Here is a 57,671-nt window from a genome sequence, read left to right on the forward strand (position 1 = left end):
ATAAATAGTTTCAAAGTTAGCTGATTATTTATGAATATAAATATTAAAACGAATGTGAAATAGAGCTGTCTTTCTAAAAATTAACCATTGATTAGATTAAGAATTCTTACCTTTGATGACCTACACCCTTAGACCCTACCAGAGCGAGGCGGTTGAACGCACCGTTTTACACTTTAGAAAAACTAACGAACCTGCTGTTATTGTTTTACCTACAGGTGCGGGTAAAAGTTTGGTGATAGCAGAACTTGCGCGTATTGCTAAACAAAAAATATTGGTGTTGGCGCACGTAAAAGAATTAGTGGAGCAAAATGCTCAAAAATATAAAAGCTTTGGTCTTGAGGCGAGTATATTTTCCGCAGGTCTCAAAGAGAAGTCGTTAACCCATCAGGTCACTTTTGCCAGTGTGCAGTCGTTATCGCGTAATTTAGACAAACTTAATGAGCACTACTCACTACTTATTATTGATGAGTGCCACAGAGTAAATGGCGAAAAGAAAAGCCAGTACGGAAAAGTTATTAATGCGCTTAAATCTCACAACTCTGAATTAAAAGTATTAGGTTTAACCGCGACGCCTTACCGACTAGGGTTAGGCTGGATTTATCATTATCATTACCATGGCTTTGTAAGAGGCAATAAAGAGAGCCCATTCAAACACTGTATTTTTGAATTACCTTTGCGCTATATGATTAAGCATAACTACTTAACTCCCCCTAAAGAGGTTGATGCTGCGATTAGCCATTATGACTTTCCATCTTTAAGTAGTAATGCATTTGGGCAATATAGCAATGAGGATATGAATGCGCTGTTAAAAAAATCGACCCGTGCAACTCAAACAATTTTACAGCAGATTATTCAATATAGTGAGAGCCGTCATGGGGTGATGGTATTTGCAGCTACGGTTATGCATGCAAAGGAGGTAATGGCTTATTTACCAAAGGATCACAGTGCACTGATCACCGGAGATACTCCTAATAGCGAGCGCGATAAAATAATTAAACAATTTAAAGCTAAACAATTAAAGTATTTAGTGAATATATCCGTTCTTACTACCGGATTTGATGCCCCCCATGTTGATTTTATAGCTATTTTACGCCCTACAGAGTCGGTAAGTTTATACCAGCAAATTGTCGGTAGAGGCTTGAGGTTAGCTGAGGGTAAAGATGATTGTTTAGTGATTGACTATGCAGGCAATGGTTTTGATTTATTCTACCCAGAAGTTGGCGATAAAAAAGGCGATAGCGATAATGAACCCGTGCAAGTGTTGTGTCCTGGGTGTGGCTTTGCCAATATATTTTGGGGCAAAACAGATGCTGATGGCAAAGTAATCGAGCACTTTGGCAGGCGTTGCCAAGGTTTGCTAGAAGACGATAACGGGTTAACCGAACAGTGCGATTATCGTTTTCGTTTTAAAGAGTGTGAGCAGTGCGGTGCACAAAATGATATTGCTGCCCGAAAATGCCATGACTGTGGTGCTGTGATGGCCGATCCTGATGATAAACTACGTAATGCGTTAAACCTCAAAGATGCATTAGTGCTACGTTGTAGCGGCTTGAGCGTGACTAAACTTAAAGAGCAATTGTTAAAAGTTACTTATTTTGATGAAGACGGAGCCAGTTGTGATGAAGTTTTTGATTTAGCAAACAAAGGTGCTCGGTATTACTTTAATCAGCAGTTTGGTAAGCGTGTAGGGCAGGGACAGTCACCAATTGAATTTATCAGTGCAGAGCAAGTTATAAAAGCCCAGTTTGATTTAATACCACCGGATTTTGTGATTGCTCGAAAAAGTAAAAAGTATGGCTGGAAAGTAGCAGATAAACTTTTTGATTATAAAGGCAGCTTTAGAAAAGCAAACCAGCTAAGCCGATAGGCTAAGCTGGATATCATTCATCATTTAAATTAGGGATTATGCCTCTTCTGCGTCTAATCCCCAACCATCACCATAGCCATTAAAGCTGTTCGCTATGCTTTCAATGTATTGTTCTGCTTGGCCTAACAGTGCATGTTCAGGCACCATTTGTACATGGGCTATTACCTCCCAAACACCGGTATCTTTACATTTCTCAACATCAGCAGTTTGCACTAATGCATCGTTTACAATCTCAGTTGCAAATTTTTCGGCATCAACCTGTTGTTCAAATAAAATGTAAAAATCAATTTGTTGCATTTTACTTAAATCTACACCAGCGGCGGAAATTTCAGCAAGTAGCTGGCCATTGTCATCATCAGGGAATTGCATTAAAAAACTCATTAATTTTATTTTGTACTCGTTATAGCTATTGTAACCAAAATAAACCGTTAACGCGTACTAAATTTTGACTGCATTTTTGAGTGTTAATTGCGATTAAGTTAATGTTAGGCTCATTGTGGCTATGGTAGTATATCTCTGTCTAGCGGTTTATTTTATGGATACCACAGTAAGGATATTTACTTGTTCAATCAGCTTTTAAAGTTTTTTTGTTTTTTTTGCTTATTAGTAAGCCTGTCTTCTATTGCCTCTGAAAATATTATTGAAGATTATGAAATTAAAGGGATCAGTGGCGACTTAGAAAATAACGTTGCACTTTATTTAAAACAACTTGTTGGTGAAAAACCAACCCGTACACTTCGTCGGTATGCAAAAACGCAAGTTGAGAACAGTATCAAAGCCTTAGGTTATTACAGTCCAGTAGTAAATATTGATTTTGATAAAGACGAGCGCGAACTTGTTGTAAATATAGAGCGAGGCCCAGCCACACGTATTGAGTCACTTAATATAACTATTAATGGTGAAGCAAAACAGGATCCGTTCGTTCAAAAAACGATTGAAGATCTTAATTTAAAACAAGGTGATATTTTAAATCATGGGGTTTATAGCAGCGCGCATAAAAAAATAGAGTCAGTGTTGCTAGAGTATGGATATTTCGATGCAAAATGGCCTGTTAGAAAATTTGAAGTATCACTCAAAAAACACAGCGCAACCATTACTTTTACTATTGATAGCGGTGTTCGTTATCAATTTGGTGATATTTTAATTGCCAGAAATACTCCAGCCGAAAAATATATCCGCTCTTTGGCGCCATTTAAAATGGGGCAGTCGTACAAAGCATCCTATATTGCCGATTATAATCTTGATTTATCAAGTACCCCTTATTTTAAGAGCGTGCGTATTTACGCCGATATTACAGCGAGAAAAAACAAGCAAGTTCCTATAAAAGTCGATGTGTTACATAAACCAGAAAATAGTTATGAAATTGGTGGTGGCTTTAGTACAGATTTAGGGCCGAAAGTACGTTTTAAATGGAGTAAACCATGGGTCACCGATAACGGGCACTATCTTGAAAGCAATTTAAATGTTTCTCAAAAACAGCAAGATATTTCCATGGCTTACACCGTGCCGGTGAATGATCCGAACGATGATTTATGGCGCTTTTCTGTCGGTTATAAGTTGGAAGATGAATTAACCAATCAAACCTACAGTGAAATACTAACAGGTCAGTTACAGCGCCAGTGGTTAACTGAGCATAAATGGGTACGAACGGCTTTTTTAAGGCGTGAGCAAGAAACCTACCGCATAGGGGATGACGAAGAAAAAACAACTGAAATGTTAATGCCTGGGATCAGTTATGCGCGTAAACAATCAAAGGGTGGCACCACACCTTATTGGGGGGAGCAGTGGTCTATTTCAGCTGAGTTTGGACTCGATAGCGTACTCTCAAGTACCAATTTGGTTAGAGTTCAATTACAGCATGCTTGGTTACGTACTTACCTTGACCGCCATCTGATCTTTTTAAAAGCAAACGTGGGCGCAATGATTGTTAATGATATAAATAACGTGCCATTTTCTTTGCGATTTTATGCCGGTGGCGACCAAAGTGTCAGGGGTTTTGCTTATCAGTCGATTTCTCCGCAAAACGAGCAGGGTGAGCGTATTGGTGGTAAATATTTATTAGCGAGTACCGTTGAATACAACTACCAATTTGCTAAAAATTGGCGGGCTGCGCTGTTTGTTGATGGGGGGACCGCAACCAATGATTTTTCAGAACAATTTGAGGTAGGTGCAGGATTTGGTTTTCGCTATTTAACACCGGTTGGTCCGATAAGAGTTGATCACGCGTGGGGGCTCACAAAAGAAAGTAAAAGTACCCGTTTAAGTATTACCATAGGGCCTGAAATTTAATGTCAGTATTTAAAAAAGTAACGGCGATAATTAGCGCCGTTTTAGCAACGCTGTTAGTTACACTGTTTTGCGTTTTGTTTACCGCCCCTGGTAATCAATTGCTTGCTTATACAGCGAATAAATTGGTTGATGGATTAACCATTGAAATAAAAAATGGCCGATTTTTATACAATGACGCATTTAACTTACAGTTTGACCAAAATGGCTTAAGCGTTAATGCACAGCAACTAAAGATAGATTTATTTTGGTGGCAATGTGATGGTATTTGTATTGATAATTTAAGCGCTAAGTCGATTAAATTAACCTTGCCAAAAAGCGCTGAAAATAAAGATGAGACGCCAACCGCAGCAGTAGAAAAAATAACCTTACCCTTTAATATTGCATTAAAAAATCTAGCTATTGATGAATTTATTTTAAATCATTCAAGTGCAAATGTAACACTTAACACTCTGCAATTGTCGGCAAAGGCTGAAGGGTCTGATGTTACAATTAAACGCTTAACCATTCCTCGTATTAATGTGGTATTAAAAGAGCAAACCGCAGCTCAACAAGCAGCGGCTAATCAACAAACAACAACGGCTATTAAGGAATTACCAGCTTTACCTAATATCGATTTTATCTCGCCACTTAACATCAATGTTGAGCAGTTCAATATCACCAACGTGACAATAAATCAGGGCGAGCAACACTATTCAATTAATGATATTGCCCTGCAAATGAGCGTAGAAGATGCCACTATTAAAGTACAGTCACTATCGGCAGGTTATCAGCAGTGGCAGTTAAATACTCAGCTTGATGCAACACTGGAAGGGGCTATGCCTATTAACGGCAACATTAGCTTAAAAGGGAATGAACACAGAGCTACTCTTGATATAAATGGTGATCTAGCCAAGCTTAACATTGCGCTTGATACCACAGGATTATTTCCTTTAAATTTGAGAGCAACAGCCAACCTCAAACAGAAAAACTATCCCTTTAGTGTTAATGGCAAAATTAATCAATGGCTTATTAATACACAAAATAATGAGCTAAAGGTTAAAAACATCAATTTAAGTGCCCAAGGTAATGCTAACGACTATCAATTAAGTTTAACGGGTAATACTCAGCTAGATGCTTATCCAAGTGTAGATTTAAACGCTCAGCTAAAAGGCACACTAACCAAGGCAACGCTTGAAACGCTTGCTTTAAAAACTAACGATAGCGCTGCGAATATTCAAGCACAGCTTGATTGGCAACAGGGAATTAAAGCGGACTTTACCGGCGTTTTATCAAATTTAAAAGCGCAATACTTAACCGATGCACTAACCAGTGATGTTTCAGGGACGTTTAAAGGCGTATTTAACGCTCAAGCCGATACCTGGCAGCTACAAATGAACAATACTAAGCTAGCTGGCTTTTTAAACAACGTTCCCTTAGAGTTTGCTGCAAACTTTAAGTTAGATAATCAATTAAAAGCGGATATCGATAGTTTTTATTTAAGTAGTGGTGCTAACAAGTTAACTTTGAATGGGCAGGTAGATGATACATGGCAAGTTGACGGTGATATCACGCTTAATAGTGATGAGCAGGCTAACCTTCCTTTTATTGCTAACGGTAAAGCGGATTTAAAAGTACGCGGCAACAGATTAACCCCTTCGGTTAACTTAGCCGTCATACTAGAGCGTTTTATTTTTAATGAGATAAACATTAATAAACTTGCTATAAAATCTCAACTAGATACGGCCGCTGATTGGCAAACTGATCTCAGTGTTAATGTTGCATCTGCACTGGTCGCTGGGCAGCAAATTAATAATATAAACATAGCTGCCAGTGGTGATAAAACAGATCATCAACTTAGCGCGTCGATTGATGCCGAAAAAGGCGCGGTGGAACTTGAGCTTAATGGCAAAATGAAAAATGCCATTTGGAATGGTGAGCTAAGTGACATAACCCTTAGTGATAAAAAGCTGAGTTTTAATAATACTAAAAAAATATCCGTTATGGTGAATACACAAAACGGGGATTTTGATGTGAGCGCTCATTGTTGGCAATCAGCTCAAAGTAAGTTGTGTATAGATACCTTGTCGCAAAGAAAAGCGCTAGGGCAGTTTAATGCAAAGCTTGCTAACCTCTCACTTGCAGAGCTTAAGCACTTATTACCAGATAATATTCGCACACGCGGAGACTTAACAGGTGATTTTGCTGCTAATTGGCAGTCAGGTGCACTTAAAACACTCAGAGCCAATGTAAATTCTAATGGATTAAATGCAGTGCTAACCTCAGAAGAGGATCGATTTAAACTCCCAATAGAAACACTCAGTATTCGTGCTTTTTCAGATTCGCAGGTTGGTAAAATTGAAGCTAACTTGGCATCCAGTGTGCTAGGTAAAATAGCTACCGATATAAATATTGACGACATTCAAAATACACAAACACTCTCTGGTAACGTTAATATAGATAAAATTTTACTTTCAGACATTCAGCCATTTTTAGATACGCTTGAGCAACTTAAAGGGGCAATCAGCGGACAGGTTACATTAGCAGGAACGCTCAAAGATCCTCAGTTAGATGGTGAGCTTAATATAGCAGACATTAATTTAGAGGGAGAGCAATTACCCGTTGCACTTAAAGACTCTAATATACATATTTTATTTAATAAAACCACGGCAACGATTAAAGGTAACTTAAGTGATCCTCAAGGCGGGCAAGTTAAACTTACCGGTGATGTTGATTGGCAAGGTGAGCAACCCGCGGTTAATGTTGCAGTTGTTGGCAATGAGTTTTTTGTTAGAGCGCAGCAGGGTGTGATATTTAAAGTATCACCCGATCTAAAAATCGGCATAGCAGATAACGCGCTTAACCTTGTTGGTGAAGTGGTTGTACCTTATGGGCGTATAGAAATTGAAGAGTTGCCCGAGGGCGCAGTGCAAGTAAGCGATGATGAAATAATTATTGATCAAAAAACACAAGCGGCTAAAAAAGTCCCTTTTGATTATGATGTAGACTTAAAAGTAACAGTAAAAAATGATGTAAAAGTCGAATCGTTTGGACTCAAGTCTAAAGTAACTGGTGATTTAGCGCTTAAAATGAGCCAAGGTACGCCAATTATTGCAACCGGAGAGCTTAATTTAATAGAAGGGACGTATTTAGCCTTCGGGCAAGACTTGATAATTAGAACAGGGCAAGTAGGTTTTAGTGGCGCAATCGACAAACCGTATCTCAACATTAAAGCGATTCGTAACCCAGATAATACCGCTGATGGTGTGATTGCCGGGGTGACTTTAACCGGCAGTGTTGAGCAACCTACGTTAAAAGTATTTTCTGAGCCTGCGATGGATCAAGCCCAAGCCTTAGCCTATTTACTCAATGGGCAACCATTAGGAGAGGGCGACAGCTCTACAGATGCTATGTTAACTCAATTATTACTTTCTCAAGGCGTGAGTCGCAGTGAGGGAGTGGTTTCTAAGGTGGGTGAAACCTTTGGTTTATCTGATGTAAGCTTAAGCTCTAAAGGCAGTGGTGAACAAACAAAAGTAGAGATATCGGGTTATATAGCCCCAAGCTTACAGGTTAAGTACAGTGTCGGGGTGTTCGACTCACTCAGTGAAGTGGCTGTGCGCTACCAGTTACTCTCTAAACTATACATAGAAATAACCAGTGGCTTATACCAAAACGTAGACATACTGTATAAGTTTGATTGGGACTAGGGTCTGTTGACCTTTGCGGATTAAAATTTGTTCAAACTAGGGGCGGTTTAATCGCGGCGCGAGGTTTGTAACCTAGTGGGCTAAGTAAAAACCGAGTAACAAAGAGTAAATTGCCCCTAGGCAGAACCCGAAGGGCAGCGCCTGTTTGGCATTGATGCTGCGTTATCGCCTATTTATGGGGAATAACCACACCACATAGGCTCTGCCTTACCTAAATACCAAACAGGCTGCTGCAAATTTAACCTTGAAAGGTCAACAGACCCTAATAGATAACAATTAAAAAGGAAAGGTATGAAAAAGTGTGTAGTGACCCTTTTAGTGTCGGCTTTGTTAGGTGGGTGTGCCCAGCAAAGTACTCAATCACCAGCCTCATCGGCTAAAAAGCTAACAAGCAGTGAGATTATTGCGGCGGCTAAAGATGATGAATGGCGATGGGTCGAATCAGAGAATATTCTAAAGTTAACCCTGCCCACAGGCGCTGCATATATTGAGCTTAACCCCAAACTTGCGCCTAAACACACTGCGAATATTAAAAAACTGGCAAGACAAGGCTTTTATCAAGGTACTCACATTTACCGTTTTGTTGAAGGGTTTGTAGCTCAAGGTGGCGATAGTACGGGTAAAAAGTTAGCCAAAACTAAACATAACACGGTGCCAGCGGAATTTTATTTAACCACCACTGAGCCACTTTCAATAACCGAGATGGGCAGTGATGGTTATGCACCGGTAACGGGGTTTTTAGGTGGCTTTGCGGTTGCACAAAACCAAGCGCATACACAAACGTGGCAAGTCCATTGTCATGGCATATTTGCAATGGCGCGCGATAACGATATAAACAGTGCCAGCAGTGAGTTTTTTGTCACCATAGGTCAAGGGCCGCGTTATTTAGACAAAAATATTACCGTGTTTGGTCGGGTGCTTAAAGGCATGGCACATTTTCATCAGCTAGCGCGAACGCCAACTGAAAATACCGAGTTTAACCCCATTACTGATCTACAAGTATTAGCGGATTTAGCAGACGATAGCAGCCAATTTAAAGTAATGAAAACAGACTCTAATTCATTCAAACAATTAATTATTGCTCGGGGTAACCGCAGCGAGGAATGGTTTGCGTACAGCCATAATTATATTGATGTGTGTGGCATGGCGGTGCCAACTAAGCAACTTAATGACTAAAAAAGGAGCCTCAGGCTCCTTTTTTGTTAAGGTAACGCGACACTTATTGACGGTTTATTTTTACCGAAAATGGGGTTTCGTTATAATGTGTTGAGCGATATGGGTTTATATCAAGCCCACCACGGCGCGTATAACGAGCGTATACTTCAAGTTCTTTAATATGGAGTTGAGTGGTTAAGTCGCTGTAAATACGTTCCACACATTGCTCATGAAACTCATTGTGAGTTCTAAATGAAATTAAATAGCGTAATAATGACTCACGACAAACTTGCTCACCGGTATAGCGAATAATAATACTCGCCCAATCCGGTTGTGAAGTAATTAAACAGTTAGACTTAAGCAAGTGGCTATGCAAAGTTTCGGTGACTATTTTATTGCTTTGTGATTTAAGTGAATGGGCATCAATATGGTAGTTATCTATCTCAATATCTAACTCATCAATACACTCACCTGGAAGCGGTGTGCAAGGAATACAATTGTAGTCATCAGCGCTGTATAAGGTTACCTTTACAGGGCTGTTTACCGCATTGGATAAGTCGTCAATTAAATGTTGTTTAACAATTTCAATACTCCCAAAACGGCTTTGATTAAAGCTGTTTAAATAAAGCTTAAACGACTTTGATTCAATAATATGACTACTTTGACATTCGAAAGTAAACAATGCCACCGCAACTTGAGGCTTACCTTTAGTATTTAACCAAGACAGTTCGTAACCTGTCCATATGTCTTGGCCTTTAAACGGCAGCGCAGTTTCATCAATACTTAATGAATCGCGATTAAGCTTGCGAGCAATAGGAAAAAGCAAGCTGGGCGTGTATTGATCGACATACTCAGTAGATTGACCAAGTACGCTGCCTTTAAGATCGGGAGAATTGCTGTAATCTGTCATGTTTGCTCTTAAATAGTTACAATGGATGCATTATATATAAATTAAATGAGTTTCACAGTATGTCTGTTGCAATGCAATTAGCTCAACTTCACGAAAAATTTAGCGAACAAACGATTACTAATACACAAAAGCGCCCATTAATCGTCCACGATGAGCAATGGCCAAGCCCATGTGAAATAGGTAGCGCCGATGAACATGGCATGATCCAGTGGCAAGCGATAGTTAGAGAGCCTACAGGTTCATTAATCGATCTCGCTAACGCATTGGAGCTTGAGTTTCCAGAGGCGTTGAGTCAATTTTATGGCCATATGTTTGCTGGCAGTGTTGTAGCCAATATTGACGGACATCAAGTGGAATTATTACAAGCATGGAATGAAGATGATTTTGACCTACTGCAACAAAATATCACCGGCCATGTTTTAATGAAACGTAAACTCAAACAAGCGCCAAGTGTATTTATTGGGTTAACCGACCAAGACGATTTGCTTGTTACCGTATTAGTAGAAACAGGTGAGGTGTGCCTAGAGTATGTAGGTAAAAAGCCACATCATGTACTTGCCAAAAACCTCAGTGAATTTATAGCGTCGTTGACAGTATAATTATAAGGTAGTTTTGAGGTGTGATGTTTTTAGACATAGCACCTTAAGTGTGGGATTTATTGAAAATCCCACGAAATATTAGAGACTAAACCACACGGTTCACACCTAAAATCAAACAAGCCAAACCAAGGCTCGGGTAATTTCCATTCACCATGGCAACTCGGGCATTTACGCTCAAGTTCAGAGGCTTTATCAACCCCCCCTACACGGTATAAATAATAGTAAACAGGCTTTTTAGTTAAAAAACTAATCCGTTTAGTTATATCTTTACCACGGCGGTATAAATCACTTTGGGTGCTGGCTATTTCTTCAAGCGCTGGAAATTCACAGCGTGTTGCACCATTAATTTGAATTTGATCGCACGCTTGCCAATCTTCTTGCCATTTAATTAGTGTTTTATAGTCACCATTAGCAATCGCAGGAATATTAAATAGCGGCACGGGTAAAAAGTCATCGCCACAATACAGTGGGCTACATGTATGCACATAGGTGGTATATAAAATATAGCTTGATGGCTCTTTACAGCCATCGGCACCATTGGAGTGAATATCTTGGCCGATGACCTTTACTTTGGGAGCAAGCAAACCAGCGCCATGAAGCTTTTCAACACTGTGTTTAACAAACGCACTGTTATTAAGTGGGTGCATGGCGTCTTCGGTCGGGCACATTACACGAGTAATAAAATAGCCATCTTTTAAAACCGTTGGAAATTCCTCTCCAATGATTTGGCCATTAAAGCGTAATGCATTCACTAAGCGGTTTATTGCCTGTTCGGCTTGCTCTAGGGTTGTGTCTTGGTAGCAATCAAATGTTAAATCAACAACAAACATTTATAGTCTCAAATTATTTTTGCTCTAGCAAAGCAAGTAATCGATCAAGTTTTTGCTCAATTCGATCTAACTGAGTGTTTTTAGGATCTGAGTTACTTGCTTGCTCGGGTGTTTTCATTAAATTATAAATTGAATCGGGATTATTTTTATATTGACTCACTGCCGCAATAATAACCGGCATAGGAAGTGGTTTTACTAAACGGCTTTTAGTTAGTGCAACAGTGGGGACTTTGCCTTCATCAAGAAGGACTTTAATAGCTTCAAATACAGCAGCATTCATTCGATTTATAACTCTTTAATAAAGTAAGCTCGCAACATGGAAGTTGCGAGCAGGTATGGTAACAATAAAGTGGCTCAGACACATTAAAATGTGCGATTTAATTATTTTGACGAAGGCGAGAGTCGAGTTCGTCAATTACCTCACTCCAATCGCCATCAACCGCCAGCGATTCAGCAATAAAGTGTTGTTGGGCTTCATCCCAAAAGGGAGCATCTTGCAATAATGTGGTATCCGAAATGGCATGCGATGCAATAAATGCATCTATTTCTGCTTCTGTATTAGGTAACCCTAATTGTGCGAACAATGTATTTATGTCGTGCTTAGTCGTATCCATAATCGTGCTCCTTAATGAATTAATACTTAATACTTATTAACTCTAGGGGGGAATGATATATCTAGCCAGTTTAACCCTTACTGAATTTACGCTTTATTTACTCAGTAGTAAGTCGCTAAAGCATGATCTGACTCAATGCAGTGGATGAGCGTACTAACTAAAATGTAAATTCGCTTATTTGTCCCACTTAGGTATATAGTTATATGAGCATTTGGTCATCGTTGTAGTTCAAAATTAATCCCAAACAAGTTACGCGGCGTAATGACAAAGGGTATAAAATAATAAAGGAAATAAAATGACAGCCACAGCAGAATCCACAGACACGTTTAGCGTGCAACATATTGCACCAGAAGATATCAGTACCGCTGCAAGCCTTATATATCAGGCCTACCAAAATGACCCTATTTTACAAACTCTGCTAGGGTATAACGAAAAAAGCCCTCTGGACTATGAAAAAAAACTCCGTGCGCTTATTCGCGAAGAGCTCAGTAGCTTTTGGCAAGAAAAACAGCCTTTAATTGGCCTTTACCGTAACGATAAGTTAAAAGCAGTTGCTTGTGTATTTGAGTCAAGTAGCCAACTTCAAGCAGAGCGTTATTGGCATTGGCGATTAAAGTTGATGTTAAGTGCCGGTTATTTGCAAACGAATCAATTAATTGAAAAAGAAAAAACTATTCGTGATGCACTAAAGCCGCAAGGCAATTACTACTTTTTAGCGTTTATCGCCGTTGACCCACATTTTCATGGTCAAGGGTTTGGCCGCCAATTACTTAAAGGCTTAGATGGTTTATTACATGACAATCCTGAGTCCTCTGGTATAGCGGTATTTGTGACTCGTGACGAACATACGCAATTTTTTAAATCACAAGGCTTTGAGCACTTTAAGCAGCTCACATTTAACCGAGTTAAAGGTGAATTACTTTTTAAAACTGCTCTATCTGTACAAGGCTAGGTGTTTAGAATTGTGATTATGTAAGCCAATGTTCCAAATAGGGCGCACTTACGTGAGATATATCTTACATTAACGTGCGCCTTGTCAGTTTAACTCCGTATTTTATCTTCTTAAAAACATCAAGCCATTGTTATTTATAGTTATTTTTATTTTTCAATTTTATGACCGTAATTTTTTTTGTTTTCCTCACTATCATACTAAGCCGTTTGCTTTAAACTTTACTTTGTCAAGACGACATAGCCCAATGATTGAGCTACTGCCACGGATAAGGAATCAGGCAACTAAGTAGTTACTAGCAGGAAGCACAAAGGACAAGTTAACACGGATGCAGGGATGAAACAGGAAGTACACGGAGTACTAAAATAGCTGGGAGCTATTTAAAGGACACCAAGGATGATGCGATAGGAAATTGCAGGAGCGTTAGTTTACGCAGGATAGCCAAGGCGGCAAGTGGATATTACAGGATGCAATGGAGAGTAAACACGGTAGTTTGCTCGTTCAGAGGATGATAAACAGGGAATAGGTAAAGGATACCTTACAGGATGTTTGCAATTGGGGCGTAACTGAGGTTACGCCTTAGTTTTTTGTGCTAAGAAATTATATTCTATGTGGTGGCACAACCACACTTTTTAGTTTTTCATCTTCCATGATTAATACCCCTTGGTAGGCGTTTTCACCGTCACTTGAAAACTCAAAAATAAATTCGCTTTTCATGCCCGGTTTACCACTTTTTAAAATGCCAAATCGACGTTTGTTGCAAGCTACACTCATAAGTTGCACTTGCAATTGCTCGCTTTGCCGTTTGGCATGAACGTTCGCTGCTTCGGCTATTTTACGATTTAGCCAAAAAAAATAAATTACAGCACCAATAAGTATGAACGTCCATAAACTAGCCATTTAAGAGAATAACCTTCCAATTGCGCGAGCTAATGTCTCGCTTCTGTTTTCTTCACGTAATAAAGCTAATAAGTGAGGGCGAATAGTCGCAATTGCAACTAAATCTGCAAAAACGCTAGGAAATAATTCAGCTATTTTCTCATGATGCGCACAGTTATCCATAAACACATGTAAACGCTGTGGCTGTTCTAACTGTTTGAAGCAGCGACCAGCAATGGTCAACAAAATATCAGAATCTTGCCCTAAAGGTGAGTTAAGCGCGCAGTCAACAAGTTGTGCGCTAAGCCCTGCTGCTTGCCCTGATGATATTGCACGCAGCGCGGCAGAGGCCGCAACAACATCATTATTACTAAGGGCGGTTTGCCCATAACTTAACAATAACTCACTTAACGAGGGCGGTATTTCGATGTGTTCAAGCATTGCACTTAATGGCTGTAATACTTCAACTGGTAATTTAGGCCACGCTGCTTGTAAGTGCTTTAAGTTATCAGCACTATGAAGACGATAAGCAAAATCGGCAATGCCTTGTAACGCGACATTTTGCCAATTATCAAAGCCAATTTGGCCACTAAAGTAGAGTTGGGCGTGCTCGTAGTATTGAGACGCTGGTTGCTTTAGCAACACTTTAACTTGTGCATTAAACGCCGCTAATTTATTCGCGTTCGGAGTAAATACATAAGGGTTGTTATCGAGTGTGCCATCGGCTTGCTCGCCGGTAATTTCTGTTCCTAGTGCCTGAATAACCATATCTGCAAAGTGATCACGGCTGGCGCTTACTAACTTACTTTGCTCATCAAGTGGGAATTTTAAGAACCACACATAGGGTTCTTTACTGGCTTTGCTATCCCAAAACTGAATCGCTAACCATGCATGACCTGCTAATGGGTAAGGGTAAGGAATTTGCGCTTGTTCAACGGCTAAAAATTGTTGTTTATCAAGCTTGGTAATGTGCCTGCCAATATCAAAAGCACGCCATTGAGTGCCTGCACCATCTAAAAGCTGGCCTAACGTAGCTATATGTTCACTCATGGATTTCCAACTGTTTTTACTACAAAATTACCTTAATTATACGCCATAGCGACTGTTGTGGGAACAGGGTATAATTGCATAATACACAGACCAAAGGGTGATTATGTACCAGCAAACCCACATATATTTACAGCAATTAGCGGCGCTACTTAAAAAGCATCAACTGTGGCAGGTTGAGCCACTGAATCCCGATTTATTAGATTCTAGCGTACCGTTTTGTCACGATACACTGGCATTTGAACAATGGTTGCAGTTTGTATTTATTGAAAAGTTACAGCGGCTAATTGACAACAAGCAGCCGTTACCGCGCAATTTTGCAGTCGCCCCGATGGCGCAAATGACACTCACTGATAAATCAGGCAGCGAAGACATTATCGCTTTACTGACCCAATTAGATTCATATTTAGGAGAGCCTAATGAGTGAGCGCCCAGAGCCTATTGAATACGGCGAACTGTCGATTCTTTATCAAGATGAAAATTATGTAGCAATAGATAAACCCTCTGGGCTACTTGTTCATCGCTCATTTTTAGATAAACATGAAACCCAATTTGCAATGCAAATGCTGCGCGATCAAATAGGGCAACATGTGTTTCCTGTTCACCGTCTTGATAGGCCTACTTCGGGTGTATTACTGTTTGCATTAAGCTCAGAGGCGGCGCGTGATATGAATCAATTATTTATTGAGGGCACAATAACAAAACGTTATTTAGCGTTGGTACGCGGGTTTGCGCCTGAATCTGTTTTTTTAGATAAACCGTTAAAAGAAGAACTCGACAAAATAGCCGATAAGTTTGCTGATCAAGACAAAGCCGCGCAAGAAGCACAAACCCAATTTAATTGTTTGCATCAAGCTGCGCTGCCTATCCCAATAGGAAAATACCCAACGGTTCGTTATTCTTTGGTAGAGTGTTTTCCTAAAACGGGTCGCAAACATCAAATACGCCGGCATTTAAAGCACTTGTCTTTACCTATTATTGGTGATGTAAATCATGGCGATAACCAGCATAATCAGTTTTTTAGGGAGCATTTTTCGCTTCGCCGTCTAATGTTGTTTGCATCAGAGCTTAGCTTTGTGCACCCTTATAATAATGAACCCATAACAATTAAAGCGCCGCTGGGTGATGCAATGTTAAACATTTGCAAACAGCTGGGGTGGCCAGAACAAGAAGAGGATTATTAAATGGCACATATTAGTATTTTTGTTGGCAGCGTGTATGGCGGTGCAGAGCGATTAAGTGAGCAAGTTAGCGACACGCTAGAGCAAGCTGGTCATCAGGTTAGTGTCTTCGAGCAGCCTACTTTAGATGATATAAAAAATGCTTCGCATATTTTAATTGTTACCTCGACCACTGGGCAAGGCGATATTCCTGATAATTTAGCGGATCTTTATCATCAATTAAATAGTACTTTTCCAATGCTAACAGACAAGCCTTTTGGTATTGTTGCCATGGGTGATAGAAGTTACGGTGATACGTTTTGTGGGGCAGGGCGCAGCTTTGATGAGCTACTACGTGATTTACAAGCTAAACCTGTTGGTAACCGACTAGAAATCGATGCCTGTGAAGACTTTGAGCCATGGCCGGTAACTGAGCCTTGGTTGCAAGCTTGGCTTGGTAAATTACCCTCATAAATGCGCAGACTCTAAATGAAAAAACATAAACTGAGTTTGGTTGTGCTTGCGGGTGGCTTAGGTAGTCGCTTTGGTGGCAATAAACAAATAGCAGCAATCCCTGGGCTAAATTGCACGATTATGGAGTTAAGCATTACTGATGCGTATCGCGCCGGTGTGACACAGGTTGTACTGATCATCAATCAAGCCGTTCGCAGTGAGATAGAACACACTATTTTACCTCGCTTACCTAAAGCCCTTGACGTGGTATTAGTAGAGCAACATAACGCGCTTGTTCCTGATGCATACAAAGCACTATCACAGCAACGTATAAAACCATGGGGCACAGGGCATGCGTTACTGTGTGCCAAAGCATATATTAACAACCCTGCAATTGTTATTACCGCAGATGACTATTATGGTGCGTCTTCATTTTTATTGCTTAGTGAGCATTTTAAAAATAGCCCCGAATGGGCAATGGTGGGGTACCCGATTATCAATACCCTCTCTGAGCACGGTGGGGTTAATCGCGGGGTATGTAGCATTGCTGATGGAAAGCTTGTTGCAGTGACGGAATATTTAAATATTCAAAAAGAATCTGCACATATTGTTGGAAATAATCCGCAGGGCTTGCGTGAAAAAATTAGCCGAGATGCGCTAGGATCTATGAGTTTTTGGGGGATCACGCCGTGCTTTTTTGATTATTTGCAACAAGGTTTTGAGACGTTTTTACAGCAATATAACGCTAATACTCAGCAAGAGTATTACTTACCTGATCAAATCCAGCAAGCGATTAATGTAAAAGCACAGCCTGTATTTGTATACACTGCAAAAGAGCCTTGGTTTGGTGTTACCTATAAATCAGAACTGACAAGCATTGCGGCTACTTTGTGCGCATTGCGTCAAGCGTAAAGGTGTTAATACCAATTTTATTAAAAATATGATCAATCTAGCGTATTAAATAACCCGCTTCCTGCGTTAAAAATTATTTATATAGAACAACTATGTATCATAATTTTCGCCTTGCTATCGCGTTATTTCCTTGTCGCTGTAATCGTTCACTAATTTAATGCAATTGATATAAATTATTGTCGCCTTGGGCGAAAAGAGTGAAGTAGAAAATGAATTCAATTCCTATAGAAGTTTACTTATCTGAGAGTTTTGGCCTTGACGATAAGCATGCGAGTATAAAACCCATTGGTAGTGGGCATATCAATACTACCATGTTATTGAGCACACCTAAGCGGTCATTGGTTGTACAAAAGCTCAATACGGTGGTATTCCCAAAACCACAGTTACTTGTTGATAATGCAAGATTAATAGAACAACACTTAAGCAAAAAGCAGCAAGTCGGTGAGTTCAACTTAGCAATTGTGCGGCATGTAGCAACAACTCAGCATGACTATTTAGTAAATAATAATAACGATACTTGGCGAGCCCTTGAGTTTATTGGTGGCAGTTACAGCGAAGATGTGGTTAATACTGTTAGCCAAGCGCAAACCGCGGCTAATGCATTTGGCCAATTTGCTGCAGCATTAGAGGATTTTGACGCTAACAAATTACATGCAGTTATCCCTAACTTTCATAACTTAGCCATGCGTGCAGAGGTTTTTAAGCAAGTTATTAACGCCGATCCTCATAAACGTGTAGCTCATTGTCAGGAGGAGGTTGATTTTTGCTTGTCGCAGTTCTCACTCATTGATGAGCTCAATGCATTAGCTGGAAAAGTCCCTATTCGCGTGTGTCATAACGATACTAAAATAAACAACATGCTATTTTGTTCAGATTCAAATGATGCAAAAGCGGTGATTGATTTAGACACCTGTATGCCAGGTTATTGGCTTAATGACTTTGGCGATATGGTCAGAACATTCTGCTCTGCAGAGCAAGAAGATTCAACAGCGCTTGAAAAAGTAGGTGTTCGTGAAGACATTTTTGCAGCAATTGTTAAAGGTTACGTTGAACCATTAAAGTTAGTATTAACGGCCGCAGAAAAACAAAGCTTTTGGTTAGGTGCTAAAGTAATGCCTTTTATGATTGGCTTACGCTTTTTAACCGACTATATAGACGGCGATAATTACTTTAGTGTTAAATATGAGAGACACAATTTAGATCGCGCAAAAAATCAATTTGCGTTGTACAGGGATATAGTAAGTAAGCAGCAGGTATTAAAGGCGATGTTAACTCAGATATAAGCACAATTGGTTATATTGCTCAAAGTGTTAAAGCTAAGCTTTGAGCAATATAAAGCGAGGTTAAACGCTGAAAATACGTATAAACTTCCAACCCCTCAATCGTTATTAAGCATCGGCTAGTTTTACGCGGATTTTGCTTTTATCAACGGTTGTTTGATTAAGGGCTTTAATAGCGCCTTTAACTTCAATGTCGTTTGGCATTTCTACAAAAGCAAAACCTTTTGATTGGCCAGTTTCTTTATCGAGTACTAAGTTACAGGTGGTCACTTTACCGTGCGCTGTAAATAAAGTACGAAGTTCATGCTCAGTGGTAGCACGAGATAAGTTGCGAACTAATAGTTTCATAATGAACCTAATTAAGGGTATCAGCGGTAATTATCTCAAGTAACCCCGCTTTAGCCTAACTTTATTTTACATTTGCTGAAAATAACGCCCATAAACAAAAAAAGCTGCTCGTTGGCAGCTTTTTGTTAATCAGCAGGCTTATTTACCAGCCGGTTGTTCAGCAAGGCTTATTTTACTTCTTTACCCGCTGCTTGTTGATCGGCGTGATAGCTTGAGCGTACAAACGGGCCAGAAGCCGCGTGTGTAAAGCCAATTTCATCAGCATACTCTTTTAGTGCATCAAACTCAGCAGGCGGCACGTAGCGTTTTACTGGTAAGTGATGCTTAGAGGGTTGTAGGTATTGGCCTACGGTTAGCATATCAACGTTATGCTCACGTAAATCACGCAGTACTTCTTCAATTTCGCTAATTTCTTCACCAAGGCCAACCATTAACCCCGATTTAGTTTTAACCTCAGGGTGTGCTTCTTTAAAGCGGCGTAATAATTCAAGTGACCACTTGTAATCAGCACCTGGACGCGCCAATTTGTACAAACGTGGTGCTGTTTCTAGGTTGTGGTTAAATACATCTGGCGGCGTTTCAATTAATATTTCCAACGCTCTGTCCATACGACCACGAAAATCAGGGACTAATATCTCAATGGTGATTTCTGGATTGTGCTTGCGAATTTCACGGATACAATCGGCAAAGTGCTGAGCGCCACCGTCACGTAAATCATCACGGTCTACCGAAGTGATCACTACGTAGCTTAGCTTCATGTCTTTAATGGTCAGTGCAAGCTTTTCAGGCTCTGCTGCATCGGGCTTTAATGGACGGCCATGTGCAACATCACAGAATGGGCAACGACGTGTACAAATAGCCCCTAAAATCATAAAGGTCGCCGTACCGTGGTTAAAACATTCTGATAAGTTGGGGCACGAGGCTTCTTCACATACAGAGTGAAGGCCATGCTTACGCATTGCTTGTTTTATGCCGTCAATCCGCTCGGTTGACTTGGGTAAGCGGATTTTAAGCCACTCTGGCTTACGGAGCATTTCGGTTTTTTCTGTTGGTAAAACTTTAACGGGGATCAACGCCATTTTTTCTGCGTCGCGTAGTTTTACACCTGGTTCCATTTTGACTGGTTTATTCATTCGTTTTCAAACCCTTCAGTATGCTTAACCTGTGTTGCATTAAGCTTTTTGATCATGTGTTTTACCAGCCCTTGACCTGCAGCTTCAAGGTTTTGAGGGCCATTTAATTCTTTAGTTTGCACCATATTCATGCCCGCATAACCACAAGGGTTAATGCGTAAAAATGGACTTAGGTCCATGTTAACATTTAATGCTAAACCATGAAATGAGCAGCCACGACGAACTCTTAGGCCTAAAGAGGCAATTTTGCTGTCGTTCACGTAAACACCGGGTGCATCGGCTTTTGCGTATGCATCAATACCGTACTCAGCAAGGGATTCAATAATACATTCCTCAAGCCATGTTACTAGCTCTCGTACGCCAATCTTTAAACGACGTAAGTTAAATAATACATACATCATTTGCTGACCTGGGCCGTGGTAAGTTACTTGTCCGCCACGATCCACTTTAATCACTTCAATGTCACCTGGGGCGAGCAAGTGCTCATCTTTACCGGCTTGGCCTTGGGTAAATACACTTTCGTGCTCTACCAGCCAAATTTCATCTGGAGTATTTTCATCACGGGTGTCGGTAAAGTCTTGCATTTTTTGCCAAATCGGCATGTAACGCTGACGACCCAGTTGGCGTACGATTAGGGTGTTTTCGCTCACAACAAATCTCAACTATGGATTAAAGCATATGGCGTACGTCATCGATGTTGCTGATCACGTTGTAAATTTCTTCAATGTGTTTGCCGCTTGTTACAGTAGCTACTAGCGTTACAGACTCGTAATTACCTTTACTGCTTGGTTTTACTTTTGGCGCATAATCACCTGGAGCAATAGGTTGTAATTTAGCTAAAATTTGATCAGTTAAGTTTACATTAGCTAGACCCATAATTTTAAATGTAAATGGGCAAGGGTACTCTAAGTACTCATCAAATTTAGTGTCTTTAACAGGTTCAACCACGACGGGAACTCCTCAAACAAAAAGTGTTGGCTTTGCTAAAACGCGAAGCTTAAAACTGACAGGCTAATGGCAATCTTGAAATGATGCTATTGTTGACCCAGGCCAATGATAGTCATTCAATACGATTGGTATATATGGGGCGCATTCTAGCACTTTTCAAGCAAAAAAAAACGCCTCACAGTGGAGGCGTTCATATTACTTTACTCGCAATTACATAATCTGTAAGCGTAAGTAGTCATATATTTTACTAAAGAAGCTACCTTCTTGTATTTCTTCAAGTGTAACTAGCGGATATTGTGCAATATCTTCGCCTTCAAGCTGTAAAAATAAAGTACCTACTTTTGTGCCTTTAGCTAAAGGTGCCTCAAGGGTATCGTCTAGCTCAAAGTTTGCTTTAAGGTTTTTATGCTGACCACGAGGAATCGTAATAGGTGTATCTTCTAAAATTCCTAAAGAAACATTCTCTTTATTGCCCATCCAAACACGTTGCTCAGCAAAGCTGTCGCCGGCTTTATACGGGGTAATTGTTTCAAAAAAGCGAAAACCGTAGTTTAGTAGTTTTTTACTTTCTACTTTACGCGCGCGCTCACTTGAGGTGCCCATTACAACGGCAATTAAACGCATGTCGTTTTTTGTTGCAGAGGTGACTAAGCTGTAACCGGCATCAGATGTGTGACCCGTTTTAATACCATCTACATCTAGGCTTTCATCCCACAACAACGAGTTGCGGTTATATTGCTTTATGCCATTGAAGGTAAAAGACTTTTGTTTATATAGAGCGTATTCATCAGGCACATCTCTGATAAGTGCGGCCCCTAATGTTGCCATGTCGCGTGGCGTTGTATAATGCGCATCAGTATCAAGGCCATGGCTATTAACAAAATGCGTATTAGTCATGCCTATTTTTTCGGCATGAGCATTCATTAAATCTGCAAACGCGCTTTCGCTACCAGCAATATGCTCTGCCATAGCAACACATGCATCATTTCCTGATTGAATAATAATGCCATGGTTAAGATCATCGACACTAACTTGTTTACCGACTTCAATAAACATTTTTGATGATTCAGGGAAGTTTTTTGCCCACGCTTTTTCACTAACAGTAACCATATCGGTAGGCGCAATATTACCAGCATTAATTTCGGTACCAATTACATAACTGGTCATCATTTTAGTTAAGCTGGCCGGTGCGAGTTTGGTATCAGCCTCGCCTTCTGCAATAACTTTACCTGTGGTGAAGTCCACCAAAAAGTAACCTTTTGCATTAACTTGAGGAGGCGCTGGAATAATTTGGGCGGTGGCTGAAAATACGGCGGCAGAACAGACTAAGCCGCAAACACCAGTAAGAATTTTATGTTTAATAGATTTCATCATACTCATTAATGGTTAAAGTTAAAAATATGCGTATTCCCATTCTAAAGGGCTTACTGAGTGTAAAGCAAGAACGCGTTTTGAAATTGATTTTGTTTTAATGTTTCTAGTACTTGTTGCGCATGTTGGGCATCTTTTATTGGCCCTAAGTGCAATCTATAAATAGCGTCTTTTTCAACGATATTTGTCGGTAACTTATACTGTTCTCGCAGTGTACTTGCTAACGCTTCTATGTTGGCTAAGGTACTGCCCGCGGCAACTTGAACGTAGGTTTTTCGTGCATGGGTATCGGCTAGAGTAATGGCTTCTAGCTTAACCTCTGCTGTACCGTACTTATGGTATCCAAGTTTGTATGCAGCGGCATAAGAAAGGTCAATAATTCTATTATCATGAAAGGGGCCACGGTCATTAACACGAACAATAATTGATTTGCCATTAGCCGTATTTGTTACCCGCACAAAACTAGGTAAAGGCAACGTTTTATGGGCTGCGGTCATCGCGAACATGTCGTAAATTTCGCCGTTAGAGGTGTGATACCCATGAAATTTACGGCCATACCACGAAGCAATGCCCGTTTCTGAATAGCCGGTTTCATCGAGCATCGGGGTATAACGTTTGCCAAGCACTTCGTAGGGGCGCGTAGTACTCGCACTTTTAATAACTTGAGTAACAATGGCATCTTGCATTTCTAATTCGGTCGGTGCACGAAGCGGCGCCGCATCATGGCGCATGCTGTAACGACTATTTGAACTGCTGCATGCACTTAAAAAGAGGCTAACGAGAATAATAATTATAAGTTGTTTGTAAAGGCGCATTATTTTAAGAGCATCCTTTTATCTGTGGCAATCGACATAATAATGCCAAATGCAGCCATCAGGGTCACCATTGAGGTACCGCCATAACTAATTAATGGCAACGGTACACCTACAACAGGCAACAAACCCGATACCATGCCAATATTTACAAAAATATAAACAAAAAATGTGAGCGTGAGTGAGCCGGCTAATAGTTTACCAAACGCATCTTGTGCGTTAACCGCAATATACAGTCCACGGCCAATAATAAATAAATATAAACTAAGTAAAACACACACACCAAATAAGCCAAACTCTTCACTCAGTACTGAAAAAATAAAGTCAGTATGTCGTTCAGGTAAAAATTCTAGTTGCGATTGCGTGCCTTGCAGCCAACCTTTACCTTCGATACCGCCTGAACCAATGGCAATTTTTGATTGAATAATATGATAGCCAGAACCCAGCGGATCGCTCTCAGGGTCTAAAAAGGTCAGTACCCTTTGCTTTTGATAATCGTGCATACCGTAGTGCCAAAATGGCCATGCTGCCAAAGCAACAACCGAGCTTAAAAAACCGATTAAACGCCAGCTTAAGCCTGACAAAAACAACACAAATACACCGGAACTGGCAATCAAAATTGAGGTACCCAAATCAGGTTGCTCTTTAATTAGTAGGGTAGGCAGCATAACAATGGCAAAGCCAATGACTAAATGTAACGGACGCGGCGGCAAATGGTGGCGGCCAATATACCAAGCAACCATCATCGGAACCGCTAGTTTCATTAGCTCCGAGGGTTGAAAGCGAGTAATGCCTAAATCTAACCAGCGTTGAGCTCCCTTAGAACTTACACCAAATAGCAGTACCCCAACCAGCATGAGTAATCCTAGGCAATACATGGGAATAACTAAGCGTTTTAAAGTCGCTGGTGGAATTTGAGCGAGTACAAACATACCTATAATGGCGCCAGCCATTCGCGTAATATGGCGAACCATCATGGCAGAGTCTTGCCCTGAGGCGCTGTATACAATGGTGATACTACCGGCCATCATCAGCAATAACGCAATAAAAAGTGGCAAATCAATATGCAGTCGCAGCCAAATAGAGCGCTTATCATGTAAAGCTGTCATGGTGCTTTGTCCCCTGAAGATTGGATTGGGTTAGCTGCAAAATAGTAATCCATTAATTGGCGCGCAATGGGCGCACCTACTGAGCTTCCCCCACCGGTATTTTCTACCACAATAGAGACAACAATTTGTGGGTTATTAAACGGGGCAAAACCTATATAAATGGCGTTGTCGCGTTGGCGCTCTTTGAGTGCATCGGCGTCGTAACGCTCGCCCTGAGCAATACTCACCACTTGGGCAGTACCGGTTTTACCTGCAGGGTCATAAGTAGCCCCTTTAAATGCACGATGGGCAGTTCCGGTGGTTTTTTTAACGGTGTTATGCATGGCATCAATCGCGATGCGCCAGTTATCTTCATTATTGAGTACAACCGGCGGTTTTTCTTCATTATTGAGCTGAGTAATTTGATCTTCTTTTTTAGCAACTTGCACTAAATGAGGAGGGTGATTTATCCCTCTGTTAACTAAAATATTAGTGGCATTCGCTATTTGAATGGGGGTGGCAGTCCAATAACCTTGGCCAATTCCTACAGAAATAGTATCTCCAGGCCACCAAGACTCTTTAAAACGGGCTTCTTTCCACTCTTTTGAGGGTAAAATAGCGGTTGTTTCTTCATGAATATCAATACCGGATAATTCACCAAAGCCAAAGCGAGCCATAAAATTACTTATTTTTGTGATCCCCATTCGATAGGCTGCGTCATAAAAGTAGGTATCGCATGACTCTTCTATTGCTTTATAAACATCCACATGGCCATGGCCCCAACGTCGCCAATCACGCCATCTATGCTCTACGTTGGGAATTTGAAAAAAGCCCGGATCCCACATGCTGGTGGTTTCTTGCACTATATTTTCTTCTAATGCCAAAATAGCCATGTGTGGTTTAACAGTAGATGCTGGTGCGTAGCGACCTTGAGTCGTGCGATTGATCAGTGGACGATCAGGGTTGAGTAAGGCTTTGTAGTCTTTACTGCTAATACCGTGCACAAATAAATTGGGATCATAACTCGGGTTTGAATACAGCGCTAAAACGCCGCCATCTTTTGCATCCATTACCACAATAGCGCCGCGCATATCTTTAAGTGCATGTTGGGCTATTTGTTGTAAACCAATGTCGAGAGTAAGTACTAAGTCGTCACCCGCTTGCGGTGGATCCATACTTAAAGTGCGGATAATTCGGCCGCGGTTATTAACTTCAACTCGTTGTGAGCCAACTTGGCCATGTAATAACGGCTCGTAGTATTTTTCGATACCCAGTTTACCAATATCATGCGTGGCTCGGTAGTTTGTGGCTTCATCTTGTTGTTCAAGCTTGTTTAATTCTTTTCTATTGAGCTTTGCGACATAGCCTAATGCATGGGTTAAAGTATCGCCAAAGGGGTAATATCTCGCTAGGCGTGCCTCAATACTAAAGCCTGGGAACTTATGTTGGTTTACTGAAAACATCGCTACTTCGTTTTCATTTAAACGGGCTTTGAGGACTTGACTTTTAAAACGTCGAGTATGTTTTATATCATCAAGAAAATCAGCTTGTTGCTGCTCGGTTATTTCAATGATTTTGCTGATAGACTTCAAAGAGGCGGTTAAATCATCAACTTCTTCGGGGATCACCTCAAGGTTATAAACGGGCTTATTTTCGGCTAGTAAAACACCATTGCGGTCGTAAATTAAACCGCGATTGGGGGCTACAGGTATAACTTTTATACGGTTATCATTAGAACGAGTTTGATAATCTTGATGATCATCTACCTGAATTTTATACAAGTTAGACAGCAATATTGCTACAAGGACTAATATAAAAATAAAACCCACGAATGCACGCCGAGCAAATAAATTAGCTTCTGCTGAGTGGTCGCGAATGGTGGGTCTTCGTTTTAGCATGGCAAGAAACTACTCGCGATGATAAGGATGGTTGTTATTTAAGCTCCAGCCTCTGTAGAGGCTTTCAGCAACAATAATGCGTACTAAAGGGTGTGGGAGCGTTAAATTTGATAACGACCATTTTTGCTCAGAGGCAGCAATACACTCTGGGGCTAAGCCTTCAGGTCCGCCAATTAATAAACTGACATCGCGACCATCTAGTTGCCACTTTTCCATGTTTTTCGCTAGTTGATGAGTATCCAGTGCTTTACCGGTTACTTCTAGTGTGACAATACGATTGCCTTTAGGTATGGCGGCTAAGGTTTTTTCACCTTCAATGTGCAAAATACGCTTTATATCGGCATTTTTTCCACGTTTACCAGCAGGGATCTCAATGAGTTCCAATGCCATATCTTTGGGAAAGCGGCGTTGATACTCTGCAAAACCTGTCTCTACCCATGCTGGCATTTTTGTACCAACAGCAATCATTTGTATTTTCACGACGTTACTTCCAAGCGTTGTCTAAAATAGGGAGCAATTAGCCCCAAAGCTTTTCTAGATCGTAATAGCTACGTGCTTGATCTTGCATAACGTGAACAATCACATCACCTAAATCAACGAGTGCCCATTCACCATCGCTTTGGCCTTCATACCCTAATGGCTCTTCACCAGCGTGGCGAGCTTCTTTTGCTAAGTTATCAGCAATTGACAATACATGACGTCTTGATGTGCCTGAACATACAATCATGTAATCGGTTACGTCTGAGCTGCCAGTTACGTCAAGTTGAATCACATCACGTGCTTTCATATCGTCAATTTTGTCTAGTGCAAAAGCGAGTAGTTGTTTCGAATCCAAGGTTTTGTCTCAATTTAAAATTTAATAGCGGTTATTTTAACACGCTGAGGGGTTTATACCAATCACTCTTGATAAAGCTGGTGCTGCTTAATATAGTGACTCACGGCGTCGGGTAATAGTTCACTCTTTTTAGTACTTTTTTTAAGGGCTTGACGGATCTCGCTGGATGCGGCATCCAGCTGTTCCCCCTCTAAAAAGTAAAGGTGTCCGGCATTTGTTTTTTGCAGCAAGGCAATATCAGTGGTAACAGCGTTATGTTGATAGCATTTAAGTTCACCCTGTGTATCACAAATTTGGCCAGGGCGTTGATACACCACCAGATGACAAAGGCGAGTTATTGTTTGCCATTGATACCATTTATCGAAATTGTTGAATGAGTCCATGCCAATTAAAAATAAAATAGGGGTATCGGGGTTTTCTGCTCTTAGCTCTTGCAAACTTAATAAAGAATACGACGGGCCGCTGCGTTGCAGTTCTCGTAAATCAAGTTTGAACGGCGCATAAGGTGTAATTGCGGCTTTAAGCATTGCTATACGATGCTCGGTGCTGATCCCCGGTGCCGCTTTGTGCGCAGGTATTGCACAGGGCATAAAATAGAGTGAGTGTAATTTAAAGGTCGCAACGCATTGCTGCGCCATATTAAGGTGTCCCAAATGAACGGGATCAAAAGTACCACCAAAAATTGCAATCATGTATTTCCCTTTACTGACGGTTACTATGGCAGGGAAGTGGAATATCGAGCGGTTGGCAGAACTTAATGCAAATATGCGCCAATGCTTGGTAAGGGGCAATCAATGCACCTTGCTTGTAACTTGCATCAAACAATGCCAGTTCACTGCTAATATTCTCTAGGGTATGAATGTTTAGCCTGTTAATGGCTGTTTGTACTGGCGCTTGTTGATTTTTCCAAATAGCTTTTTGTTTAAATAAGGTTGCTAATGACTCACCTTGCAATAATCCCTGCTGCACACTCAATAATGTATTAAGGTCTTTATTAATGGCCCATAAGATACTCACAACCTCAGTGTTATCACTGGCAAGTTTGTTAAGTACTTTTATAGCCTGAGCGGTGTGGCCGTTTAAAAGCGCATCACTTAAATCAAAAATATCAAACTTAGCTTGGTTTAGTAGTCCTTGCATCACCAGCTGTTGCGTGATCAGAGCGTCACCGTGTATTAATGCTAGTTTTTCAAGCTCTTGGTAACACGCAAGTAAGTTGCCTTCAGTGGCATTAATTAAACTGAGTTTGGCCTCGTTTTGAATATTTAGTGACAAACGTTGGCACTGCTCATCAAACCAACGCTTTAAGTGATTTCCGCTAAGTGGGTAACAGGGTACAAATAACCCATGCTTATCAAGTGCTTTAAACCACGCGCCGCGCTGAACATCTTGACTGGCCTTAGCGCCTTTTACGATTAAGATCGTATCAGGGTTTTCAAGCTCTACTATTTTTTTAAAGGTGTTTGCGCCGGGTGTCCCCGGTTTTTGCTGGTTTAAATCAAGCTCAATAATAGTGCGCGCGCTAAACAACGACATACTTTGGTATTGCGCGATTATTTCTTGCCAATCAAAGCCCTGAGCTAAAGTGAATTTAATTACTTCATCAAATCCTTGTGCCTTTGCCGTGTCGCGAATGAGCTGTACACATTGCGCTTCTTGAAAAGGCTCTTCGCCAAAAACCAAATAAAAAGGTTTTAAGCCTTTTTTTAATTCACTCGATAGCTGATTTGCATAACAACGCATTATAGTTGCGACAACTCTCTAACAATACGACGACTCGCTTGTTGGCGAATTTCGCTAATTAGCAGCTCAAGCTCTTTTGCTTTTGCTAGTGCATTATCTGGATCGTCTTGGTAGTTACGGTATAACTCAAAGCGTTTTTCGATGGCTTTTTGTTTCGGGCGTTTTACTACATAACTTACGCTGTATGCCAGTTCGTACTCAGCTACTTGTCCATTTTGGAACAACGATAAGGTTTGACGCTCTAATTGTTCTTTAAATAAATAAAGCTGCGCTGATTGTTTACTTGCAGGCACTAAAGTGACATCGCTCATAGCCAGTTCGCTTTGCAAATAGCTAAATAAAGCAGATTTTTGATCATCCCCCACAAGCGTTAGCTGTTTTAAATCATCGGGTAGGCTTGATGCTTTTTTAAGATGAAAGCCACAGCTCGATAACAAAAAACAGACTAGCACTAAGGCTAGTCCGTTTTTAATGGCGTTTAAAGCAGCCATATTAGTTAGCTACCACGTTAAGTAATTTACCTGGTACATAAATAACTTTTCGTATCGTTGCACCATCAGTAAATTTAGTCACGTTAGACTCGGCAAATGCCAAAGCTTCTACTTGCTCTTGCGTAGCATCAGCTGCCACTGTTAGTTTTGCACGCAGCTTACCATTTACTTGTACGATGATTAGTTTTTCATCTTCAACAAGAGCAGATTCGTCAACTTTTGGCCATGCCGCATCTAAAATATCACCTTCTTTACCTAGGTCTTGCCATAATTGATGCGATAAATGCGGTGTAATAGGTGCCAGCATAATTATTAATGCTTCCAGTGCCTCGTTAGCAATGGCAACATCTTGTGTGTCACTTAATGGCGCTTTTAATAGCTTGTTAGAAAGCTCCATAATTGCGGCAATAGCGGTGTTAAAGGTTTGACGACGTTCTACATCATCGCTCACTTTTGCGATTGCTTTGTGTAGCTCACGACGTAGTACTTTTTGTGGGTTAGTAAGCGCCGATTTATCAAGTGCTTGGTAACCTACTGTTTTAACATCTACTGCGTATTTCCACACACGCTTTAAGAAACGGTGTGCGCCTTCAACGCCTGAATCTGACCATTCAAGTGTTTGCTCTGGTGGTGCAGTAAACATCATAAATAAACGTACTGTATCTGCACCGTATTGGGCAATAACTTCTTGTGGGTCTATACCGTTGTTTTTCGACTTAGACATTTTGCTCATGCCTGATGAGAACACCGGTTCACCATCATCTTTATGCCATGCTTTAGTTACGCGACCTTTGTCGTCGGTTTCGGTGTTTACATCACTTGGCGAAATCCAAATGTCGCCACCTTTTTCATCTTTACGATAAAATGTTTCAGCAAGTACCATACCTTGACAAAGTAAGCGGTCGAATGGTTCATCTGAATTAACTAAACCAAAGTCACGTAATAATTTGTGGAAAAAGCGCGAATATAATAAGTGCAATATAGCGTGCTCAATACCACCGATGTATTGGTTTACTGGTAACCAGTAGTTAGCGGCTGCAGGGTCTAACATGCCTTCGTCATGACGTGGGCTACAGTAGCGAGCGTAATACCACGATGATTCCATAAAGGTGTCAAAAGTATCTGTTTCGTGAGTAGCGGGTACACCGTTTACAGTTGTTTTAGCCCAATTCGGATCGGCTTTAATTGGCGATGTAACACCATTCATTACCACATCTTCTGGTAAACGCACAGGGAGCATATCTTCAGTGGCAGCAAGCTCGTTACCGTTTTCATCGCTCAACATTGGGATTGGAGAGCCCCAGTAACGTTGGCGACTTACGCCCCAATCGCGAAGACGGAAGTTTACTTTACGCTCACCTACACCTAATGCTTCTAGTTTGTCGGCAACAGCGTTAAAGGCGTGTTCAAAATCAAGGCCATCAAATTCACCGGAGTTAACCAGTACGCCTTTTTCGGTGAATGCTTCTTTGCTTAGGTTTACTTCAAGCTCAGAACCTTCAGCAGGGGCAATAACTTGTTTAATATCGAGGCCGTAAGCGGTGGCAAATTCAAAGTCACGTTGGTCGTGCGCTGGTACTGCCATTACCGCGCCTGAGCCGTAATGCATCAATACAAAGTTTGCAACCCAAATAGGCACTTGCTCGCCCGTTAATGGATGCGTGGCGTAAAAGCCCGTTGCAATGCCTTTTTTCTCCATGGTTGCCATATCCGCCTCAGCAACTTTAGTGTTTTTACACTCTTCAACAAACATCGCAATCGCGTCGTTGTTTTTAGCCGCTTCTTGCGCGATTGGGTGGCCACCGGCAACGGCTAGGTATGTCACGCCCATAAATGTATCTGGACGAGTGGTGTATACACTAAATTTTTCGTTATTGTCGGTACGCGTAAACTCGATATCTAACCCTTCAGAGCGACCAATCCAGTTGCGCTGCATAGTTTTAACTTGCTCAGGCCAATCTTCTAGTTTGTCTAAGTCGTCTAATAGCTCTTGAGCATAGTCGGTAATTTTAATAAACCACTGTGGAATTTCTTTTTGTTCTACTACTGCGCCTGAACGCCAACCACGACCATCAATTACTTGTTCGTTAGCTAATACTGTTTGATCCACAGGATCCCAGTTAACCGTTGACATTTTTTTGTACACTAGGCCTTTTTCGTAAAGCTTAGTGAAGAACCATTGTTCCCATTTATAATATTCTGGGTGACACGTCGCAATTTCGCGATCCCAGTCGTAGCCAAACCCTAATTGCTTAAGCTGGTTACGCATGTAATCAATATTTTCGTAAGTCCACTTTGCAGGGGCTGTTTTATTTTTAATAGCCGCGTTTTCTGCAGGTAAACCAAACGCATCCCAACCCATAGGTTGCATTACGTTTTTGCCTTGCAAGCGCTGAAAGCGAGAAACCACGTCACCAATGGTGTAGTTACGCACATGACCCATATGCAGTCGACCACTTGGGTAAGGAAACATTGAGAGGCAGTAGTACTTTTCTTTGCTCTCGTCTTCTGTGACTTTAAATACTTGGTTTTCTTCCCAGTAGCGTTGGACTTTTGACTCTATGTCTTGTGGGTTATATTGCTCTTGCATTTACGTTTCCAAACTTCTTGCATACTAATAAAAAATTGTCGATAGGATACCCCAAATAAAGCGTTATTCACAGCGCCAAAGCGGCGCTTTTTATAAATTTGCCGCTAAATTAGTTTTCAGTGCAGGTTAACCTATACTTATCTATGTTAGGAGTCAGTTTTAACTTAGCGTTTGTTAATCTTTTTAGTTAAGTTTACACGCAAGTATTTGAGGTTTAAGCTAGGGTCTGTTGATCTTTGTGGATTACAATTTGTTCAAACTAGGGGCGATTTAATCGCGACGCGAGGTTTGTAACCTAGTGGGCTAAGTAAAAACCGAGCAACAAAGAGTAAATCACCCCTAGGCAGAACCCTTCGGGCAGCGCCTGTTTGGCATTGATGCTGCGTTATCGCCTATTTATGGGGAATAACCACACCACATAGGCTCTGCCTTGCCTAAATACCAAACAGACTGCTGCAAATTTAACCTTAAAAGGTCAACAGACCCTAAACAAAGCCTGTATGGTGTTGTTTTTATCAACAGCTAATAGCGCCGTATAAATATCAGTCCCCTCACAATTTTGAAGGAGTAAAAAATGGCAGATTACAGAGCATGGCTAAGCGATTTAACCGATTGGTTAAAAGATGTAAAAGAGCATGAAGTTAAAGCAGCAGTAAAGCGATTTATTGAATCCGAGCAGGCACTTAAAGATTTAGGTGAAGAAAAATATTATCTTTATCGTAATTACCTAATGCGTGACATTTCTCATCTACAAGAAAATAACAACTACTATAATTCGCTTGCATGGCAGGAGCTTAAAGAGTCATTGTGGTTTGAGCTTTCTCATATTGAAGACAAAACACAACTTGAATGGCAGTCATTAAGTGAAGATTTTAAGCATAATGGTGTTTATCACGCAGGTGAATGGATAGCCATGGGCACATTAGTATGTAAGAATTGCAACCATAGTTACGATGTTTATCATGCAACGCAAATTATTCCGTGTACACAGTGTGATGGCATCTATTTTAGCCGCCAGGCTTTACAACCTTAAATATGAATATTGAGTGGCTTATATAGCCACTCAATACGTCCAAAATCTAGCGAATATGCTGGTAAAAAAAGAAGTTAGAATGACGAAAAAATTGCTGCCACTACCCGTATCAAATCTTGCACCGAGTATTTCATCGAGCCATGTAAACACTTGTATGAGTAATCCATACCCTGAGCAACTTACCTTTATAGGTCAACAACGTGCGCAAAGTGCATTGGACTTCTCTTTAGGAATGGACCTACCCGGTTATAATGTTTACGTGATGGGAGAGGCGGCACACGGGCGTTTTACCTTAGTAAAAGACAAATTAAAACAACACGCTAAAGAGCGCACAACACCGCATGAATGGCTGTATGTTAATAACTACGACGATCACCGTGAGCCTATTGCGTTATTTATGCATGCAGGGCAAAGCAAACAATTAGCCGATGATATTGACTCATTTATTGATGAAGTACTCGACACTTTTCCTGCTGCATTTGATAACCCAGCCTATCAGCGTAAGAAAAAATCGATAGACCGTGAATTTAATGATGCTTACGACGGCGCAATTACCGCGGTAGAAATAGCAGCACTTGAACAAAGTGTGGCACTAATTGAAGAAAAAGGCGTAGTCGGCTTTGCACCGCTGATTGATGGTAAACAACTTACCGATAATGAGTTTTCTGATCTTGAAGATGACTTACGCGAGATGTTTTTTGAGCGTATAGAAAAATTAGAAGATGCCCTCATTGAGGCGCTTATTGAGTTACCGCGCTGGAAACGCGAGTCGAAAGAAAAGCTCCGCAACCTTAAAAAGTCTACTGCTGAGCAAGCCACTAAACCGTTATTAAAAGATTTAGAACATAAATATGCCAGCCATATTGGTGTACTGCGTTATTTAAAAGATATACGTGTAGAAATTATTGATGCCGTCCTTGAATGGCTTGATGATGAAGGTGAAAGCGAAGAAAACAAAGAAGACTTTGATCGTAAAGGCATGCTTACCGACTTTTTTGCGCCTAATATTTTGGTCGAATATAAAGAAGGCGATGCGGCACCGGTTGTTTACGAGCCGAACCCCACTTTTGGTAATATTTTTGGCAAAATTGAATACGCAACATCGCAAGGGTCGTTAATTACCAGCTATCGATCAATTCAACCAGGTGCATTGCACCGCGCGAATGGCGGCTATTTAATTATGGATGCTGAAAAAGTAATGGCTCAACCCCAAGTGTGGGATGGGCTAAAGCTGTCGCTAAAAACGCATCAAATAAAAAATGATTTACCTTATCAAGACAGTGTAGTTGGCAGTAGCTTTACGCTTCGCCCGCAGTTAATACCGCTTGATGTGAAAATTATTTTACTCGGCTCACGTGAACTCTATTACACCATCGGTGAATACGACGAAGAATTTGCTGAGTTATTTAGAGTACTTGCCGATTTTGATTATTACTTACCAAGCAGCGATAAGCTGCAGTATCAGTTTATTACTAAAGTCAGTGATTACTGCGAGCAAACATTAAAGTGCACGTTAAACGAATCAGCAATGGTGCGATTGCTTAAGTTTAGTTATCGCCAAGCTGAGCACCATAATAAACTCTCAGCCCGTTTTGCTGATGTACTAGAGCTTGTGGCTGAGGCTAGTTTTTACGCTAAGCAAGATAAGCTGACGGTGATTGATGCTCGCCATATTGACGAAGCGATTGAAGGCAAACAATACCGTACAGGGCAAATTAGTGAAAATATGCTCAGCGATATAAAAGAAGGCCACACCTTAATTGCGACCGACGGGCAAGCCGTAGGTAAAGTAAACGGTTTAACGGTACTGCACATTGGTGATACTTCGTTTGGTACACCTGCACGCATTACCGCCACTGTTTATGCGGGTGCTGATGGCGTTATTGATGTGGAACGCGAAGCTGAGCTGGGTAAAGCAATTCACTCAAAAGGGGTAATGCTGCTTACCGGTTATTTAGGTAACAAATATGCGCAACACTTTAGCTTAACACTCAGTGCGAATATTGCCATTGAACAAAGCTATGGCTATATAGATGGTGATAGCGCCTCTCTTGCTGAACTTTGTGCGCTAATATCGGCGATCACCAGTTTACCAATAAGCCAATCTATTGCACTAACCGGCTCTATTAATCAGCATGGTGATGTGCAAGCAATCGGTGGCGTAAATGAAAAAATAGAAGGCTTCTTTAAGCTATGTAAAATGCGTGGTTTAACGGGCGAGCAAGGCGTTATTATTCCAAAATCAAACCAAGTTAACTTAGTACTTGATGATGAAATACTGAATGCGGTTGAACTGGGTAAATTTAATATTTTCGCCGTTGAAACAGTTGACCAAGCGCTAAACTTACTAATGGATATTGACGCGGGTGACATGATTGATGAGCAGTACCCAGAAGATTCAGTGAATGGCATTGCATTAGCACGATTAAAAGATATTGCTGATATTGTTAACGGCGATAACAGCGACGATAAAGACGACTCAGAAGATGAAAAAGGGGAGTTATGATCAATATTATTTTACTGATTGTTATCGCTATTTTTTGCGTTTTGATTTTTAAAAACAGTAAAAAAGCCAAGCAGCAAGCAATCGCTAATGCGCAAATTGAAAGTGATTACTTAATTGCCAATGCAAAGGTAGAAGGCGTTCAAGAAACCGCGTCTGGCTTGCAATATAAAATAATCCATAAAGGGGATAGCGAAAATACACCTAGCCCAACGAGTATGGTGAAAGTGCATTATCACGGCACTTTAATCGACGGCACTGTATTTGACAGCTCAGTGGAGCGTAAAACTCCGATTAGCTTTGGCTTGCACCAAGTTATAAAAGGCTGGACTGAGGGTCTGCAACTGATGAGCCCGGGCGATAAATTTCAGTTTTATATACCGCACCAGCTTGCCTATGGTGAAAAGCGGGTAGGGAGTATACCTCCTGCGTCATTGCTTATTTTTGAGGTGGAATTACTGGCTATTGAGTCGTAATTTTAAGGTAAAAAATACTTTAAGCCCTGCTTTAATCAAGTAGGGCTTTTTTATTTACTCTTATTAGCCAATCCTACTCAAGAATTTAAAATATCAGTCGATACCTAAAATAGTGACAAATTCATTTTAGGGATAAAATAATGAAGATTTCAACCGCCTCAATTCAATATCAAGCATCTAATTATAACAATCAGCCTTTAATAGAATCAGAACAGCAACACATTGATGATAAATCAGAGGAAGAGCCTGACTATGTTTTATCAGAGTTTTTAGATGCTAAGGTTCAAAAATACAGCGAAGATAACGCAACATTTGCTGAGCAATATCAAAATTTAGAAAAGGCATATAAGTATTTCACCCAGCAAGTAGTTGCATTACAAGAGCAAGTAAATAAGCTTAAGCAGAGTACGGTACAACGCAGTTTAACCATAGATAATAGCCAATATGGGCCAGCTGAAGGCGATAGTCGCTTAACTATGGATGCTGAGCATATGGGAGCTAAAAAGTATAAAACCGAGCAACAACAAGAAGAGATAAATAGATTGGAGCTGCAACTTAGTGAGGTAAAGTCACAGCAGGCAGCAATAAAACAACAAATTATTGAGCTAGTAATCAACGAAATGAAAAGGCGAGGCGACGACTTTACTATTTAACCAAAGTCTAACTGTATTAGTTCAGGTTATTTAACCTTGTAATGTACGCAGAAAAGTTAGTTTTTAAACTCAATTTTTTCAACCTCAAGCCTAAATTCTCCCGCCTGTTTACCTGCAATCATAAAGCCAAGCTGCTTTATATCTTTAAAGTTAATTGTAGGCTGTTGTTCAAGTAAACGGCCGCGATAAGTAAGCTGAAAATCTTCAGGTAAAAACTCAATATTAAGCCACTCACTTTTCGTGGTACTAAACGAGCGGGTATAAGCCGCACCATCCATGTACTCATTGGTTCTTAAACGTAATTGATAGGTTTGACCATCGCCCTTAATACGTAGCATAATTTTAGTGATGTCTTGGCTTTGTACATCCAATAGCGTTCGAATAGAAGCAAACCCGCCATTGTTTGCAAGCGATACATTGCCTGTAAACACTAAATTGTCGTTTTCATACAAAACCTGACTATTAGAAATGCCACCCATCACCGAATCATTCACTACATACCAGCGAGCATTGGCGTTTGCCTCGGTTGTGGCAAACAGTAAGTTAAAAACGAAAAGTGATGAGAGTTGTTTGGCGGTCATGAGTAATTCCTTAAAACCATTATTAACAATAATACGTTTTGATGTAATAATTGTTCACATAATTATTTTAATACTGGGATAAGGCAATCCTTGATTAAAATACTGACCAAATTAAAGACGTCATAAAATATAAGGATATTAATTTATATGACAAAAAAGCCTGTGATTCTCGTTATCATAGCATTTATTGTTATGATGATCGCGCCTGTTGGTCTTTATGAGTGGTACACTTCAATCGACCCCTCCTTTATCCCTAACCGTTTTTATGACTTTTTAAGTTTTTGGGTTTTAGGCTTTATTACTATTTCTTTAGTGTGTGCCTTTCTATTTCATTTAATAAAAACGCCAAATGCAAAAGAAGAGTTTAATACTTACTTTGATCAAGAAGGGGTTATCCTTAAATATTTAAGTATCATTATGATACCTATTTTGCTGTATGCATATCTTTGGGCTGTCATTTGTGCGCTGATTCAACTATGGGCGCATTATCATTTAGGCGATTATTGGTCTGAAGAATATATCTTAGTTGAGTCTGAGGCTTGTTATAGCGATTATGAGCCGAATTGCGTTCGTTTACTCTTTGCAGATATATCTACAAACAAACAGCATACCATCAGGTGGTATTTAGATAAGCACAAGCTTTTAAAACTTAAAAATACAAAAGTGAACTTAGTCGGCGAAAAAAGTTACTTTGGCTATCTTGTTAACGAAATACAATGGTAAAAACGAAAGGGAATTAAATGAAAAATAATAATTTTAACGAGAGTATAAAAGGCTTTTTTTGGGGAGTTGGGTTTGTAATAGCAATGCTTGGTGGTATTAGTGTGTTCGCCCTGACGATCGCCGCTGATGTTGACAATGGATTCAAAACAATGGTTTCTAATAAAGCATTAGAAACCAGTGATGAATTTAATAATGACTATAAACTTACTCTTTCTGAAATATACAAAGAAAATGGTCAAGTAAGAATAGCGGCTGAAATAAAAAAATATTACTGATGAGAGCATTTATACGGGAACCGTTATTGCTTCTACATTTGACGAAAGTGGCAAGTTTATTGGTAACTGTGTAGGCAAAAGCACAGACAGCTTTCTAGAGCCTAACCAAATTAGCTATGTTGATATCAAATGCAATTTATTTAGATCACAAGCAAGTAAAGTTCACTCGACAAAGCTTAAAATTAAGTGGTTTTAGAGCATGTATTCGAGTTTTTTTAGAGTAATTATAGATGCCAAATAAGTTATTTAGTTGGGAGCGTGGGCGATAAAAGTCAGGCTACGACAAAATGCTACTCTGCCGTATTTTCGCTCCGCTTAAGTTTGATGCCTACTTAATTAAATTCCCACAAGGGAGTGAAATAAAACCGCATACCGATAAAGTGAGAACTGGTAAGCACTTTAGACTTAATATTGTGCTAAAACATGCGGAAGAAGGCGGTGAGTTTATTTGTGACAACCCAATTATCAATTACCACCGAGTTAAGCTGTTCAGGCCTGATATAGAACAACACCAAGTATCAAAAATAGAAAAGGGCAGTCGTTATATTTTAAGCATAGGCTGGATTAAAAAATAGATTTGCTAAGATACGAGAGCAACCTTTCTCTTACTGATAGGTGACCACTAATAGTTATCAGCTATAATTTACTTCTTAAACCTAACCCCAAACCCAATCATACCCAACAACACCATTACTCCCCACACAACCATATTGCCGTATTGGCTATACACGCTATCCCCTTGTATGAGCTTTATATTGGCTTTGAGAGTAGTAGCTTCAAACTGTGGCATAGTTTGGCGTGTTTGGCTTATGGGGTCATATACACCGCTTATGCCGTTGTTGGTAACACGTACCAATGGGCGCTGTAGTTCAAGGGCGCGCATGCGGGCAATTTGCATATGCTGGTGGGGGCCGATTGAATCACCAAACCAGGCATCGTTGCTTACGGTAAATAGTAAATCAGAGTCGCTTTTGTAGTTACCCCGCACTAAATCGGCAAAGACTATTTCATAGCAAATAGCGGGCAGTAGATTAAAGCCATTCGCGCGTAAGTTATTTTGCACTTTATCACCGCGAGAGAACGACGACATAGGCAAATCAAATAACGGAGCTATGGGGCGTAGTATGTCTTCAAAAGGAACAAATTCTCCAATAGGCAATAACTGATGCTTTTGATAGCGGTTACTATCTAAGTAACGATAGTGGCCGTGTTCATCATTTTGCTCTTTGTTACCGACCACAATAAGTGTATTAAAAATGGTTCTTGTATCGCGTTGGTAATCGACAATACCCGTTACTAGCGCGGTTTTATTAAATGAGGCGGCACTGTCTAAGCCTGCTAAATATGAATCAGCGAGGGCTTCTATTTCAGGGACTGCGGCTTCAGGCCACACAATTAAATCAGCATCCCAGTGACGGCGCGTCATATCCTGATACTTACTCATGGTGGTCCAAAACTCACTGGGGTCAAAGCGCAAGTGTTGTTTTATATTACCTTGTACAAGCAGCACAGAAAGGTCTTTATTGGAGTAATGGGGTGCCTTTGTAAAATGTGCACCTGCAAAAGCTAAAACAACCACAGCAGCGGTAATAGCAGGCACTTTATATTGTTTTTGGGTTAAGCAGTACAATGCAAAACCAATGGCAATACATAATAGCGTGAGTCCAAATTCACCAAAAAAAGGAGCAAGGGCATTAAGTGGACTGTCGGTTTGTGTATAGCCAAAGCTTAACCAAGGAAAACCGGTTAATAGGTTGGCTCGCAAATACTCACTAATCGCAAAACAAGGTAGTAGTAGCGCTGCAAAATTTATAGAGCCGTTTGAAAAACGAGTGGTTGCCCATAGTGCCAACGCAGGAAATAATGCAAGGTAGCTGCACAGCAATACCATTAACGAAATGGAAGCGATAAGTGGCATACCACCAAAGGTGGCAATAGATACATGCACCCAGCTAATGCCTGCACCAAACCAGCCTAGACCAAATATAAAGCCATATTTAGCCGCGGTTTTAGCGTGGTTTTTTCCAGTGAGGTTTGCAGGGATACAATAAAATAATGCGGCCAAGCTAAAAAATACAATTGGCCAAATACCAAAAGGCGCGTAGCTAAAAGTCAAAACAAGGCCCGCAACCAGTGCGAGCCATGCTTTTTTATCTTTTGCTAGTAGGGTGAGGCTAGTTAGCAGTTTCTTCACTGTCGTTATCATCAGCCTTAGGAATGGTGACTTGCAGTTGTAATATACGACGGTTATCAGAATTAGTTACTTTAAACTGAAATCCGTCTATATCAATGGTTTCGCCGCGACTCGGCATATGGCCAAAGGCATGCAATACGGTACCACCAATAGTATCGGCGTCTTGCGAACTATAGCCTGATTTAAAATGCTCGTTAAAGTCATCTACAGGGGTTAGTGCTTGCACAACGTAAACATGTTTAGCTAGTTGACGAATATCTTGTTGTTCTTCTTCTTCATCGTGCTCATCTTCGATTTCGCCAACAATGATCTCAAGAATATCTTCAATGGTGACCAAACCAGATACGCCGCCGTATTCATCAATCACAATCGCCATATGGTAGCGTTGCTGACGAAACTCGTTAAGCAGGGTATCAACCCGTTTACTTTCAGGCACCACCATAGCAGGACGTAAATAGTCACGTAACGATGGTAAATGCTCATCTTTGTTTAAAATGAGAGGTAATAAGTCTTTTGCGAGTAAAATCCCTTCTACATGGTCTTTATCTTCACACACAACCGGAAAACGAGAGTGGGTAGAGTCAACCATCATAGGTATATGCTCTTCAAGCGGGCTATCAATTTCCAAAGTGACCATTTGTGAGCGCGGTATCATAATATCTCGCACTTTAAGCTCAGACACACCAAGCACACCTTCAATCATTTCTTTGGTTTCAGGATCGATTACATCCCGCTCTTGGGCATCGGCAATCACCTCAACCAGCTCTTCTCTATTCTGGGGTTCCCCTTGCAACATGTGGGTTATACGGCCCAGCCAAGTCCTGCCAGAAGAACCCTGGCTAGATTGCGAGTTATCGTCGCTCATTACGTCTAATTGCTCCGTTTATTTAAATATCGTCCCGGTATGGGTCTGCTATGTTTAGTTCAGCAAGTAATTGCTTTTCTATACTTTCCATCTCTAACGCATCTTCACTCTTTATATGGTCAAATCCAAGTAAATGCAAGCATCCATGAATAACCATATGGGCAAAGTGGTCATGAAATGACTTTTCTTGCTCTTGCGCCTCAGCCAAAACGATGGCTGGACAAATAATTAAGTCACCCACAAGTGGGATATCAATGCCCGGTGGCGCTTCAAATTCAAACGATAATACGTTGGTAGGCTTATTTTTACCACGGTAGTCATTATTGAGCTGTTGCGACTGTGCTTCATCGCTAATGACAATGGTCAGCTCAGACTCATCGCGGTATTGGCTAAGTACTTTATCGGCCCACATTGCAAACTGCTCAAGGCTGGGTAAGTTGTCAAACTCACACGCTATTTGTAAATCAAGTTCTGTTTTCACGGTATTACTCTTTAGTCGCAGGTTGCTCATGAGCGGCAAGCGCTTCTTTAGCTTGTTGTTTCTCTAATCGCTTAAGGCGCTCACGTTCATCGTTGCGCTCATAGGCTTCAACAATACGTGCTACCACAGGGTGGCGTACTACATCATGCGATTTGAAAAAGTTAAAGCTAATTTCATCAACGCCATCTAATACTTCAATAGCATGACGAAGGCCAGAGCGCGCGCCACGAGGTAAATCAACTTGGGTTATGTCGCCGGTGATCACCGCTTTAGAATTAAAGCCAATACGGGTTAAGAACATTTTCATTTGCTCTGTGGTGGTATTTTGGCTTTCATCTAAAATAATAAACGCATCATTAAGTGTGCGTCCGCGCATATAAGCCAGTGGCGCAATTTCGATGATGTTTTTTTCAATCAGCTTTTCAACACGCTCAAAGCCAAGCATTTCAAATAAGGCATCGTAAAGTGGGCGTAAGTAAGGGTCTATTTTTTGGCTTAAATCACCGGGTAAAAAGCCAAGTTTTTCACCCGCTTCAACCGCAGGGCGAGTGAGCAATATACGACGTATTTCTTGGCGCTCTAGTGCATCAACTGCCGCCGCAACGGCAAGATAGGTTTTACCTGTACCCGCAGGGCCAATACCAAAGGTAATGTCGTGGTGCAAAATATTAGCAACATACAAGCCTTGGTTATCGTTACGCGGTTTAATAACGCCACGACGGGTTTTAATCATCATTTCTTTGCCGTAGGCGCTACTTGAGGTGTCTTGCTCAAGCGCTTTAGACTCAGTGATGGCTAAATGGACGTTGTCAGGCTCAATTTCGCCAATTTCCCCACGGACAGGCTGAGTATCAATATAAAGGTTTTTTAAGATCTCTACCGCGCCGGCGCTACTGTGTAGTTTACCGGTTACTTTAAAAAAGTTATCACGATGAATAATTTCAACACCTAGACGGCGTTCAATTTGTTTGATGTTTTCGTCAAACGGGCCACATAATGAAGAAAGGCGTTTGTTGTCGGCAGGTTCTAAATAAATCTCTAATGTTTTTAACTGATTACTCAAAATTACTTCCTATTACAGTGCGCCAGCGTTAACTGGCACAATGAATTTTTGCAACTAAGGTACGAAAGTAGCAACGCCAATTTCGTTAGCTGTCTCGGTTTTTTGCTCACTCGCTGCTTTGGTTAAAATAGCAGAAGGGGCAATTTCGCGGCGTAAGTTCATTTCTGATTCTGTACGAATTAAATCGCCACGTAAAGAGTTTGGTAGTGCCTCGGTAATACGTACATCAACAAACTGACCGATCACTGTGTGTGGGCCAACAAAGTTAACTACACGGTTGTTTTCAGTTCGGCCACGTAATTCCATTGGGTTCTTCTTAGAAGGACCTTCAACTAAAATACGTTGTTCGGTATCAAACATTTGGCGGCTAATTTGCTGTGCCATTTGTGTAATACGGTTTTGTAATAAGTACAGGCGCTCTTTTTTCTCTTGCTCGGTTACGTCATCTGGCAAATCGGCCGCTGGCGTACCTGGGCGTGCACTGTAAATAAAGCTAAAGCTCATATCAAAACCAATATCGTTGATAAGGTTCATGGTCGCTTCAAAATCGGCCTTGCTTTCACCTGGGAAACCTATGATGAAATCTGACGACATACTTAAGTTAGGGCGAATTTTACGTAGCTTACGAATAGTTGATTTGTACTCAAGTGCAGTATGGCCGCGTTTCATTAAGTTTAAAACACGATCTGAGCCACTTTGTACTGGAAGGTGTAAGTGATCAACCAGCTCAGGCACATCGGCATACGCATCAATTATGTCAGGCGTAAACTCAACGGGGTGTGAAGTGGTGTAACGAATACGGTCAATCCCGTCAATTGCGGCTACTAAACGGATAAGGTCTGAGAAATAGCAAATTTCACCATCGTGTGTATCACCACGGTACGCATTTACGTTTTGACCTAGTAAGTTAACCTCACGTACGCCTTGCTCGGCTAACTGTGCAACCTCTAATAACACGTCATCAACAGGGCGACTTACTTCTTCACCACGCGTGTAAGGTACAACACAGAAAGTACAGTATTTAGAACACCCTTCCATAATTGATACAAACGCAGAAGGACCTTCTGCTTTTGGCTCAGGAAGACGGTCAAATTTTTCAATCTCTGGGAATGAAATATCAACCACTGATGACCCTTTGTTACCTTGCACTTGTTTGATCATTTCAGGTAAACGGTGCAATGTTTGTGGGCCAAAAATAACATCGACAAACGGCGCGCGTTGACGAATTGAATCGCCTTCTTGCGATGCTACACAGCCGCCAACACCAATAATTAGGTCTGGTTTGTCATCTTTTAATAACTTCCAACGACCTAATTGGTGGAATACTTTTTCTTGCGCTTTTTCACGAATTGAACAGGTGTTAAGTAATATAACATCAGCATCAGCAGCTTCTTCAGTTAGCTGATAGCCGTTGGTCGCATCTAGAAGATCAGCCATTTTCTGAGAGTCGTATTCGTTCATCTGACAACCCCAGGTTTTAATATGCAGCTTTTTGCTCATTGAAATATAGCCTCGTGTTCAATTCGATAGTGGCACAAACATGTGCTAGAAACAGGTATAAGTGGCGCAATTATTAAATTTTGCTCGACTTAAAGGACGCGTATTTTAGCTGGATACACGCTCAAAACCAAGTATAGATTTCATGTTTGTGATCTGAAATCAATATAGTATGGGTTTAATAAGAGAATTAAGCGAAGCGCTCACACAGAGCAAACTAATTACGATACAATCAAAGTAGAGTTAAGTCAGAAGTAAAATGATGAAAAACATGGCTAAAAATAATGTAATTGTAGTAGGCGGCGGCATGGTTGGTGCCGCTATGGCTATTAAATTAGCGCAACAAGGTAAAGCCGTACGTGTTATTGAAAAACACCCAATAGATGCATCACTAGTGCTTAGTAGTGATGCAGTTGATATACGTGTATCAGCTATTAACCGCTTTTCGGAAAAACTGCTTGATCAGCTTGGTGCTATGCCATTGCTGCGCGAAAATAGACTCGCTCCCTATGAGCAATTAGAAGCTTTTGAGCGAGGTAACGATCATTTATTATTTGATTGCCATGCCATCAATACCACGCATTTAGGTCATTTAATCGAGAATAAGTTAATTCAAGCAAGCTTATGGCAGCAATTTGAGCAGCATAATATTGAAATGATTAATCCTTCATCGGCTTTAACTGCAATAGAGCAAAACCCTGATAGCATTACCTTGCACTATAACGAACAAAGCTATACTGCTGATTTAGTCATTGCAGCCGATGGTGGGCAATCACAATTACGTAGCAAAGCCAATATTGGTATAACTGGGTGGCAATATCAGCAGCATTGTATGGGCGTGCTAATAAAGCTCGATGCACCACAACAAGTTAAAACATGGCAGCAGTTTACACCTACAGGGCCTGTTGCGTTTTTACCTATGCAAGCACCTTATGCAAATTTAATTTGGTATGACGATGCAAATACCCTCAAAGCATTTAAAGCCCTACAACCTAGCGCATTAAAAGCTCATATTATTGAAAAGTTTCCCAAGCTCGCTGGTGATTTTGAAGTACAAAGCCATGCTATATTTCCTCTAGCAAGGCAGCATGCTAATAATTATTCACAAGGGCGACTCGTTTTAGTGGGTGATGCGGCGCACACCATTAATCCTTTGGCAGGACAGGGCGTTAATTTAGGCTTTCAAGATGTGGCTGCCTTAGCTGAAGTGTTGCGTACAGCTGATGATGTAGGTTGCCCGCTAACGCTTAAAGAGTACGAACGTAGTCGTCGTAACGCTAATTTATTAATGATGAGTATGATGGATGCTTGCTACTTTGGTTTCTCAAACCAAATAGCCCCATTAAAATGGGCGCGCAGCACATTTTTAAAGTTAGCTAATAATACAGGGCCGGTAAAAAACTGGGTATTAAAATACGCAATAAGTGGTGAGCTTAGTTAGTTGATGAAAAGGCTCAAATTTGGGTCTTTTTTTATATCTGAAAAAATGTGGTATTGGATTATAAAAGTAAAAATATTAGTGATTTTGAAGCTAGTGTGGGGGGCAATCAAAAAAGTGTGCAAATTGGCTGGGATACCAGGATTTGAACCTGGGAATGCCAGGATCAAAACCTGGTGCCTTACCGCTTGGCGATATCCCAACTCTAAATTTGGATGAGTTTTAGTTCTAATTAAGAACATGGTGCGGAAGGAGAGACTTGAACTCTCACATCCTAAGATACTGGAACCTAAATCCAGCGCGTCTACCAATTCCGCCACTCCCGCAGTTCTTATTCTTATACAACATTCTTTGGTAGAAGAAGTTGGCTGGGATACCAGGATTTGAACCTGGGAATGCCAGGATCAAAACCTGGTGCCTTACCGCTTGGCGATATCCCAACTAAGAAATTGCTGATAATTTTAATTCTTATCAAGAATGTGGTGCGGAAGGAGAGACTTGAACTCTCACATCCTAAGATACTGGAACCTAAATCCAGCGCGTCTACCAATTCCGACAAATTTATGTTTATACTCCTAACAGAGTATTTCTTAATTCAACATTCTTTGGTAGAAGAAGTTGGCTGGGATACCAGGATTTGAACCTGGGAATGCCAGGATCAAAACCTGGTGCCTTACCGCTTGGCGATATCCCAACTAAGAAATTGCTGATAATTTTAATTCTTATCAAAGAATATGGTGCGGAAGGAGAGACTTGAACTCTCACATCCTAAGATACTGGAACCTAAATCCAGCGCGTCTACCAATTCCGCCACTCCCGCATCGAGTATGCAGGTAATACTGTTTTGGAACCTAAATCCAGCGTCTAATTCAAGACAACTGCCAATTCCGCCACTCCCGCATTATCACTTTGAATTAATCAAAGAAATGGTAGTTATTTTAAACTCTTCATTGAGTTGCAATTTAACTCTTGCAGAGCCACTTCTAAAAAAGAAATGGTGGCTAAGACGGGATTTGAACCTGTGACCCCATCATTATGAGTGATGTGCTCTAACCAGCTGAGCTACTTAGCCATTGTTGGCTGGGATACCAGGATTTGAACCTGGGAATGCCAGGATCAAAACCTGGTGCCTTACCGCTTGGCGATATCCCAACAATAACAATTGATAGTTTTAATTCCTATCAAGAATATGGTGCGGAAGGAGAGACTTGAACTCTCACATCCTAAGATACTGGAACCTAAATCCAGCGCGTCTACCAATTCCGCCACTCCCGCATTATCACTTTGAATTAATCAAAGAAATGGTAGTTATTTTAGACTCTTCATTGAGCAACAAAAAATAAATGGTGGCTAAGACGGGATTTGAACCTGTGACCCCATCATTATGAGTGATGTGCTCTAACCAGCTGAGCTACTTAGCCATCTTTTTTGTTAACACTTCATCGCTGAGTGCGGGGCGTATTATGCTGATATGCCCCAAATTCGTCAACACCTTTTTTGCAAAAAAACACTTAAGTTGGTTTGTTTGCAGGAAAAATAGGCTAACCGGCTACTTTTTAATTAAAACGTTGCTTTTTTAACACTCTTTGTGAGCATTGTATTGTAATTTTGGCTTTGCCTTAGAATTCTAAGCCTATAGTAAGGGTAGACTAATTATTACTTTTATTCGGCTGAAAAATAAAAAGGCTCGTAAAAACGAGCCTTTAAAAAACAATGAGCCACTTAACGTGGTGCAATGTTTAATTATACGTTGAACAAGAAGTTCATTACATCGCCATCTTTAACAATGTACTCTTTCCCTTCTTGGCGCATTTTACCTGCTTCTTTTGCACCGCTTTCACCTTTAAATGCAATAAAGTCATCAAAAGCAATTGTTTGTGCGCGGATAAAGCCACGTTCAAAGTCGGTATGAATTTTACCCGCTGCTTGTGGCGCTGTTGCACCCACTGGGATAGTCCATGCACGTACTTCTTTTACACCCGCAGTAAAGTAAGTTTGCAAATGTAGTAGCTCATAGCCACCACGAATAACAAGGTTAAGTCCTGGCTCTTCAAGACCAAGGTCAGCCATAAACTCTAATTTGTCTTCTTCGTCAAGCTCAGATAGCTCAGATTCGATAGCTGCACACACAGGCACAACAACCGCATCTTCAGCGGCGGCTATTTCACGGACACGATCAAGTAGTGGGTTATTTTCAAATCCGTCTTCAGCCACGTTAGCAATATACATAGTTGGCTTGATAGTTAAGAAGTTAATAGGCGCAATGGCTGCTTTTTCTTCTTTTGTTAGCGCTAAAGAACGTAAAGTTAAGCCTTCATCAAGATGCACTTTTACTTTTTCAAGTACCGCATTTTGCTCTTTAGCGTCTTTATCGCCACCTTTTGCTTTTTTTGCATTACGGAACATTGCTTTATCAGCACTGTCCATATCAGCAAGAACTAGCTCGGTGTTGATCACGTCAATATCGTCAGCAGGGTCGATAGTACCCGCTACGTGAATAACGTTTTCATCTTCAAAACAACGAACTACATGGCCAATCGCATCTGTTTCACGGATATTTGCTAAAAACTGATTGCCTAGGCCTTCACCTTTCGATGCACCCTTAACTAAACCTGCAATATCCACAAATTCCATACTGGTTGTAAGAATACGTTGTGGGTTAACAATTTTAGCAAGTTCGTCTAGGCGAGGATCTGGCACCGGTACCACACCTGTATTAGGTTCAATGGTACAAAAAGGAAAGTTAGCGGCTTCAATACCCGCTTTAGTCAATGCATTGAAAAGTGTTGATTTACCAACATTAGGCAAGCCAACGATGCCACATTTAAAACCCATAGTAAGATACCTTGTTTAGATTCGTTTAATACGTGCGACCGTATACCCAAAAATTAGGGTTTAAACGAATGTAGTCTGTTTTGTGCTTTTAACACACCGTCTTTAGCAAGTATTTCCATACAACGAACTGCTTCATCAACTGCGGCATCCATTTTTTCTTGATCGTCCTTGGCTGCTTTACCAAGCACCCAACCGGTGACCATTTCGCGATGTCCTGGATGACCTACACCTATGCGTAAGCGCATAAAGTCTTTTTGATTTGCCATTTTTGCAATAATGTCTTTTAAGCCATTATGACCGCCATGTCCGCCGCCTTTTTTTAATTTAGCAACGCCCGGGTCTAAATCCAATTCATCATGGGCAACAAGTATGTCTTCCACGGGGATTTTAAAAAAATTGGCTAAACTACTCACCGCTTTGCCACTTAAGTTCATGTAAGTGGTGGGGATCAGTAATTTGAATTCTTTGCCTTGAATAATCACTTTGCCAGTAAGGCCGTGATATTTAGGGTCGTGTTTTAGCGTGCAGTTGTAGCGTGCAGCGAGTTCTTGAATGAACCAAGCACCTGCGTTGTGGCGTGTATTTGCGTATTCGGGGCCTGGATTAGCCAGGCCCACAAGCATTTGAATAGAATTCAAGGTGCGAGACCTTAAATATTATTCTGCAGCGTCTGAAGCGTCGTCTTCAGTTGGAGCTGCTTTGTTAGCTTTGATAGTAACGATAGACTGATCGTGGCCTTCGCCTTTACCAAGCTCAACAGATTGAACACCTTTAGGGAACGCAAGATCTGTAAGGTGGATTGAATCACCAGCAACAAGATCAGATACGTCTACTTCGATGAATTCTGGAAGTGACTTAGGAAGACAAGAAATCTCAACTTCAGTTAACTGGTGAACAACAGTTGCACCTAACTTAGTTACTTTCTCTTCACCGATGAAGTGTAAAGGAACCTTAGTTACTAGTTTATGAGTTGCGTCTACACGTTGGAAATCAAGGTGAGTAAGCTTAGGCTTGAAAGGGTGACGTTGGATATCTTTTAAGATTGCTTCAACTTTCTCGCCACCTACATTTAATGTAAGGATGTGAGTGTAAAAGCCTTCGTCTTCTTGTGCTTTGATCATATCTTTATGAGCAAAAGTAAGCGATACCGCTTCTTTATCAGCTCCATAAAGGATTGCCGGCACTTTGTCTTCGCGACGTAGGCGGCGGCTCGCACCAGTACCAGTTTCTACGCGAAGTTCAGCGTCATAAGTATAAGTTGTGTTAGACATGATGTCTCCAATAATTAAAAGTGTTAGGGCCTTTGCGACCAAGGTCCCTAGCCAAAAGGCGCGCTATCATACCACTGCGGGTTTATAAAATAAACATCGCTTACAAAAAAAGCGCCAAAAGGCGCTTTTATACTCATTAATGTTTAACTTTAGTGTTCAAACATTGCCGAGATAGATTCTTCGTTGCTAATGCGACGAATAGTCTCTGCTAACATATCTGCAAGCGTTAATACTTTAACAATATCAAGCGCTTTTAGTTCGTCAGACAGTGGAATTGAGTCAGTTACAATCACTTCGTCAATCACAGAGTTACGTAAGTTTTCTGCAGCTGTACCAGAAAGAATAGGGTGAGTAGCGTAAGCAAATACACGTTTAGCACCATGCTCTTTAAGGGCTTCAGCGGCTTTACACAATGTACCACCGGTATCAATCATGTCATCAACAATAATACAATCGCGGCCTTCAACGTCACCAATAATGTGCATTACTTGAGAAACGTTAGCTTGAGGGCGACGTTTATCGATAATTGCTAAGTCGGTATCGTTTAATAGTTTTGCAATTGCACGGGCACGCACCACGCCACCAATATCAGGTGATACAACAACCACGTCATCAAAGTCGCGGTTTTTCATATCTTCTAATAGTACAGGGCTACCAAATACGTTATCCACTGGTACATCAAAGAAGCCTTGGATTTGCTCAGCGTGTAAATCAACCGTAAGAACGCGGTCAACACCTACACTTGATAAGAAATCCGCAACCACTTTAGCTGTAATTGGTACACGGGCAGAACGTACGCGACGATCTTGACGAGCATAACCAAAATAAGGGATAACAGCAGTGATACGACCGGCAGATGCACGGCGTAACGCATCAACCATAACGATAAGTTCCATCAGGTTATCGTTAGTAGGGGCACAGGTTGATTGCAAGATAAAAACATCCGAGCCACGAACATTTTCATTAATTTGAACACTGATCTCACCGTCACTAAAACGGCCAACAACAGCATCGCCTAATTCAATATATAAACGTTTTGCAACTTTTTGAGCTAGGTCAGGTGTTGCGTTACCAGCGAAGAGCTTCATGTCAGGCACGGTAGGGTTCCTCAGGCACTGAATTTTTGGACTAACTTACATTGAGTGAACAAAGTAGGTTAACTTATGATTACTTGTACGTTACTTCATTTATCAATGATGGCGGCTAACTCCGTATGAGCAGGAGAGGTACTAACGCTGGATGCGATAAAACCCTGCCAAGTATGGGGGAGGTTAGCAAGTACATCTTGTGCTTGAACTTGGCTAGCAAATTCAACAAAACAACATGAACCTGTTCCGGTCATCTTTGATGGAGCGTATTTTAGCAACCACTGCAGGGTTTTTTCAACCTCGGGGCACAGCTTTTTCACTAAAGGCTCACAATCGTTGGTTAAAATTTGCTGTTGCCAGTCGCCAGAAAGTTTTGGTGTATCACGTTTTAAATCTGGGTGAGTAAATATTTGTGCTGTGCTGACATGTTGATTTGGGAAGACAACACAATACCACTTCGGCGGCAGTTCTAGGCACTCTAATTGCTCGCCAATGCCATGTGCTATGGCACTTTTACCTTTAATGAACACAGGCACATCAGCACCGAGTTTCAGGCCTAAATCAGCCAGTTCATCTAAAGATAGGGCTGTATTCCAAAGCGTATTAAGAGCTAAAAGCGTTGATGCAGCATCGGATGAACCGCCTCCAACACCTCCCCCCATGGGTAAGCGTTTAGTTAAATTTATTTTTGCACCCATATCCACTTTACAGTGGGTTTGTAATAATAACGCCGCTTTGTAAATCAAATTATCGGTTAGCGCAATGCCATTGGTGTCGCCGCTAATACTTATAAGAGTATCCGTGCTTAGTTTAAAATGGAGCTCGTCACCATAATTTAAAAACGTAAATAAAGTTTCTAATTCATGGTAGCCATCATCACGGCGGCCATTAATGTGTAAAAATAAATTAAGCTTAGCTGGGGCAATCAGCGAAAATTCAGAGTGAGTATACATAGTTAGTTAAACTGCCAGTCATAGAGTTTGATTTTAATTTTAATCTTTTCATGGGTTAAGGTTAAAGCATTCGGTAACCAAAAACCGTATTTTTGGACGTAACTTGTGTAACTTATTTGCCACTTTTTACCATTATCATCAAACCATAACACGCTTTTAGCACGCCCTAATTGATCAATTTCTAAGGTGTGATCGTCAATGGTAGCTTTTAACCATGGGCCTGCGTTATTAACCGGTAAAGTAAACCCTGTTAAACGTTGTAAAAGTGCACTGGCGTTACTATCAAAATACGGTTGGTCATCAAAGATTAATTCGGCGCCGACTGCGGTTTGTTTAAGCGATAAAATCCGTGTGCCAATAAACGTGGTTAACACTAAATAATTACTATTTTGTGTTTGTTGCCAATTTAAGTTGGCAGATTGGCGCTCATCTGGGCTAATAAACGCAAGTTTACCGTCTACTTGCCAAGTTTTTTGCTCGCCAAGGCGTAACTTCCAGTCTTCGTAAAGCTCTGTTTTGTAATTGTTTTTACTTGCGCAGCCGGTTAAAAATACAAATAGCAGTGTTAAAATCAAATATTGTCGAGTCAAATGTTGTTCCTTACTTTCCATATTCCTGAGATTTTTGATAAAATTGCCGCCTATGTAGTAGGGCTCAGCAATATTTGGCAGATATGACCATAATAGCACTTGGTATTAATCACAAAACCGCATCCGTAGAATTACGAGAAAAAGTGGCCTTTTCGCCTGAGCAAATTTCAGAGGCGCTACAACAATTAAGTGGCCATGCCGACTTTAATGAAGCGGTTATTGTCTCTACCTGTAATCGCACTGAGGTGTATTGTAGCCTTGCACAGCAAAATTCCCAAACATTGTTGCAATGGTTGGCCAGTTTCCATGGTTTAGATGAACATGAACTGAGTAAAAATATCTACTGTCATGAAGACAGCGCTGCAATAAATCATTTGATGCGTGTAGCCTGTGGGCTTGACTCGCTGGTGTTAGGCGAACCACAAATTTTAGGGCAAATAAAACAAGCCTATAATAGTGCCAAAACCCATGATGCGGTGGGCGTTACGTTTGACCGTTTGTTTCAAAAAACGTTTTCGGTGGCAAAAGAAGTCCGTACCGAAACCAACATTGGTGCCAGTGCTGTATCGGTTGCCTTTGCGGCAGTTAATTTAGCAAAGCATATTTATGGAAAGCTGGATAAAACCAAGGTGTTACTCATTGGTGCCGGTGAAACCATAGAGCTGGTAGCAAAACATTTATACCAAAATGAGCCGCAAAAAATTACTGTTGCCAACAGAACAATAGAAAGAGCGCGCAGTTTAGCCGATGAAGTATCAGCCGATGTTATTGCGTTGGCACAATTGCCTGAACGTTTGCATCAAGCTGATATTGTGATTAGCTCCACCGCCAGCACTTTGCCCATTATTGGTAAAGGTGTAGTTGAGCAAGCACTGAAACAACGCCGCTATAAGCCGATGCTGTTTATTGATATAGCTGTACCACGCGATATTGAAAGCCAAGTCGGTGAGCTCGACGACGCCTACTTGTACTCGGTCGATGACTTACAAGCCATTGTTAGTGAAAACATGGCTGCTCGTGAGCAAGCGGCAGAGCAAGCACAAATTATTATTAGTGAGCGCACCAAAGAGTTTTTTATGTGGTTGCGCTCGCTTGATTCAGTGGATTTAATTCGCCACTACCGTAATGATGTACAAACAACAAAAGCAGAACTTGTAGATAGGGCGCTTAGTCAGCTAAATACAGGTAAAGACGCAGAAAAAGTAATTTTAGAGCTGGCCAATAAATTAACCAATCGCTTAATGCACGCGCCTACCCGTGCCATCCAAGATGCAGCGAAAAAAGGTGAAGTGGCTCAGTTAAACCAATTGAAAAAAATGTTAGGTATAGATCAGGAATAACAGTTAAATGAAAGAGTCCGTTTATCGTAAATTAGAAACCTTAGTTGAGCGCTATGAAGAAGTTCAAGCGCTACTAAGTGACCCATCGGTCATTAGTGATCAAAACCGCTTTCGTACTCTTTCAAAAGAATACTCTGAGCTTGAAGAAGTGGTGAAAACGTTTTTAGCATACCAGCAAGCACAAGAAGACTTGAGTAGCGCTGAAGAAATGCTAAAAGATTCAGATCCTGAAATGCGCGAAATGGCACAAGAAGAATATAAAGAAGCAAAAGCACAAATTTCGACTTTAGAAGACGACATTCAAGTGCTTATGTTGCCTAAAGATCCGAAAGACAATAACAACGTGTTTTTAGAAGTTCGCGCCGGAACAGGGGGCGACGAGGCCGCTATTTTTGCTGGCGACTTGTTTAGAATGTACAGCCGCTACGCAGAAACAAAAAAATGGAAAGTAGAAGTTGTGACGACCAACGAAGGTGAACATGGCGGCTACAAAGAAGTAATTGCTAACATCAGCGGTGAAGGTGTGTATGGGCAATTAAAATTTGAATCAGGCGTGCACCGTGTACAGCGCGTCCCAGAAACTGAGTCACAAGGGCGCGTACATACCTCAGCCTGTACTGTTGCTGTAATGGCTGAAGTGCCAGAAGCCGAAGCCATAGAAATTAATACCGCCGATATTAAAGTTGATACCTTTAGAGCATCGGGCGCGGGTGGTCAGCACGTTAATAAAACCGACTCTGCCATTCGTATTACTCATTTACCAACCGGTGTTGTGGTTGAGTGTCAAGATGAGCGTTCTCAACATAAAAACCGTGCAAAAGCGATGTCGGTATTGGCGGCGCGTTTGCAACAGGCTGAAGATGAAAAACGTCATGCAGCTGAGGCGTCTGAACGTCGTAATTTAGTGGGCAGTGGCGATCGTTCTGAGCGTATTCGTACATACAACTATCCGCAGGGGCGTATTACCGATCACCGTATTAACTTAACGCTTTATCGTTTAAACGAAGTGGTAGCTGGTGATTTAGGCGCTGTGGTTGAGCCGCTAATGCAAGAGCATCAGGCCGACTTATTAGCAGCGATGGGCGACGATTAATCGTGAACCTCACTGTTGAAAACGCTATTACTACCGGTGCTAATTTATTAGCATCAAGTAGTGATAGCGCAAAGTTAGATGCTCAAGTACTACTGCTTAATATTTTACAAAAGCCACGTAGTTATTTATTTACTTGGCCAGAAAAACAATTAACGGATGAGCAATCACAAGCGTTTGAGCGTGCATGTGAGCGTCGTTTAAACGGCGAACCTGTTTCGCACATTACAGGGTATCGTGAGTTTTGGAGTTTACAGCTTGAAGTAAATCCAACAACACTCATTCCTCGCCCTGATACAGAAACCTTAGTTGAGCTTGCGCTTGCATGTAATGTACCAAATGACGCCAAAGTGCTCGATTTAGGCACAGGCACTGGAGCAATTGCACTTGCGCTTGGTAGTGAAATGCCTACATGGGATATTATTGCCGTTGATCGTATTGATGATGCGGTGGCACTGGCCAAACGTAATCAAAAACGATTAGCGATAAATAATGTGTGTGTTGAACAAAGCAATTGGTTTAGCGCGTTAAATAATAAAAAATTTGATCTAATTGTAACCAACCCTCCCTATATAGAATATAACGATAAACACTTGCACCAAGGTGATGTGCGCTTTGAGCCTTTGTCTGCATTGGTTGCAGATGATGCTGGATTAGCTGATATTAAACAAATAATTACACAATCACGTGACTATTTACATTCTAATGGCTATCTTTTAATTGAACACGGATTTGAGCAAAGTGCAGCTGTTCGCCATATATTCAACCAAATGGCGTTTATAAATGTAAGCACAGTGAAAGATCTTGGTAATAACGACCGCGTAACTTTCGGACAATGGCCTTAACTTATTAAAAATAGCCCCGTTGTTTGTTTGCATATGTTTTAAGGAACTCTTTGTGATGGAAGATTTTTTATTTTCAAATGAACAACCACCTGAAGTAGTAAGTGAAGAGCAAGGAACATGGAAAGTTCTAATTGTTGATGATGAACCCGAGGTTCATGCTGTTACGCGTTTAGCGTTGAGTGATTTTAAGTTTCAAGATAGACGCTTGGAGTTTATAAGTGCTTATTCAGGCGCAGAAGCGAAAAAGTTGATTGATGATCATCCTGATGCGGCCATCATCCTACTCGATGTTGTTATGGAAACAGACGATGCGGGTTTGCAAGTAGCAAAATACATTCGTGATACCGTTAAAAATAATTATATTCGCATTATTCTACGAACCGGGCAGCCAGGCCAAGCACCCGAGCGCCAAGTAATCGTAAATTACGATATTAATGACTATAAATCTAAAACAGAACTTACCGCACAAAAACTATTCACCGTTATGATGGCAAGTCTTCGCTCGTACCGCGATATTATTTCGATTGAGCAATCGCGTGAAGGGCTAGAAAAAATAATCACCGCTTCGCGCAATATTTTTGCAACCCATTCAATGGATAACTTTATTGAAGGCGTGATGCAGCAGCTTACTTCTTTACTAAACGTTGCTGATGAAGCCATGTATGCCACCACCTTAGTTGCACAAAATCCGTCAGAGGAGATGAATAAAAAACTGATTGTTTGCTCTGGTACCGGCGATTTTGCTAAGCGCGAGGGAGAAGAGTTAGAAACCGTACTAGCAGAAGACCAACTGTTAGCGTGCCAAGAGGCCCTTGCTAACAAAGCAATTGTGTACAGAGATGATTATTTGTTTGCTTATTGCAGCAGTAAATTTAACCATAATTCAATGTTGTTTGTATCAGGTGTGCCGTCAAAGTTGACGGATACACAACGAAACCTAATTGAAATCTTTTCTCAAAATGTGCAGTTGGCATTTGAAAATGTGCAGTTACATACTGAAGTTGAAGCCACACAACAAGAGCTTGTTTATCGTTTAAGTGAAGCCGTTGAACAGCGCTCGTGCGAAACGGGTAATCATGTAAAACGGGTTGCTTATATTTGCTATGAATTAGCATTAGCCTACGGGTTATCTGAAGAGCAAGCGAATTTAATTCGCTTTGCATCGCCTTTACATGATGTGGGTAAAATAGGTATTCCGGATGCAATTTTAAATAAGCCTGGCAAGTTAAATAGCGAAGAGTGGGAAGTTATGAAAACTCATGCTGGAAAAGGCTATGCTATTTTGAAAGATTCACCGCGTAAAATAGTCAGCGCAGGGGCATTAATCGCACAGCAGCACCACGAAAAGTGGGATGGTTCTGGTTACCCTAGTGGATTAAAGGGGGAGCGTATTGATATTTTTGCCAGAATAGTGGCATTGGCTGATGTGTATGATGCACTGCGCCATAAACGTTGTTATAAAGGTGCGTGGACACTTGAAGAAGCGGTTGCGGAGATCAACGCAAATAAAGGAACGCATTTTGATCCTAAACTTGTTGATGTATTTAATGATAAACTTGAAGACCTCGAAGCGGTACTTTTACGCTTTCCTGACAAAACACATAACTAAACAGAAGTAACAATACCTATGGATTATTTAGCATTAAAACACTCACACATGGCCATTGCGCTAGTGAGTATTATTTTATTTTACGTACGTTCTTTTTCTCGTATGGGCAGTGGCAGCCTTGCCAAAAATAAATTGGTTTTCATTGGTAGCCACAGTATAGACACTTTATTAATTGTCTCAGCCATCGGTTTAATGGCAGTGGCTAAAATAAACCCATTAGAGCAGCTTTGGTTATTAGAAAAAATTATTCTAGTTATCGTTTATATTGTTGTGGGTATTATTAGCGCTAAACAAACGACAACCGTTCCAAAAGTCGTATTTTTAGTACTTAACACCGCTGTTATTTTAGCTATTGGTTACTTAGCAACAGCGAAAGCACCG

The 57,671-nt window shown here is 40.9% G+C and carries 57 protein-coding genes and 9 tRNA genes (1 of these 66 running past the window's edge); 24 read left to right on the plus strand and 42 right to left on the minus strand.

The features are described from left to right. Positions 1-115 precede the first annotated feature (115 nt). Positions 116-1,867: a DEAD/DEAH box helicase gene (locus A9479_RS05545; RefSeq protein ID WP_064662905.1), complete on the plus strand. Its 1,752-nt coding sequence runs from the start codon at positions 116-118 to the stop codon at positions 1,865-1,867. A 36-nt stretch (positions 1,868-1,903) separates the two neighbouring features. Here the strand turns inward: A9479_RS05545 and A9479_RS05550 are convergent, their stop codons facing one another. Then, entirely contained in the window at positions 1,904-2,236 is a 333-nt protein-coding gene (locus A9479_RS05550) for a ribonuclease E inhibitor RraB (RefSeq protein ID WP_008109396.1), read from the minus strand. Between the two features lie 192 nt (positions 2,237-2,428). Between A9479_RS05550 and A9479_RS05555 the strand changes: the two genes are divergently transcribed. The 3 genes from A9479_RS05555 to A9479_RS05565 all read left to right on the plus strand — a co-directional run bounded on the left by A9479_RS05555 (position 2,429) and on the right by A9479_RS05565 (position 9,018). Then, on the plus strand, positions 2,429-4,156 hold the full coding sequence (locus tag A9479_RS05555) for an autotransporter assembly complex family protein (RefSeq protein ID WP_064662906.1): 1,728 nt from the start codon (positions 2,429-2,431) through the stop codon (positions 4,154-4,156). After that, positions 4,156-7,842 carry a translocation/assembly module TamB domain-containing protein gene (locus tag A9479_RS05560; protein ID WP_064662907.1) on the plus strand — a complete coding sequence of 1,229 codons (3,687 nt, stop codon included), beginning with the start codon at positions 4,156-4,158 and terminating at the stop codon, positions 7,840-7,842. The genes A9479_RS05555 and A9479_RS05560 overlap by 1 nt, the downstream gene beginning before the upstream one ends. A 291-nt stretch (positions 7,843-8,133) precedes the next feature. After that, on the plus strand, positions 8,134-9,018 hold the full coding sequence (locus A9479_RS05565) for a peptidylprolyl isomerase (protein ID WP_064662908.1): 885 nt from the start codon (positions 8,134-8,136) through the stop codon (positions 9,016-9,018). 43 nt (positions 9,019-9,061) lie between these two features. Here A9479_RS05565 and queF read toward each other — a convergent pair whose 3' ends face one another. Then, positions 9,062-9,907: an NADPH-dependent 7-cyano-7-deazaguanine reductase QueF gene (gene queF, locus A9479_RS05570; RefSeq protein WP_028834075.1), complete on the minus strand. Its 846-nt coding sequence runs from the start codon at positions 9,905-9,907 to the stop codon at positions 9,062-9,064. A 59-nt stretch (positions 9,908-9,966) separates the two neighbouring features. Here queF and syd point away from each other — a divergent pair, with 59 nt between their 5' ends. Then, positions 9,967-10,506 carry a SecY-interacting protein gene (gene syd, locus A9479_RS05575; protein WP_016898959.1) on the plus strand — a complete coding sequence of 180 codons (540 nt, stop codon included), beginning with the start codon at positions 9,967-9,969 and terminating at the stop codon, positions 10,504-10,506. Between the two features lie 56 nt (positions 10,507-10,562). On the opposite strand, the gene A9479_RS05580 is transcribed toward syd, so the two are convergent. The 3 genes from A9479_RS05580 to A9479_RS05590 all read right to left on the minus strand — a co-directional run bounded on the left by A9479_RS05580 (position 10,563) and on the right by A9479_RS05590 (position 11,950). Beyond that, positions 10,563-11,336 (minus strand): Zn-ribbon-containing protein, encoded by a 774-nt coding sequence (locus A9479_RS05580; RefSeq protein WP_064662909.1) that lies wholly within the window; start codon positions 11,334-11,336, stop codon positions 10,563-10,565. Positions 11,337-11,349: 13 nt separating this feature from the next. Then, positions 11,350-11,616, minus strand: a complete 267-nt coding sequence (locus A9479_RS05585) for a hypothetical protein (RefSeq protein ID WP_024601586.1) — start codon at positions 11,614-11,616, stop codon at positions 11,350-11,352. A 97-nt stretch (positions 11,617-11,713) separates the two neighbouring features. After that, positions 11,714-11,950 carry a DUF2789 domain-containing protein gene (locus A9479_RS05590; RefSeq protein ID WP_013465367.1) on the minus strand — a complete coding sequence of 79 codons (237 nt, stop codon included), beginning with the start codon at positions 11,948-11,950 and terminating at the stop codon, positions 11,714-11,716. A gap of 295 nt (positions 11,951-12,245) precedes the next feature. On the opposite strand from A9479_RS05590, the gene A9479_RS05595 reads away from it, so the two are divergent. Further along, positions 12,246-12,902, plus strand: coding sequence for a GNAT family N-acetyltransferase (locus tag A9479_RS05595; protein WP_028834078.1), 657 nt, complete (start codon positions 12,246-12,248; stop codon positions 12,900-12,902). A 597-nt stretch (positions 12,903-13,499) separates the two neighbouring features. On the opposite strand, the gene A9479_RS05600 is transcribed toward A9479_RS05595, so the two are convergent. Continuing rightward, on the minus strand, positions 13,500-13,799 hold the full coding sequence (locus A9479_RS05600; RefSeq protein WP_013465365.1) for a DUF3301 domain-containing protein: 300 nt from the start codon (positions 13,797-13,799) through the stop codon (positions 13,500-13,502). Beyond that, complete coding sequence (locus tag A9479_RS05605) at positions 13,800-14,828, minus strand: DUF3549 family protein (protein ID WP_013465364.1); 1,029 nt, start codon at positions 14,826-14,828, stop codon at positions 13,800-13,802. Between the two features lie 103 nt (positions 14,829-14,931). Here A9479_RS05605 and A9479_RS05610 point away from each other — a divergent pair, with 103 nt between their 5' ends. The 5 genes from A9479_RS05610 to A9479_RS05630 all read left to right on the plus strand — a co-directional run bounded on the left by A9479_RS05610 (position 14,932) and on the right by A9479_RS05630 (position 18,633). Further along, a complete protein-coding gene (locus A9479_RS05610; protein WP_013465363.1) occupies positions 14,932-15,252 on the plus strand; it encodes a YqcC family protein in 321 nt (106 codons plus the stop codon). Continuing rightward, the gene (gene truC, locus A9479_RS05615) at positions 15,245-16,009 is read left to right on the plus strand and encodes a tRNA pseudouridine(65) synthase TruC (protein ID WP_013465362.1); all 765 of its coding nucleotides are present in this window, start codon (positions 15,245-15,247) and stop codon (positions 16,007-16,009) included. Before A9479_RS05610 ends, truC begins: the two co-directional genes overlap by 8 nt. After that, positions 16,010-16,459 (plus strand): flavodoxin, encoded by a 450-nt coding sequence (locus A9479_RS05620; RefSeq protein WP_013465361.1) that lies wholly within the window; start codon positions 16,010-16,012, stop codon positions 16,457-16,459. Positions 16,460-16,474: 15 nt separating this feature from the next. After that, on the plus strand, positions 16,475-17,350 hold the full coding sequence (locus A9479_RS05625) for an NTP transferase domain-containing protein (protein ID WP_013465360.1): 876 nt from the start codon (positions 16,475-16,477) through the stop codon (positions 17,348-17,350). Between the two features lie 209 nt (positions 17,351-17,559). Next, positions 17,560-18,633 carry a phosphotransferase enzyme family protein gene (locus A9479_RS05630; RefSeq protein ID WP_064662910.1) on the plus strand — a complete coding sequence of 358 codons (1,074 nt, stop codon included), beginning with the start codon at positions 17,560-17,562 and terminating at the stop codon, positions 18,631-18,633. Between the two features lie 105 nt (positions 18,634-18,738). Here the strand turns inward: A9479_RS05630 and A9479_RS05635 are convergent, their stop codons facing one another. From A9479_RS05635 to leuS, 14 genes are all read right to left on the minus strand, one after another. Beyond that, positions 18,739-18,978, minus strand: coding sequence for a hypothetical protein (locus A9479_RS05635; protein ID WP_008109433.1), 240 nt, complete (start codon positions 18,976-18,978; stop codon positions 18,739-18,741). 167 nt (positions 18,979-19,145) lie between these two features. Then, positions 19,146-20,111 (minus strand): lipoyl synthase, encoded by a 966-nt coding sequence (lipA, locus tag A9479_RS05640; protein WP_013465357.1) that lies wholly within the window; start codon positions 20,109-20,111, stop codon positions 19,146-19,148. Further along, positions 20,108-20,761, minus strand: coding sequence for a lipoyl(octanoyl) transferase LipB (gene lipB, locus A9479_RS05645; protein WP_016898951.1), 654 nt, complete (start codon positions 20,759-20,761; stop codon positions 20,108-20,110). The genes lipA and lipB overlap by 4 nt, the downstream gene beginning before the upstream one ends. A gap of 19 nt (positions 20,762-20,780) precedes the next feature. Then, entirely contained in the window at positions 20,781-21,059 is a 279-nt protein-coding gene (gene ybeD / locus A9479_RS05650) for a DUF493 family protein YbeD (RefSeq protein ID WP_016898950.1), read from the minus strand. Positions 21,060-21,269: 210 nt separating this feature from the next. Beyond that, positions 21,270-22,430 carry a serine hydrolase gene (locus A9479_RS05655; protein ID WP_028834083.1) on the minus strand — a complete coding sequence of 387 codons (1,161 nt, stop codon included), beginning with the start codon at positions 22,428-22,430 and terminating at the stop codon, positions 21,270-21,272. 53 nt (positions 22,431-22,483) lie between these two features. After that, positions 22,484-23,245 carry a septal ring lytic transglycosylase RlpA family protein gene (locus A9479_RS05660; RefSeq protein WP_028834084.1) on the minus strand — a complete coding sequence of 254 codons (762 nt, stop codon included), beginning with the start codon at positions 23,243-23,245 and terminating at the stop codon, positions 22,484-22,486. Continuing rightward, positions 23,245-24,351, minus strand: a complete 1,107-nt coding sequence (gene rodA, locus A9479_RS05665) for a rod shape-determining protein RodA (protein WP_013465351.1) — start codon at positions 24,349-24,351, stop codon at positions 23,245-23,247. The genes A9479_RS05660 and rodA overlap by 1 nt, the downstream gene beginning before the upstream one ends. Further along, positions 24,348-26,228 (minus strand): penicillin-binding protein 2, encoded by a 1,881-nt coding sequence (gene mrdA / locus A9479_RS05670; RefSeq protein ID WP_064662911.1) that lies wholly within the window; start codon positions 26,226-26,228, stop codon positions 24,348-24,350. The genes rodA and mrdA overlap by 4 nt, the downstream gene beginning before the upstream one ends. Positions 26,229-26,237: 9 nt before the next feature. Continuing rightward, the gene (gene rlmH / locus A9479_RS05675) at positions 26,238-26,708 is read right to left on the minus strand and encodes a 23S rRNA (pseudouridine(1915)-N(3))-methyltransferase RlmH (RefSeq protein ID WP_002958522.1); all 471 of its coding nucleotides are present in this window, start codon (positions 26,706-26,708) and stop codon (positions 26,238-26,240) included. A gap of 37 nt (positions 26,709-26,745) precedes the next feature. Further along, positions 26,746-27,063 (minus strand): ribosome silencing factor, encoded by a 318-nt coding sequence (gene rsfS, locus A9479_RS05680; RefSeq protein WP_013465348.1) that lies wholly within the window; start codon positions 27,061-27,063, stop codon positions 26,746-26,748. A 62-nt stretch (positions 27,064-27,125) separates the two neighbouring features. Next, positions 27,126-27,755 (minus strand): nicotinate-nucleotide adenylyltransferase, encoded by a 630-nt coding sequence (gene nadD / locus A9479_RS05685; protein ID WP_013465347.1) that lies wholly within the window; start codon positions 27,753-27,755, stop codon positions 27,126-27,128. A 10-nt stretch (positions 27,756-27,765) separates the two neighbouring features. After that, complete coding sequence (holA, locus tag A9479_RS05690) at positions 27,766-28,806, minus strand: DNA polymerase III subunit delta (protein WP_058154959.1); 1,041 nt, start codon at positions 28,804-28,806, stop codon at positions 27,766-27,768. Then, positions 28,806-29,297, minus strand: coding sequence for an LPS assembly lipoprotein LptE (gene lptE, locus A9479_RS05695; protein ID WP_016898943.1), 492 nt, complete (start codon positions 29,295-29,297; stop codon positions 28,806-28,808). Before lptE ends, holA begins: the two co-directional genes overlap by 1 nt. A gap of 1 nt (position 29,298) precedes the next feature. Then, a complete protein-coding gene (leuS, locus tag A9479_RS05700; protein ID WP_064662912.1) occupies positions 29,299-31,887 on the minus strand; it encodes a leucine--tRNA ligase in 2,589 nt (862 codons plus the stop codon). Positions 31,888-32,461: 574 nt separating this feature from the next. On the opposite strand from leuS, the gene A9479_RS05705 reads away from it, so the two are divergent. From A9479_RS05705 to A9479_RS05720, 4 genes are all read left to right on the plus strand, one after another. Then, on the plus strand, positions 32,462-32,920 hold the full coding sequence (locus A9479_RS05705; RefSeq protein ID WP_016898941.1) for a hypothetical protein: 459 nt from the start codon (positions 32,462-32,464) through the stop codon (positions 32,918-32,920). A 55-nt stretch (positions 32,921-32,975) separates the two neighbouring features. Next, on the plus strand, positions 32,976-35,426 hold the full coding sequence (locus tag A9479_RS05710; RefSeq protein ID WP_050947019.1) for a Lon protease family protein: 2,451 nt from the start codon (positions 32,976-32,978) through the stop codon (positions 35,424-35,426). Further along, a complete protein-coding gene (locus tag A9479_RS05715) occupies positions 35,423-35,899 on the plus strand; it encodes an FKBP-type peptidyl-prolyl cis-trans isomerase (protein ID WP_008467995.1) in 477 nt (158 codons plus the stop codon). Before A9479_RS05710 ends, A9479_RS05715 begins: the two co-directional genes overlap by 4 nt. A 140-nt stretch (positions 35,900-36,039) precedes the next feature. Further along, positions 36,040-36,552: a hypothetical protein gene (locus A9479_RS05720; protein ID WP_064662913.1), complete on the plus strand. Its 513-nt coding sequence runs from the start codon at positions 36,040-36,042 to the stop codon at positions 36,550-36,552. Positions 36,553-36,608: 56 nt separating this feature from the next. Here A9479_RS05720 and A9479_RS05725 read toward each other — a convergent pair whose 3' ends face one another. Continuing rightward, the gene (locus tag A9479_RS05725) at positions 36,609-37,133 is read right to left on the minus strand and encodes a CIA30 family protein (RefSeq protein ID WP_064662914.1); all 525 of its coding nucleotides are present in this window, start codon (positions 37,131-37,133) and stop codon (positions 36,609-36,611) included. Between the two features lie 147 nt (positions 37,134-37,280). Here A9479_RS05725 and A9479_RS05730 point away from each other — a divergent pair, with 147 nt between their 5' ends. From A9479_RS05730 to A9479_RS05740, 3 genes are all read left to right on the plus strand, one after another. Continuing rightward, positions 37,281-37,856 carry a hypothetical protein gene (locus tag A9479_RS05730; protein ID WP_064662915.1) on the plus strand — a complete coding sequence of 192 codons (576 nt, stop codon included), beginning with the start codon at positions 37,281-37,283 and terminating at the stop codon, positions 37,854-37,856. A 17-nt stretch (positions 37,857-37,873) separates the two neighbouring features. Further along, a complete protein-coding gene (locus A9479_RS20070; protein WP_231893547.1) occupies positions 37,874-38,131 on the plus strand; it encodes a hypothetical protein in 258 nt (85 codons plus the stop codon). A 287-nt stretch (positions 38,132-38,418) separates the two neighbouring features. Beyond that, positions 38,419-38,706, plus strand: coding sequence for a 2OG-Fe(II) oxygenase (locus A9479_RS05740; protein WP_064662916.1), 288 nt, complete (start codon positions 38,419-38,421; stop codon positions 38,704-38,706). Between the two features lie 68 nt (positions 38,707-38,774). On the opposite strand, the gene lnt is transcribed toward A9479_RS05740, so the two are convergent. The 5 genes from lnt to miaB are packed head-to-tail and all read right to left on the minus strand — an operon-like array spanning position 38,775 to position 44,234. Continuing rightward, complete coding sequence (gene lnt, locus A9479_RS05745; RefSeq protein WP_197487241.1) at positions 38,775-40,325, minus strand: apolipoprotein N-acyltransferase; 1,551 nt, start codon at positions 40,323-40,325, stop codon at positions 38,775-38,777. Beyond that, positions 40,306-41,190, minus strand: coding sequence for a CNNM family magnesium/cobalt transport protein CorC (gene corC / locus A9479_RS05750; RefSeq protein WP_013465334.1), 885 nt, complete (start codon positions 41,188-41,190; stop codon positions 40,306-40,308). The genes lnt and corC overlap by 20 nt, the downstream gene beginning before the upstream one ends. Before the next feature lie 22 nt (positions 41,191-41,212). Next, positions 41,213-41,671, minus strand: a complete 459-nt coding sequence (ybeY, locus tag A9479_RS05755) for an rRNA maturation RNase YbeY (protein WP_008115159.1) — start codon at positions 41,669-41,671, stop codon at positions 41,213-41,215. 4 nt (positions 41,672-41,675) lie between these two features. Continuing rightward, a complete protein-coding gene (locus A9479_RS05760; RefSeq protein WP_008115160.1) occupies positions 41,676-42,734 on the minus strand; it encodes a PhoH family protein in 1,059 nt (352 codons plus the stop codon). A 54-nt stretch (positions 42,735-42,788) separates the two neighbouring features. Then, on the minus strand, positions 42,789-44,234 hold the full coding sequence (gene miaB / locus A9479_RS05765; protein WP_008467975.1) for a tRNA (N6-isopentenyl adenosine(37)-C2)-methylthiotransferase MiaB: 1,446 nt from the start codon (positions 44,232-44,234) through the stop codon (positions 42,789-42,791). Between the two features lie 256 nt (positions 44,235-44,490). On the opposite strand from miaB, the gene A9479_RS05770 reads away from it, so the two are divergent. Beyond that, entirely contained in the window at positions 44,491-45,672 is a 1,182-nt protein-coding gene (locus tag A9479_RS05770; protein WP_064662918.1) for an FAD-dependent monooxygenase, read from the plus strand. Between the two features lie 124 nt (positions 45,673-45,796). On the opposite strand, the gene A9479_RS05775 is transcribed toward A9479_RS05770, so the two are convergent. The 15 genes from A9479_RS05775 to lolB form a co-directional block, all read right to left on the minus strand. Further along, positions 45,797-45,871: transfer RNA gene (locus tag A9479_RS05775), tRNA-Gln, on the minus strand. 39 nt (positions 45,872-45,910) lie between these two features. Beyond that, positions 45,911-45,995: transfer RNA gene (locus A9479_RS05780), tRNA-Leu, on the minus strand. A 39-nt stretch (positions 45,996-46,034) separates the two neighbouring features. Continuing rightward, positions 46,035-46,109: transfer RNA gene (locus A9479_RS05785), tRNA-Gln, on the minus strand. A gap of 179 nt (positions 46,110-46,288) precedes the next feature. Then, positions 46,289-46,363 (minus strand) — tRNA-Gln (locus A9479_RS05790). Positions 46,364-46,404: 41 nt separating this feature from the next. Then, positions 46,405-46,489, minus strand: a tRNA-Leu gene (locus A9479_RS05795). 175 nt (positions 46,490-46,664) lie between these two features. Next, a tRNA-Met gene (locus tag A9479_RS05800) sits at positions 46,665-46,741 on the minus strand. 5 nt (positions 46,742-46,746) lie between these two features. Next, a tRNA-Gln gene (locus A9479_RS05805) sits at positions 46,747-46,821 on the minus strand. Between the two features lie 38 nt (positions 46,822-46,859). Next, a tRNA-Leu gene (locus A9479_RS05810) sits at positions 46,860-46,944 on the minus strand. Positions 46,945-47,013: 69 nt separating this feature from the next. Next, positions 47,014-47,090, minus strand: a tRNA-Met gene (locus tag A9479_RS05815). A 322-nt stretch (positions 47,091-47,412) separates the two neighbouring features. Then, positions 47,413-48,504 carry a redox-regulated ATPase YchF gene (gene ychF, locus A9479_RS05820; RefSeq protein WP_008467970.1) on the minus strand — a complete coding sequence of 364 codons (1,092 nt, stop codon included), beginning with the start codon at positions 48,502-48,504 and terminating at the stop codon, positions 47,413-47,415. A 53-nt stretch (positions 48,505-48,557) separates the two neighbouring features. Then, positions 48,558-49,142 carry an aminoacyl-tRNA hydrolase gene (gene pth, locus A9479_RS05825; protein WP_008467968.1) on the minus strand — a complete coding sequence of 195 codons (585 nt, stop codon included), beginning with the start codon at positions 49,140-49,142 and terminating at the stop codon, positions 48,558-48,560. 18 nt (positions 49,143-49,160) lie between these two features. Further along, positions 49,161-49,775, minus strand: a complete 615-nt coding sequence (locus A9479_RS05830; RefSeq protein WP_013465331.1) for a 50S ribosomal protein L25/general stress protein Ctc — start codon at positions 49,773-49,775, stop codon at positions 49,161-49,163. 149 nt (positions 49,776-49,924) lie between these two features. Beyond that, positions 49,925-50,872 carry a ribose-phosphate pyrophosphokinase gene (locus A9479_RS05835; RefSeq protein WP_008115168.1) on the minus strand — a complete coding sequence of 316 codons (948 nt, stop codon included), beginning with the start codon at positions 50,870-50,872 and terminating at the stop codon, positions 49,925-49,927. A gap of 86 nt (positions 50,873-50,958) precedes the next feature. Beyond that, a complete protein-coding gene (gene ispE / locus A9479_RS05840) occupies positions 50,959-51,816 on the minus strand; it encodes a 4-(cytidine 5'-diphospho)-2-C-methyl-D-erythritol kinase (protein WP_064662919.1) in 858 nt (285 codons plus the stop codon). 2 nt (positions 51,817-51,818) lie between these two features. Next, positions 51,819-52,406, minus strand: a complete 588-nt coding sequence (lolB, locus tag A9479_RS05845) for a lipoprotein insertase outer membrane protein LolB (RefSeq protein WP_028834962.1) — start codon at positions 52,404-52,406, stop codon at positions 51,819-51,821. Positions 52,407-52,489: 83 nt separating this feature from the next. Here lolB and hemA point away from each other — a divergent pair, with 83 nt between their 5' ends. The 5 genes in view from hemA to A9479_RS05870 are tightly spaced (at most 55 nt apart) and all read left to right on the plus strand, a layout consistent with a single transcriptional unit that may run on beyond the window. Further along, the gene (gene hemA / locus A9479_RS05850; RefSeq protein ID WP_024602657.1) at positions 52,490-53,746 is read left to right on the plus strand and encodes a glutamyl-tRNA reductase; all 1,257 of its coding nucleotides are present in this window, start codon (positions 52,490-52,492) and stop codon (positions 53,744-53,746) included. Between the two features lie 7 nt (positions 53,747-53,753). Continuing rightward, positions 53,754-54,839, plus strand: coding sequence for a peptide chain release factor 1 (gene prfA / locus A9479_RS05855; protein WP_008115176.1), 1,086 nt, complete (start codon positions 53,754-53,756; stop codon positions 54,837-54,839). A 2-nt stretch (positions 54,840-54,841) separates the two neighbouring features. Beyond that, the gene (prmC, locus tag A9479_RS05860) at positions 54,842-55,681 is read left to right on the plus strand and encodes a peptide chain release factor N(5)-glutamine methyltransferase (RefSeq protein WP_036953989.1); all 840 of its coding nucleotides are present in this window, start codon (positions 54,842-54,844) and stop codon (positions 55,679-55,681) included. Between the two features lie 55 nt (positions 55,682-55,736). Next, positions 55,737-57,290 carry a DUF3369 domain-containing protein gene (locus A9479_RS05865; protein ID WP_013465326.1) on the plus strand — a complete coding sequence of 518 codons (1,554 nt, stop codon included), beginning with the start codon at positions 55,737-55,739 and terminating at the stop codon, positions 57,288-57,290. A gap of 18 nt (positions 57,291-57,308) precedes the next feature. Further along, positions 57,309-57,671, plus strand: partial view of a SirB2 family protein gene (locus A9479_RS05870; protein ID WP_064662920.1) — the 5' portion only. Its footprint extends 12 nt past the window's final position; only the first 363 of its 375 coding nucleotides appear in the window; it begins with the start codon at positions 57,309-57,311; its stop codon lies off the right edge, out of view.

Source organism: Pseudoalteromonas sp. MQS005, assembly GCF_001661605.1.
GTDB lineage: Bacteria > Pseudomonadota > Gammaproteobacteria > Enterobacterales > Alteromonadaceae > Pseudoalteromonas > Pseudoalteromonas tetraodonis.

Excerpts from the sequence above, each read along its gene's own strand:
- miaB (WP_008467975.1), bottom strand. The coding sequence starts at position 44,234 with ATGAGCAAAAAGCTGCATATTAAAACCTGGGGTTGTCAGATGAACGAA.
- syd (WP_016898959.1), top strand. The coding sequence starts at position 9,967 with ATGTCTGTTGCAATGCAATTAGCTCAACTTCACGAAAAATTTAGCGAA.
- leuS (WP_064662912.1), bottom strand. The coding sequence starts at position 31,887 with ATGCAAGAGCAATATAACCCACAAGACATAGAGTCAAAAGTCCAACGC.
- A9479_RS05830 (WP_013465331.1), bottom strand. The coding sequence starts at position 49,775 with ATGTCTAACACAACTTATACTTATGACGCTGAACTTCGCGTAGAAACT.
- A9479_RS05595 (WP_028834078.1), top strand. The coding sequence starts at position 12,246 with ATGACAGCCACAGCAGAATCCACAGACACGTTTAGCGTGCAACATATT.
- A9479_RS05635 (WP_008109433.1), bottom strand. The coding sequence starts at position 18,978 with ATGAAACTATTAGTTCGCAACTTATCTCGTGCTACCACTGAGCATGAA.
- ispE (WP_064662919.1), bottom strand. The coding sequence starts at position 51,816 with ATGTATACTCACTCTGAATTTTCGCTGATTGCCCCAGCTAAGCTTAAT.
- prfA (WP_008115176.1), top strand. The coding sequence starts at position 53,754 with ATGAAAGAGTCCGTTTATCGTAAATTAGAAACCTTAGTTGAGCGCTAT.
- A9479_RS05605 (WP_013465364.1), bottom strand. The coding sequence starts at position 14,828 with ATGAGTGAACATATAGCTACGTTAGGCCAGCTTTTAGATGGTGCAGGC.
- A9479_RS05590 (WP_013465367.1), bottom strand. The coding sequence starts at position 11,950 with ATGGATACGACTAAGCACGACATAAATACATTGTTCGCACAATTAGGG.
- A9479_RS05585 (WP_024601586.1), bottom strand. The coding sequence starts at position 11,616 with ATGAATGCTGCTGTATTTGAAGCTATTAAAGTCCTTCTTGATGAAGGC.
- A9479_RS05625 (WP_013465360.1), top strand. The coding sequence starts at position 16,475 with ATGAAAAAACATAAACTGAGTTTGGTTGTGCTTGCGGGTGGCTTAGGT.
- ychF (WP_008467970.1), bottom strand. The coding sequence starts at position 48,504 with ATGGGTTTTAAATGTGGCATCGTTGGCTTGCCTAATGTTGGTAAATCA.
- A9479_RS05560 (WP_064662907.1), top strand. The coding sequence starts at position 4,156 with ATGTCAGTATTTAAAAAAGTAACGGCGATAATTAGCGCCGTTTTAGCA.
- corC (WP_013465334.1), bottom strand. The coding sequence starts at position 41,190 with ATGAGCGACGATAACTCGCAATCTAGCCAGGGTTCTTCTGGCAGGACT.
- A9479_RS05770 (WP_064662918.1), top strand. The coding sequence starts at position 44,491 with ATGATGAAAAACATGGCTAAAAATAATGTAATTGTAGTAGGCGGCGGC.
- lptE (WP_016898943.1), bottom strand. The coding sequence starts at position 29,297 with ATGGCTGCTTTAAACGCCATTAAAAACGGACTAGCCTTAGTGCTAGTC.
- A9479_RS05730 (WP_064662915.1), top strand. The coding sequence starts at position 37,281 with ATGACAAAAAAGCCTGTGATTCTCGTTATCATAGCATTTATTGTTATG.
- A9479_RS05740 (WP_064662916.1), top strand. The coding sequence starts at position 38,419 with ATGCTACTCTGCCGTATTTTCGCTCCGCTTAAGTTTGATGCCTACTTA.
- A9479_RS20070 (WP_231893547.1), top strand. The coding sequence starts at position 37,874 with ATGAAAAATAATAATTTTAACGAGAGTATAAAAGGCTTTTTTTGGGGA.
- A9479_RS05580 (WP_064662909.1), bottom strand. The coding sequence starts at position 11,336 with ATGTTTGTTGTTGATTTAACATTTGATTGCTACCAAGACACAACCCTA.
- mrdA (WP_064662911.1), bottom strand. The coding sequence starts at position 26,228 with ATGCTAAAACGAAGACCCACCATTCGCGACCACTCAGCAGAAGCTAAT.
- A9479_RS05545 (WP_064662905.1), top strand. The coding sequence starts at position 116 with ATGACCTACACCCTTAGACCCTACCAGAGCGAGGCGGTTGAACGCACC.
- nadD (WP_013465347.1), bottom strand. The coding sequence starts at position 27,755 with ATGATTGCAATTTTTGGTGGTACTTTTGATCCCGTTCATTTGGGACAC.
- A9479_RS05620 (WP_013465361.1), top strand. The coding sequence starts at position 16,010 with ATGGCACATATTAGTATTTTTGTTGGCAGCGTGTATGGCGGTGCAGAG.
- A9479_RS05710 (WP_050947019.1), top strand. The coding sequence starts at position 32,976 with ATGCTGGTAAAAAAAGAAGTTAGAATGACGAAAAAATTGCTGCCACTA.
- A9479_RS05655 (WP_028834083.1), bottom strand. The coding sequence starts at position 22,430 with ATGAAATCTATTAAACATAAAATTCTTACTGGTGTTTGCGGCTTAGTC.
- A9479_RS05550 (WP_008109396.1), bottom strand. The coding sequence starts at position 2,236 with ATGCAATTCCCTGATGATGACAATGGCCAGCTACTTGCTGAAATTTCC.
- lipA (WP_013465357.1), bottom strand. The coding sequence starts at position 20,111 with ATGAATAAACCAGTCAAAATGGAACCAGGTGTAAAACTACGCGACGCA.
- A9479_RS05610 (WP_013465363.1), top strand. The coding sequence starts at position 14,932 with ATGTACCAGCAAACCCACATATATTTACAGCAATTAGCGGCGCTACTT.
- A9479_RS05705 (WP_016898941.1), top strand. The coding sequence starts at position 32,462 with ATGGCAGATTACAGAGCATGGCTAAGCGATTTAACCGATTGGTTAAAA.
- A9479_RS05715 (WP_008467995.1), top strand. The coding sequence starts at position 35,423 with ATGATCAATATTATTTTACTGATTGTTATCGCTATTTTTTGCGTTTTG.
- A9479_RS05630 (WP_064662910.1), top strand. The coding sequence starts at position 17,560 with ATGAATTCAATTCCTATAGAAGTTTACTTATCTGAGAGTTTTGGCCTT.
- A9479_RS05600 (WP_013465365.1), bottom strand. The coding sequence starts at position 13,799 with ATGGCTAGTTTATGGACGTTCATACTTATTGGTGCTGTAATTTATTTT.
- A9479_RS05565 (WP_064662908.1), top strand. The coding sequence starts at position 8,134 with ATGAAAAAGTGTGTAGTGACCCTTTTAGTGTCGGCTTTGTTAGGTGGG.
- holA (WP_058154959.1), bottom strand. The coding sequence starts at position 28,806 with ATGCGTTGTTATGCAAATCAGCTATCGAGTGAATTAAAAAAAGGCTTA.
- A9479_RS05720 (WP_064662913.1), top strand. The coding sequence starts at position 36,040 with ATGAAGATTTCAACCGCCTCAATTCAATATCAAGCATCTAATTATAAC.
- A9479_RS05725 (WP_064662914.1), bottom strand. The coding sequence starts at position 37,133 with ATGACCGCCAAACAACTCTCATCACTTTTCGTTTTTAACTTACTGTTT.
- rodA (WP_013465351.1), bottom strand. The coding sequence starts at position 24,351 with ATGACAGCTTTACATGATAAGCGCTCTATTTGGCTGCGACTGCATATT.
- truC (WP_013465362.1), top strand. The coding sequence starts at position 15,245 with ATGAGTGAGCGCCCAGAGCCTATTGAATACGGCGAACTGTCGATTCTT.
- hemA (WP_024602657.1), top strand. The coding sequence starts at position 52,490 with ATGACCATAATAGCACTTGGTATTAATCACAAAACCGCATCCGTAGAA.
- A9479_RS05660 (WP_028834084.1), bottom strand. The coding sequence starts at position 23,245 with ATGCGCCTTTACAAACAACTTATAATTATTATTCTCGTTAGCCTCTTT.
- A9479_RS05865 (WP_013465326.1), top strand. The coding sequence starts at position 55,737 with ATGGAAGATTTTTTATTTTCAAATGAACAACCACCTGAAGTAGTAAGT.
- queF (WP_028834075.1), bottom strand. The coding sequence starts at position 9,907 with ATGACAGATTACAGCAATTCTCCCGATCTTAAAGGCAGCGTACTTGGT.